The 57,671-nt window shown below is 57.5% G+C and carries 51 protein-coding genes, 6 tRNA genes and 3 rRNA genes (2 of these 60 cut by a window edge); 18 read left to right on the top strand and 42 right to left on the bottom strand.

The annotated features are described in order from the left end of the window. The 21 genes from rpoB to tyrS all read right to left on the bottom strand — a co-directional run. Positions 1-2,142: the 5' portion of a DNA-directed RNA polymerase subunit beta gene (gene rpoB, locus AB4P91_RS08645; RefSeq protein ID WP_042561346.1), read on the bottom strand. The gene continues 1,932 nt to the left of window position 1, outside the view; 2,142 of the gene's 4,074 nt are visible here — the first part of the coding sequence; the start codon lies at positions 2,140-2,142; the stop codon falls past the left edge of the window. Positions 2,143-2,362: 220 nt separating this feature from the next. Further along, a complete protein-coding gene (rplL, locus tag AB4P91_RS08640; protein ID WP_042561347.1) occupies positions 2,363-2,728 on the bottom strand; it encodes a 50S ribosomal protein L7/L12 in 366 nt (121 codons plus the stop codon). A gap of 78 nt (positions 2,729-2,806) precedes the next feature. Continuing rightward, positions 2,807-3,307, bottom strand: coding sequence for a 50S ribosomal protein L10 (rplJ, locus tag AB4P91_RS08635; RefSeq protein ID WP_007916479.1), 501 nt, complete (start codon positions 3,305-3,307; stop codon positions 2,807-2,809). A gap of 198 nt (positions 3,308-3,505) precedes the next feature. Continuing rightward, a complete protein-coding gene (gene rplA / locus AB4P91_RS08630; protein ID WP_042561348.1) occupies positions 3,506-4,201 on the bottom strand; it encodes a 50S ribosomal protein L1 in 696 nt (231 codons plus the stop codon). Next, positions 4,201-4,632, bottom strand: a complete 432-nt coding sequence (gene rplK, locus AB4P91_RS08625; RefSeq protein WP_003210097.1) for a 50S ribosomal protein L11 — start codon at positions 4,630-4,632, stop codon at positions 4,201-4,203. Before rplK ends, rplA begins: the two co-directional genes overlap by 1 nt. 117 nt (positions 4,633-4,749) lie before the next feature. Beyond that, on the bottom strand, positions 4,750-5,283 hold the full coding sequence (nusG, locus tag AB4P91_RS08620) for a transcription termination/antitermination protein NusG (protein WP_007916492.1): 534 nt from the start codon (positions 5,281-5,283) through the stop codon (positions 4,750-4,752). Between the two features lie 9 nt (positions 5,284-5,292). Further along, positions 5,293-5,661 (bottom strand): preprotein translocase subunit SecE, encoded by a 369-nt coding sequence (gene secE / locus AB4P91_RS08615; protein WP_042561350.1) that lies wholly within the window; start codon positions 5,659-5,661, stop codon positions 5,293-5,295. Between the two features lie 45 nt (positions 5,662-5,706). Beyond that, a tRNA-Trp gene (locus AB4P91_RS08610) sits at positions 5,707-5,782 on the bottom strand. 53 nt (positions 5,783-5,835) lie between these two features. Further along, positions 5,836-7,029: an elongation factor Tu gene (tuf, locus tag AB4P91_RS08605; RefSeq protein ID WP_042561351.1), complete on the bottom strand. Its 1,194-nt coding sequence runs from the start codon at positions 7,027-7,029 to the stop codon at positions 5,836-5,838. A gap of 84 nt (positions 7,030-7,113) precedes the next feature. After that, positions 7,114-7,189 (bottom strand) — tRNA-Thr (locus tag AB4P91_RS08600). A 26-nt stretch (positions 7,190-7,215) separates the two neighbouring features. Next, positions 7,216-7,289, bottom strand: a tRNA-Gly gene (locus AB4P91_RS08595). Positions 7,290-7,314: 25 nt separating this feature from the next. After that, a tRNA-Tyr gene (locus tag AB4P91_RS08590) sits at positions 7,315-7,399 on the bottom strand. 144 nt (positions 7,400-7,543) lie between these two features. Next, positions 7,544-7,981: a hypothetical protein gene (locus tag AB4P91_RS08585; RefSeq protein ID WP_150595167.1), complete on the bottom strand. Its 438-nt coding sequence runs from the start codon at positions 7,979-7,981 to the stop codon at positions 7,544-7,546. A 7-nt stretch (positions 7,982-7,988) separates the two neighbouring features. Beyond that, positions 7,989-8,741 carry a pantothenate kinase gene (locus AB4P91_RS08580; protein ID WP_150595166.1) on the bottom strand — a complete coding sequence of 251 codons (753 nt, stop codon included), beginning with the start codon at positions 8,739-8,741 and terminating at the stop codon, positions 7,989-7,991. Next, positions 8,731-9,684: a bifunctional biotin--[acetyl-CoA-carboxylase] ligase/biotin operon repressor BirA gene (birA, locus tag AB4P91_RS08575; protein WP_395604638.1), complete on the bottom strand. Its 954-nt coding sequence runs from the start codon at positions 9,682-9,684 to the stop codon at positions 8,731-8,733. The genes AB4P91_RS08580 and birA overlap by 11 nt, the downstream gene beginning before the upstream one ends. Before the next feature lie 132 nt (positions 9,685-9,816). Next, positions 9,817-9,932 (bottom strand): 5S ribosomal RNA (gene rrf, locus AB4P91_RS08570). A gap of 151 nt (positions 9,933-10,083) precedes the next feature. Then, positions 10,084-12,977, bottom strand: a 23S ribosomal RNA gene (locus tag AB4P91_RS08565). Between the two features lie 251 nt (positions 12,978-13,228). Continuing rightward, positions 13,229-13,304 (bottom strand) — tRNA-Ala (locus AB4P91_RS08560). Between the two features lie 30 nt (positions 13,305-13,334). Continuing rightward, positions 13,335-13,411: transfer RNA gene (locus AB4P91_RS08555), tRNA-Ile, on the bottom strand. A gap of 82 nt (positions 13,412-13,493) precedes the next feature. Beyond that, positions 13,494-15,030, bottom strand: a 16S ribosomal RNA gene (locus AB4P91_RS08550). Together the 16S, 23S and 5S rRNA genes with 2 tRNA genes alongside form the textbook arrangement of a ribosomal RNA operon. 553 nt (positions 15,031-15,583) lie before the next feature. Further along, on the bottom strand, positions 15,584-16,783 hold the full coding sequence (tyrS, locus tag AB4P91_RS08545) for a tyrosine--tRNA ligase (RefSeq protein ID WP_150601810.1): 1,200 nt from the start codon (positions 16,781-16,783) through the stop codon (positions 15,584-15,586). 212 nt (positions 16,784-16,995) lie between these two features. On the opposite strand from tyrS, the gene AB4P91_RS08540 reads away from it, so the two are divergent. Both AB4P91_RS08540 and AB4P91_RS08535 read left to right on the top strand, forming a co-directional pair. Further along, complete coding sequence (locus AB4P91_RS08540; protein ID WP_395604637.1) at positions 16,996-18,420, top strand: peptidoglycan DD-metalloendopeptidase family protein; 1,425 nt, start codon at positions 16,996-16,998, stop codon at positions 18,418-18,420. A gap of 3 nt (positions 18,421-18,423) precedes the next feature. Beyond that, a complete protein-coding gene (locus AB4P91_RS08535) occupies positions 18,424-19,515 on the top strand; it encodes an anhydro-N-acetylmuramic acid kinase (RefSeq protein WP_150593742.1) in 1,092 nt (363 codons plus the stop codon). 75 nt (positions 19,516-19,590) lie between these two features. Here the strand turns inward: AB4P91_RS08535 and erpA are convergent, their stop codons facing one another. After that, the gene (gene erpA / locus AB4P91_RS08530) at positions 19,591-19,941 is read right to left on the bottom strand and encodes an iron-sulfur cluster insertion protein ErpA (protein WP_042561358.1); all 351 of its coding nucleotides are present in this window, start codon (positions 19,939-19,941) and stop codon (positions 19,591-19,593) included. A gap of 168 nt (positions 19,942-20,109) precedes the next feature. Continuing rightward, positions 20,110-21,144, bottom strand: coding sequence for an N-acetyl-gamma-glutamyl-phosphate reductase (gene argC, locus AB4P91_RS08525; protein WP_150598026.1), 1,035 nt, complete (start codon positions 21,142-21,144; stop codon positions 20,110-20,112). A 135-nt stretch (positions 21,145-21,279) separates the two neighbouring features. On the opposite strand from argC, the gene hemJ reads away from it, so the two are divergent. The 6 genes from hemJ (at position 21,280) to coq7 (ending at position 25,848) form a co-directional block, all read left to right on the top strand. After that, entirely contained in the window at positions 21,280-21,708 is a 429-nt protein-coding gene (gene hemJ, locus AB4P91_RS08520; RefSeq protein ID WP_042561360.1) for a protoporphyrinogen oxidase HemJ, read from the top strand. A 33-nt stretch (positions 21,709-21,741) separates the two neighbouring features. Beyond that, a complete protein-coding gene (locus tag AB4P91_RS08515) occupies positions 21,742-22,710 on the top strand; it encodes a nitronate monooxygenase family protein (protein ID WP_150598025.1) in 969 nt (322 codons plus the stop codon). A 79-nt stretch (positions 22,711-22,789) separates the two neighbouring features. Continuing rightward, positions 22,790-23,740 carry a DUF805 domain-containing protein gene (locus AB4P91_RS08510; RefSeq protein WP_150688046.1) on the top strand — a complete coding sequence of 317 codons (951 nt, stop codon included), beginning with the start codon at positions 22,790-22,792 and terminating at the stop codon, positions 23,738-23,740. A 61-nt stretch (positions 23,741-23,801) separates the two neighbouring features. Then, positions 23,802-24,590 (top strand): SDR family oxidoreductase, encoded by a 789-nt coding sequence (locus tag AB4P91_RS08505; RefSeq protein WP_042561362.1) that lies wholly within the window; start codon positions 23,802-23,804, stop codon positions 24,588-24,590. 80 nt (positions 24,591-24,670) lie between these two features. Further along, entirely contained in the window at positions 24,671-25,009 is a 339-nt protein-coding gene (locus AB4P91_RS08500) for a histidine triad nucleotide-binding protein (RefSeq protein ID WP_003228789.1), read from the top strand. A 191-nt stretch (positions 25,010-25,200) separates the two neighbouring features. Continuing rightward, positions 25,201-25,848 carry a 2-polyprenyl-3-methyl-6-methoxy-1,4-benzoquinone monooxygenase gene (gene coq7, locus AB4P91_RS08495; protein WP_395604636.1) on the top strand — a complete coding sequence of 216 codons (648 nt, stop codon included), beginning with the start codon at positions 25,201-25,203 and terminating at the stop codon, positions 25,846-25,848. 110 nt (positions 25,849-25,958) lie between these two features. Here the strand turns inward: coq7 and speD are convergent, their stop codons facing one another. Both speD and AB4P91_RS08485 read right to left on the bottom strand, forming a co-directional pair. Continuing rightward, complete coding sequence (gene speD / locus AB4P91_RS08490; protein ID WP_150593738.1) at positions 25,959-26,753, bottom strand: adenosylmethionine decarboxylase; 795 nt, start codon at positions 26,751-26,753, stop codon at positions 25,959-25,961. A 237-nt stretch (positions 26,754-26,990) separates the two neighbouring features. Next, the gene (locus AB4P91_RS08485; protein WP_003228794.1) at positions 26,991-27,413 is read right to left on the bottom strand and encodes an OsmC family protein; all 423 of its coding nucleotides are present in this window, start codon (positions 27,411-27,413) and stop codon (positions 26,991-26,993) included. A 236-nt stretch (positions 27,414-27,649) separates the two neighbouring features. Here AB4P91_RS08485 and crp point away from each other — a divergent pair, with 236 nt between their 5' ends. Then, positions 27,650-28,294: a cAMP-activated global transcriptional regulator CRP gene (crp, locus tag AB4P91_RS08480; RefSeq protein ID WP_150593737.1), complete on the top strand. Its 645-nt coding sequence runs from the start codon at positions 27,650-27,652 to the stop codon at positions 28,292-28,294. Positions 28,295-28,303: 9 nt separating this feature from the next. Here crp and AB4P91_RS08475 read toward each other — a convergent pair whose 3' ends face one another. The 4 genes from AB4P91_RS08475 to AB4P91_RS08460 form a co-directional block, all read right to left on the bottom strand. Then, positions 28,304-29,005, bottom strand: coding sequence for a lipoate--protein ligase family protein (locus AB4P91_RS08475; RefSeq protein WP_150598024.1), 702 nt, complete (start codon positions 29,003-29,005; stop codon positions 28,304-28,306). Between the two features lie 134 nt (positions 29,006-29,139). After that, complete coding sequence (trpC, locus tag AB4P91_RS08470; RefSeq protein ID WP_150593735.1) at positions 29,140-29,976, bottom strand: indole-3-glycerol phosphate synthase TrpC; 837 nt, start codon at positions 29,974-29,976, stop codon at positions 29,140-29,142. Then, a complete protein-coding gene (gene trpD / locus AB4P91_RS08465; protein ID WP_395604635.1) occupies positions 29,973-31,022 on the bottom strand; it encodes an anthranilate phosphoribosyltransferase in 1,050 nt (349 codons plus the stop codon). Before trpD ends, trpC begins: the two co-directional genes overlap by 4 nt. Positions 31,023-31,031: 9 nt before the next feature. Beyond that, a complete protein-coding gene (locus tag AB4P91_RS08460; RefSeq protein ID WP_150593733.1) occupies positions 31,032-31,625 on the bottom strand; it encodes an aminodeoxychorismate/anthranilate synthase component II in 594 nt (197 codons plus the stop codon). A 407-nt stretch (positions 31,626-32,032) separates the two neighbouring features. On the opposite strand from AB4P91_RS08460, the gene estP reads away from it, so the two are divergent. Next, entirely contained in the window at positions 32,033-33,943 is a 1,911-nt protein-coding gene (estP, locus tag AB4P91_RS08455) for an esterase EstP (RefSeq protein ID WP_150688045.1), read from the top strand. Between the two features lie 171 nt (positions 33,944-34,114). Here the strand turns inward: estP and trpE are convergent, their stop codons facing one another. From trpE to AB4P91_RS08405, 10 genes are all read right to left on the bottom strand, one after another. Further along, positions 34,115-35,596: an anthranilate synthase component I gene (trpE, locus tag AB4P91_RS08450; protein WP_150593731.1), complete on the bottom strand. Its 1,482-nt coding sequence runs from the start codon at positions 35,594-35,596 to the stop codon at positions 34,115-34,117. A gap of 70 nt (positions 35,597-35,666) precedes the next feature. Next, positions 35,667-36,485, bottom strand: coding sequence for a phosphoglycolate phosphatase (locus tag AB4P91_RS08445; RefSeq protein ID WP_150593730.1), 819 nt, complete (start codon positions 36,483-36,485; stop codon positions 35,667-35,669). After that, positions 36,482-37,156 (bottom strand): ribulose-phosphate 3-epimerase, encoded by a 675-nt coding sequence (gene rpe, locus AB4P91_RS08440; protein WP_042561371.1) that lies wholly within the window; start codon positions 37,154-37,156, stop codon positions 36,482-36,484. Before rpe ends, AB4P91_RS08445 begins: the two co-directional genes overlap by 4 nt. Positions 37,157-37,270: 114 nt before the next feature. Continuing rightward, positions 37,271-38,419, bottom strand: a complete 1,149-nt coding sequence (locus tag AB4P91_RS08435; protein ID WP_042561372.1) for an iron-containing alcohol dehydrogenase — start codon at positions 38,417-38,419, stop codon at positions 37,271-37,273. Between the two features lie 168 nt (positions 38,420-38,587). Next, complete coding sequence (locus AB4P91_RS08430; RefSeq protein WP_008084123.1) at positions 38,588-39,412, bottom strand: ABC transporter permease; 825 nt, start codon at positions 39,410-39,412, stop codon at positions 38,588-38,590. Between the two features lie 12 nt (positions 39,413-39,424). Beyond that, on the bottom strand, positions 39,425-40,672 hold the full coding sequence (locus AB4P91_RS08425) for an ABC transporter permease (RefSeq protein ID WP_150593729.1): 1,248 nt from the start codon (positions 40,670-40,672) through the stop codon (positions 39,425-39,427). A gap of 182 nt (positions 40,673-40,854) precedes the next feature. Beyond that, a complete protein-coding gene (locus AB4P91_RS08420) occupies positions 40,855-41,898 on the bottom strand; it encodes an ABC transporter substrate-binding protein (protein ID WP_150593728.1) in 1,044 nt (347 codons plus the stop codon). 49 nt (positions 41,899-41,947) lie between these two features. Continuing rightward, positions 41,948-43,072 (bottom strand): ABC transporter ATP-binding protein, encoded by a 1,125-nt coding sequence (locus AB4P91_RS08415; RefSeq protein ID WP_042561376.1) that lies wholly within the window; start codon positions 43,070-43,072, stop codon positions 41,948-41,950. A gap of 362 nt (positions 43,073-43,434) precedes the next feature. Further along, positions 43,435-44,064: a response regulator transcription factor gene (locus AB4P91_RS08410; protein WP_008147212.1), complete on the bottom strand. Its 630-nt coding sequence runs from the start codon at positions 44,062-44,064 to the stop codon at positions 43,435-43,437. A 110-nt stretch (positions 44,065-44,174) separates the two neighbouring features. Continuing rightward, positions 44,175-46,571: a PAS domain S-box protein gene (locus tag AB4P91_RS08405; RefSeq protein WP_395604634.1), complete on the bottom strand. Its 2,397-nt coding sequence runs from the start codon at positions 46,569-46,571 to the stop codon at positions 44,175-44,177. A gap of 73 nt (positions 46,572-46,644) precedes the next feature. Here AB4P91_RS08405 and AB4P91_RS08400 point away from each other — a divergent pair, with 73 nt between their 5' ends. After that, positions 46,645-47,634, top strand: coding sequence for an alpha/beta hydrolase family protein (locus AB4P91_RS08400; RefSeq protein WP_150593725.1), 990 nt, complete (start codon positions 46,645-46,647; stop codon positions 47,632-47,634). A gap of 64 nt (positions 47,635-47,698) precedes the next feature. Here the strand turns inward: AB4P91_RS08400 and AB4P91_RS08395 are convergent, their stop codons facing one another. From AB4P91_RS08395 to AB4P91_RS08385, 3 genes are read right to left on the bottom strand one after another with little or no spacing between them, the layout of a single operon-like run. Next, the gene (locus AB4P91_RS08395) at positions 47,699-48,466 is read right to left on the bottom strand and encodes a TerB family tellurite resistance protein (protein WP_150593724.1); all 768 of its coding nucleotides are present in this window, start codon (positions 48,464-48,466) and stop codon (positions 47,699-47,701) included. A 1-nt stretch (position 48,467) separates the two neighbouring features. Then, positions 48,468-49,139 (bottom strand): N-acetylmuramate alpha-1-phosphate uridylyltransferase MurU, encoded by a 672-nt coding sequence (gene murU / locus AB4P91_RS08390; protein ID WP_395604633.1) that lies wholly within the window; start codon positions 49,137-49,139, stop codon positions 48,468-48,470. Continuing rightward, positions 49,136-50,155 (bottom strand): aminoglycoside phosphotransferase family protein, encoded by a 1,020-nt coding sequence (locus tag AB4P91_RS08385; protein WP_395604632.1) that lies wholly within the window; start codon positions 50,153-50,155, stop codon positions 49,136-49,138. The genes murU and AB4P91_RS08385 overlap by 4 nt, the downstream gene beginning before the upstream one ends. Positions 50,156-50,286: 131 nt before the next feature. Between AB4P91_RS08385 and AB4P91_RS08380 the strand changes: the two genes are divergently transcribed. From AB4P91_RS08380 to glpE, 7 genes are all read left to right on the top strand, one after another. After that, complete coding sequence (locus AB4P91_RS08380; protein ID WP_395604631.1) at positions 50,287-53,106, top strand: LPS-assembly protein LptD; 2,820 nt, start codon at positions 50,287-50,289, stop codon at positions 53,104-53,106. Beyond that, on the top strand, positions 53,081-54,403 hold the full coding sequence (surA, locus tag AB4P91_RS08375; protein ID WP_191624030.1) for a peptidylprolyl isomerase SurA: 1,323 nt from the start codon (positions 53,081-53,083) through the stop codon (positions 54,401-54,403). The genes AB4P91_RS08380 and surA overlap by 26 nt, the downstream gene beginning before the upstream one ends. Beyond that, positions 54,400-55,389: a 4-hydroxythreonine-4-phosphate dehydrogenase PdxA gene (gene pdxA / locus AB4P91_RS08370; protein WP_150598015.1), complete on the top strand. Its 990-nt coding sequence runs from the start codon at positions 54,400-54,402 to the stop codon at positions 55,387-55,389. Before surA ends, pdxA begins: the two co-directional genes overlap by 4 nt. Next, complete coding sequence (gene rsmA, locus AB4P91_RS08365; protein WP_395604630.1) at positions 55,386-56,204, top strand: 16S rRNA (adenine(1518)-N(6)/adenine(1519)-N(6))-dimethyltransferase RsmA; 819 nt, start codon at positions 55,386-55,388, stop codon at positions 56,202-56,204. Before pdxA ends, rsmA begins: the two co-directional genes overlap by 4 nt. A 113-nt stretch (positions 56,205-56,317) precedes the next feature. Next, positions 56,318-56,698: a Co2+/Mg2+ efflux protein ApaG gene (gene apaG / locus AB4P91_RS08360; protein WP_042561385.1), complete on the top strand. Its 381-nt coding sequence runs from the start codon at positions 56,318-56,320 to the stop codon at positions 56,696-56,698. Continuing rightward, on the top strand, positions 56,698-57,579 hold the full coding sequence (locus AB4P91_RS08355; RefSeq protein WP_395604629.1) for a symmetrical bis(5'-nucleosyl)-tetraphosphatase: 882 nt from the start codon (positions 56,698-56,700) through the stop codon (positions 57,577-57,579). Before apaG ends, AB4P91_RS08355 begins: the two co-directional genes overlap by 1 nt. A 33-nt stretch (positions 57,580-57,612) precedes the next feature. Beyond that, positions 57,613-57,671, top strand: the beginning of a protein-coding gene (gene glpE / locus AB4P91_RS08350) for a thiosulfate sulfurtransferase GlpE (RefSeq protein WP_395604628.1). It continues 271 nt past the right edge of the window; only the first 59 of its 330 coding nucleotides appear in the window; it begins with the start codon at positions 57,613-57,615; the stop codon falls past the right edge of the window.

Raw genomic sequence — 57,671 nt, 5'->3', positions numbered from 1 at the left:
AGCTACGTTACGCTCCATGCCGGTACCGACCAGCGGCTTGTCAGCGCGCAGAGTTGGTACAGCCTGACGCTGCATGTTCGAACCCATCAACGCACGGTTGGCGTCATCGTGCTCGAGGAACGGGATCAGCGACGCTGCAACCGAAACTACCTGCTTCGGCGAAACGTCCATCAAGGTGACTTCTTCAGGCGCCTTGACGGTGAATTCGTTCAAGTGACGAACAGCTACCAGCTCGTCGATCAGCATTTTCTTGTCGTTCATCGCGGCCGAAGCCTGAGCGATCACGTGATCAGCTTCTTCGATGGCGGACAGGAACACGATCTCGTCGGTAACCAATGCGTCTTTCACCACGCGGTACGGGCTTTCCAGGAAGCCGTACTGGTTGGTGCGCGCATAGGCGGCCAAGGAGTTGATCAGACCAATGTTCGGACCTTCCGGCGTTTCGATCGGGCAAACACGACCGTAGTGCGTCGGGTGTACGTCACGAACCTCAAAGCCTGCGCGCTCACGAGTCAGACCGCCAGGGCCGAGTGCAGATACACGACGCTTGTGGGTGATCTCGGACAGCGGGTTGTTCTGGTCCATGAACTGAGACAGCTGGCTGGAACCGAAGAACTCTTTCACCGCCGCAGCCACTGGCTTGGCGTTGATCAGGTCTTGCGGCATCAGGCCTTCGCTTTCAGCCATCGACAGACGCTCTTTGACCGCACGCTCAACACGTACCAGGCCAACGCGGAACTGGTTCTCGGCCATTTCGCCTACGCAGCGAACACGACGGTTACCCAGGTGGTCGATGTCATCGACGATGCCTTTACCGTTACGGATGTCGACCAGAGTCTTCAGTACCGCGACGATGTCTTCCTTGCACAACACGCCCGAACCTTCGATTTCGGTACGACCGATACGACGGTTGAACTTCATCCGGCCGACCGCAGACAGGTCATAACGCTCAGGGCTGAAGAACAGGTTGTTGAACAGGGTTTCGGCTGCGTCTTTGGTTGGCGGCTCGCCTGGACGCATCATGCGATAGATCTCGACCAGCGCTTCCAATTGGTTGCTGGTGGAGTCGATCTTCAGCGTGTCAGAAACGAACGGACCGCAGTCGATGTCGTTGGTGTACAGGGTCTCGATGCGAACAACCTGAGCCTTGGCGATTTTGCCGAGGATCTCAACGTTCAGCTCGGTGTTGCACTCAGCCAGGATTTCGCCGGTGGCCGGATGCACGATGACCTTGGCGGTGGTGCGACCGAGGACGTAGTCCAGAGGCACTTCCAGCGTCTTGATACCGGCTTTTTCGATCTGGTTGATGTGGCGCGCAGTAATACGACGGCCCGCTTCAACGATGACCTTGCCTTTTTCATCCTGGATATCCAGAACGGCAATTTCACCACGCAGACGCGATGCAATCAGTTCCAGGCTGAGGGTTTCGCCGCTCAGGTGGAATACGTTGGTGGTGTAGAACGCGTCCAGTACTTCTTCGGTGGTATAACCGAGCGCGCGCAGCAGTACCGATGCCGGCAGCTTGCGACGACGGTCGATACGCACGAATACGCAGTCTTTCGGATCGAACTCGAAGTCCAACCACGAACCGCGGTAAGGAATGATACGCGCGGAGTACAGCAGTTTGCCGGAGCTATGCGTCTTGCCGCGGTCGTGATCGAAGAACACGCCCGGGGAACGGTGCAGCTGGGAAACGATTACACGCTCGGTACCGTTGATTACGAAGGTACCGTTCTCAGTCATCAGGGGGATTTCACCCATGTAGACTTCTTGCTCTTTGATGTCCTTGATCGCTTTGTTCGACGATTCTTTGTCGAAAATGATCAGGCGCACTTTTACCCGCAAAGGTACGGCGAAAGTTACACCGCGCAATACGCATTCTTTGACATCAAATGCCGGCTCGCCCAGGCGATAACCGACGTACTCCAGCGCAGCATTGCCGGAGTAGCTGATGATCGGGAAAACGGATTTGAAGGCCGCATGCAGGCCCACGTCGCGGAACTGATCTTTAGTCGCTCCCGCTTGCAAGAATTCACGATACGAATCCAGCTGGATGGCCAGGAGGTAAGGCACATCCATGACGTCCGGCAACTTGCTAAAGTCCTTGCGGATACGTTTTTTCTCAGTATATGAGTAAGCCATCAGCGTTCCCCAGCTTGGTCACCTGCTTGTTTGGCCCCTCCCGACGGGAGCAGCCAGAAAATCGTGCAAACCCCATGGTTTGCTCCACCACATCGGGTGGTTACAGCACGTTATCAGCACCGACCCAGTCGGCTGCCAATAACGGAAAAAGGCCGGTGGCAAGAGCCACCAGCCATCAGCCTGTCGCTTGACGCTCGGGCTGGAGGAGCAAAGTCGATGCTTACTTCAGCTCGACTTTAGCGCCTGCTTCTTCCAGCTTCTTCTTGGCGTCTTCAGCAGCTTCTTTCGAAACGCCTTCCAGAACAACCTGAGGAGCGCCGTCTACTTTCTCTTTGGCTTCTTTCAGGCCAAGACCGGTCAGCTCGCGAACTGCTTTAATGGCGTTTACTTTCTTCTCGCCAGCTTCCAGCAGAACAACGTTGAACTCGGTTTGCTCTTCAACAACAGCGGCAGCAGCAGCTGGACCAGCAGAAGCAGCGGCAGCGGATACGCCGAACTTCTCTTCCATTGCCTTGATCAGCTCAACGATTTCCAGAACCGATTTTTCGCCGATTGCGTCGATGATTTGTTCGTTAGTCAGAGACATGACTTATTTCCTGAATTGGGGGACAGCCTGCAGGCCATCGAAATAAACAAAAATACGCGAGAGTTGAAACGCTGAGCCTTAAGCTGCAGCTGCTTCTTTCTGGTCGCGAAGTGCCGCCAGAGTACGAGCCAATTTGCTGGTAGCGCCTTGAATCACGCTCATCAGCTGAGAAATTGCTTCGTCACGGGTCGGCAGGCTTGCCAGCACGTCGATCTGATTAGCTGCGAGGAACTTGCCCTCGAACGCAGCTGCCTTGATCTCGAACTTATCCTGACCTTTGGCAAATTCCTTGAACAAACGGGCAGCAGCGCCAGGATGTTCGTTGGAGAATGCAATCAAGGTCGGGCCGGTGAACACGTCGTTGAGAACACTGTATTCAGTGTCAGCAACAGCGCGCTTGAGCAAGGTGTTACGTACAACACGTACGTAAACGCCAGCTTCACGAGCCTCTTTACGGAGTCCGGTCATTGCGCCTACTGTTACGCCACGTGCATCAACCACGACAGCGGACAGAGCGACTTTGGCAGCCTCGTTGACTTCAGCGACGATGGCCTTCTTGTCTTCGAGATTAATTGCCACGGGTTTAACTCCTGCTTGTTACCGTTTCATTCGATCGAAACCGAATGTCGTTTTGGTGTCTGATTCGGTAAGGAACCGGGAGCACCATCTGCGTAGGCTTATGGTTTAAGACTTGCGTCGCCTACGGTCTTGGATAGCCCCCGCCAGGCAGGGACCCCAATCTTTCAACTGGCGCGAATAACCGCGCCAATTTTTGTCTTACGCGTCCAGCGAGCTCTGATCAATGATCAGACCTGGGCCCATGGTGGTGCTCAGGGTAACGCGCTTGACGTAGATACCTTTCGAAGAAGCTGGCTTGATACGCTTCAGATCAGCGATCAGGGCTTCAACGTTTTCCTTCAGCTTGACGGCGTCGAAGCCCATCTTGCCAACGGAAGTGTGAATGATGCCGTTTTTGTCAGTGCGATAACGAACCTGACCAGCTTTTGCGTTCTTAACCGCAGTAGCTACGTCTGGAGTTACAGTACCAACCTTAGGGTTAGGCATCAGACCACGTGGACCAAGGATCTGACCCAACTGACCTACAACGCGCATGGCATCCGGGGATGCGATCACTACGTCATAGTTCAGGTCGCCGCCTTTCATTTCGGCAGCCAGGTCGTCCATACCTACACGGTCAGCGCCGGCAGCCAGAGCGGCCTCAGCAGCAGGACCCTGGGTGAACACAGCAACGCGAACGGTCTTGCCAGTGCCGTGTGGCAGCACAGTAGCGCTACGAACAACCTGGTCAGATTTACGCGGGTCTACACCCAGGTTTACAGCAACGTCGAACGACTCGCTGAACTTGACAGTCGACAGCTCAGCCAGCAGAGCAGCGGCGTCTACAATGTTGTAGGCCTTGCCTGCTTCGATTTTGCCGGCGATAGCCTTTTGACGCTTGGTCAGCTTAGCCATTACACACCCTCCACGTTAAGGCCCATGCTACGAGCAGAACCGGCGATAGTACGCACGGCTGCATCCATATCAGCTGCAGTCAGATCCGCGTTTTTGGTTTTCGCGATTTCTTCCAGCTGAGCACGGGTAACAGTGCCAACCTTAACGGTGTTAGGACGAGCGGAACCGCTGGTCAGACCGGCCGCCTTCTTCAGCAATACCGAAGCAGGGGTGGATTTTGTTTCGAAAGTGAAGCTACGGTCGCTGTAGACAGTGATGATCACTGGAGTCGGCAGACCTGGTTCAATACCCTGAGTACGGGCGTTGAAAGCCTTGCAGAACTCCATGATGTTCACGCCGTGCTGACCCAGAGCAGGACCAACAGGTGGGCTTGGGTTAGCCTGAGCGGCCTTCACTTGCAGCTTGATGTAAGCGGTAATTTTCTTGGCCATGAGGCACTCCAATTACGGGTTCAAACGCCTCGAAAGGCTCCCCGGTTACTTGCGCGTATATCCCAGTGACGACAAAACCCCACAGCCTAAGGCTGCGGGGTTGGGATGCTTGCTCAGCTAGACCTTTTCGACCTGACTGAACTCCAACTCTACCGGGGTAGAGCGACCGAAAATGAGCACCGCCACCTGGATCCGGCTCTTTTCGTAGTTAACTTCTTCAACGACACCATTGAAATCAGCAAATGGCCCATCGTTGACTCGTACTGTTTCACCTGGCTCGAAGAGAGTCTTCGGCTTAGGCTTGTCGCTACCATCAGCAACGCGACGCAGAATTGCTTCCGCTTCTTTATCAGTAATCGGCGCAGGTTTATCAGCAGTACCGCCGATAAAACCCATCACCCGAGGAGTATCCTTGACCAAGTGCCAAGTACCCTCGTTCATGTCCATCTGTACCAGCACATAGCCTGGAAAGAATTTACGTTCGCTTTTGCGCTTCTGGCCATTACGCATTTCAACCACTTCTTCAGTGGGAACCAGAATTTCGCCGAAGCCATCTTCCATGCCAGCCAGCTTTACTCGCTCAACGAGCGAGCGCATGACATGCTTCTCGTAGCCCGAGTAAGCATGCACAACGTACCAACGCTTAGCCACGGGACACCCTTAGCCGACAATCAAGGAAACAAGCCAACCGAGCAGGGAATCAAGCCCCCACAACAGCAACGCCATAACCAGAACAACAGCCACCACAATTAGGGTGGTCTGCGTGGTTTCTTGGCGAGTTGGCCACACGACTTTACGAATCTCGGTACGAGCTTCCTTAACCAGTACAAAGAAAGACTTGCCCTTCGCAGTCTGCAGGCCTACAAAGGCAGCTACAGCAGCAATGACAAGCAAAGCCAGTACACGGTACAGGATCGGCGAAGCAGCGTAATACTGATTGCCAACGACGCCTACAACTACCAAAGCGACTACTACAAGCCACTTGAGCAGATCGAAGCGAGAGCTTTGTGCTTCAGCCTTAGGAGTCATCTATGAAGATCCTGTGAAAAGAAAGCCAGACACACCGAGTGAATCTGGCAGGTCAGGAGGGAATCGAACCCCCAACCTACGGTTTTGGAGACCGTCGCTCTGCCAATTGAGCTACTGACCTAAAACAAAATCAGGCCGACCATTATGCCGGCCCGAAAAATACATTACAACCGCTTATTCGATGATTTTAGCTACGACACCAGCACCGACGGTACGACCGCCCTCACGGATGGCGAAACGCAAACCGTCTTCCATTGCGATGGTCTTGATCAGGGTGACAACCATTTTGATGTTGTCGCCCGGCATTACCATCTCAACGCCTTCCGGCAGTTCGCAGTTACCGGTCACGTCAGTGGTCCGGAAGTAGAACTGTGGACGGTAGCCTTTGAAGAACGGAGTGTGACGACCGCCTTCTTCTTTGCTCAGAACGTAAACTTCTGCTTCAAACTTGGTGTGCGGCTTAACCGAACCCGGCTTAACCAGAACCTGGCCACGCTCTACGTCGTCCCGCTTGGTGCCACGCAGCAACACGCCGCAGTTTTCACCAGCACGACCTTCGTCGAGCAGCTTACGGAACATTTCAACACCGGTGCAGGTGGTGACAGTAGTGTCACGCAGACCAACGATTTCCAGCGGATCCTGAACTCGAACGATACCGCGCTCGATACGGCCAGTTACAACAGTACCCCGACCCGAGATCGAGAATACATCTTCGATCGGCATCAGGAACGGCTTGTCTACTACGCGAACCGGATCCGGAATGTAGGTATCTAGAGTCTCAACCAGCTTACGAACGGCAGTGGTGCCCATTTCGTTGTCGTCTTTACCTTCCAGAGCCATACGAGCCGAACCGATGATGATCGGAGTGTCGTCGCCTGGGAAGTCATAAGTGGACAGCAGGTCGCGAACTTCCATCTCAACCAGCTCCAGCAGCTCAGCGTCGTCTACCAGGTCAGCCTTGTTCAGGAAGACCACGATGTACGGAACGCCAACCTGGCGGGACAGCAGGATGTGCTCACGGGTTTGTGGCATCGGACCATCAGCGGCCGAGCAAACCAGGATTGCGCCGTCCATCTGGGCAGCACCGGTGATCATGTTCTTCACATAGTCAGCGTGACCTGGGCAGTCAACGTGAGCGTAGTGACGGATCAGCGAGTTGTACTCAACGTGCGCGGTGTTAATGGTGATACCGCGAGCTTTTTCTTCCGGGGCGCTGTCGATCTTGTCGAAGTCAACGATTGCGGAACCGAAAACTTCGGAGCAAACGCGAGTCAGAGCAGCAGTCAGAGTGGTTTTACCGTGGTCAACGTGACCGATGGTCCCAACGTTGACGTGCGGTAGGGAACGATCAAACTTTTCCTTAGCCATCGATATCACCCCTATCAGAAAAATTAAGCAAACAACAAAAGCCATTAAAACAAAGGCAGATATTTTCATATCTGCCTTGTTATATGGAGCTCTTGAGCGGATTTGAACCGCTGACCTCACCCTTACCAAGGGTGTGCTCTACCAACTGAGCTACAAGAGCGTAACACTTTGCACAACCTGCAAACTTGGAGCGGGTAGCGGGAATCGAACCCGCATCATCAGCTTGGAAGGCTGAGGTTCTACCACTAAACTATACCCGCAGAGCTTGCAGCTCACGCTCAAATCTGGTGGAGGGAGAAGGATTCGAACCTTCGAAGTCGTAGACGTCAGATTTACAGTCTGATCCCTTTGGCCGCTCGGGAACCCCTCCTAATCAGGCCGGCATTCTATACTATGCCAAACCCTTGTCAAGCAATTTCTCATTTAAAAACCTGAGGTTAGCTGCTTTGACGTCACTCTACTTCGTCAACCCTTGAAAGGTCTTCACTGCGGAGCGGGCGCCATTCTATTCAAACTATTCAGCAGGTGCAACCCCCTCACACCGCATTATTTTATGTTTTAACTCATTGAATTCGTTGGAAAGGTTTTGCAACTGCGCATCCCCCAGCAAACGCTGGCTTTCAGGTGCAATACGCATCCAGAAACCCGCCGTAGGAGAACCCTCAAGCGATGGCTGAGCCTTGATATCCATTTGAGCCAAACGCTCGCCTAGCACCGCAACCACCTCCTGACGGGCAAAGCCACCGAGATACAGGCACTGACTTTCAGTTCTTTGCGGACCAGACTTCTCCTTGGAGGCCCTTCCCCCTTCACTCAGCAGACGAATATCCTGCTGCGAACCTTTGTACAAACTCAACGGCGTTACGTCCTTTGCCCGCAATGGCGCTTCCTGTTGGTGCCAGACGTAGTAGAAAATATTGAGAACAAGAAGCAGCAGGAACATCCAACGCATACATACCTCAAGACAAAGGACACGCCACAGCTAAACCGACGAATACAAGATCGGGAACAAACTTGGCCCCGGGCGCTACACCTGCAACCAGATCCGCATCGCCACCTGTAATAAATACAGTGAAGCCCTCCCCCCAATAGGATCGCGCCATTTCCAACTGGGTAAGCACGAACCCCCTCAACATCAATGAGCATCCACGCTCTACAGCCTCAACAGTACTTCGCCCAGGCGCCTGGCTTGTCAGCGCACGCTCAGCGGCAACATCGTCATAGCGAATTTTTCGAGTATGGGTGCGCAACTGGTTGCGCATCAACGGCATTCCAGGACAAATGAACCCACCAAGATGATCCCCATCCATCGCGATAAAATCCGCCGTCACTGCTGTACCAAAGTCCAGCACGAGACATGGGCCTTTAGCCAGATGGAAAGCACCCAGCATGGCCAACCAGCGATCCAGCCCTAGCCGCTCGTAATCTTCGTAACCGTTTCTAACACCTGACATTTCACGAGCAGGCTTCGCACAGATAACCGAAACACCGAAGTCTCGCTCAAGCATCTCAATTAAGGCACAAGTCTCCGCAACAGTACGAACACTCACCATGCGACAACGTCTTAGCGACAGCCCACTCAGATCGCGCAAGCTTTCGCAGAGCGCCAGGTCCGAATCAACCACCCCCTCCGCGACCAACCCAACAGCCTCAGCACCACTCAGCACTCGCCATTTTATGAAGCTGTTTCCGCAGTCGAGCTCAAGAATCATCACGCAACCTCAGACTGAGCTCGCCGCCACTAAAGACCTTTTCCACGCCATTCACCTTTAATCGCAGCGCACCCTGATTATCAATTCCGAGCACTACTCCATCTATTTGACTGACACCAGCAATCAAGGACACCGATCGCTCTTGCCACAAATGATTTTCTTCCCACTCAGCCTGAAGAGCCGAGAAACCATCTATTTGTTGGCGCTGTATGTATGCCAGCAATTGCTCGCCCAACTCAGCCACTAGAATATTGCGATCACAGCTTTTACCGGTCTCAAGCCGCATGGACGTCCATTGCTGATCAACCTCTTCTGCAACCTGCATATTTACGTTAACGCCTATGCCCAGAACCACGTGACAGACATCCGCCGGATCTCCAACCAGTTCGAGCAGGATGCCGGCAATCTTCTTATTGCCAACCAGAACATCATTGGGCCACTTCAAACCGGCGCCAGTCACTCCCAGCTTTCGCAGGGTTTGCAAGACTGCCAGCCCAACGACGAGGCTGAGCCCCTCGAGCTGGCGCATACCTCCATCAATCCGCAGAACAAGACTGAAATAAAGGTTTTCGGCAAACGGGCTAACCCACTTGCGACCCCTGCGCCCACGCCCGGAGGTTTGCCTCTCGGCAAGCACCAAAAATGGAGCCTCTTGCCCCAAGCCAATGGCGCGCAGCGCCTCAGCGTTAGTGGAGTCGGTAGAGTCCAGGACTGTGGTTGGCCAGACTGCTTTCATTCCAGCCATTTTAAGAGAATCGAGCAACATCAACGGAGCAGCTAGCTGATAGCCACGCCCCCGAACTTTGTGGATTGATAGCCCAAGCTCAGCCTCAAGGTGCTGAAGCTGCTTCCATACAGCACTTCGACTAACTCCCAAGGCAGCGCCAAGGTCCTGACCAGAATGAAACCGTCCATCCTTCAGAAGATTCAACAACGTCAGCATGCAAGTCTCGCCTCACAATGAGGCCCGAATGATAACTATGCCCCGGGCCGTTGCATAGAAATCAAGCAGGCACATTTCCTGCGGACAAAACAAAACCCCAACTGCTTTCGCAATTGGGGTTTCGGAATTTAATCTTGACGATGACCTACTCTCACATGGGGAAACCCCACACTACCATCGGCGATGCATCGTTTCACTGCTGAGTTCGGGATGGGATCAGGTGGTTCCAACGCTCTATGGTCGTCAAGAAATTCGGGTACTGAGTCGCGACCAAGTGGTCTCGCTTCAGCAAATTGGGTATGTGACAGCTTTCGGTGTTTTGTGAACATCGAACTTTCGGTTCGTTTCGTCTTCACACACCGCAATCTGGCCTTTCGACGCAAATTGCTTGGGTGTTATATGGTCAAGCCTCACGGGCAATTAGTATTGGTTAGCTCAACGCCTCACAGCGCTTACACACCCAACCTATCAACGTCGTAGTCTTCGACGGCCCTTCAGGGAACTCAAGGTTCCAGTGAGATCTCATCTTGAGGCAAGTTTCCCGCTTAGATGCTTTCAGCGGTTATCTTTCCCGAACATAGCTACCCGGCAATGCCACTGGCGTGACAACCGGAACACCAGAGGTTCGTCCACTCCGGTCCTCTCGTACTAGGAGCAGCCCCTCTCAAATCTCAAACGTCCACGGCAGATAGGGACCGAACTGTCTCACGACGTTCTAAACCCAGCTCGCGTACCACTTTAAATGGCGAACAGCCATACCCTTGGGACCGGCTTCAGCCCCAGGATGTGATGAGCCGACATCGAGGTGCCAAACACCGCCGTCGATATGAACTCTTGGGCGGTATCAGCCTGTTATCCCCGGAGTACCTTTTATCCGTTGAGCGATGGCCCTTCCATACAGAACCACCGGATCACTAAGACCTACTTTCGTACCTGCTCGACGTGTCTGTCTCGCAGTCAAGCGCGCTTTTGCCTTTATACTCTACGACCGATTTCCGACCGGTCTGAGCGCACCTTCGTACTCCTCCGTTACTCTTTAGGAGGAGACCGCCCCAGTCAAACTACCCACCATACACTGTCCTCGATCCGGATAACGGACCTGAGTTAGAACCTCAAAGTTGCCAGGGTGGTATTTCAAGGTTGGCTCCACGCGAACTGGCGTCCACGCTTCAAAGCCTCCCACCTATCCTACACAAGCAAATTCAAAGTCCAGTGCAAAGCTATAGTAAAGGTTCACGGGGTCTTTCCGTCTAGCCGCGGATACACTGCATCTTCACAGCGATTTCAATTTCACTGAGTCTCGGGTGGAGACAGCGCCGCCATCGTTACGCCATTCGTGCAGGTCGGAACTTACCCGACAAGGAATTTCGCTACCTTAGGACCGTTATAGTTACGGCCGCCGTTTACCGGGGCTTCGATCAAGAGCTTCGCGTTAGCTAACCCCATCAATTAACCTTCCGGCACCGGGCAGGCGTCACACCCTATACGTCCACTTTCGTGTTTGCAGAGTGCTGTGTTTTTAATAAACAGTCGCAGCGGCCTGGTATCTTCGACCGGCATGAGCTTACGGAGCAAGTCCTTCACCCTCACCGGCGCACCTTCTCCCGAAGTTACGGTGCCATTTTGCCTAGTTCCTTCACCCGAGTTCTCTCAAGCGCCTTGGTATTCTCTACCCAACCACCTGTGTCGGTTTGGGGTACGGTTCCTGGTTACCTGAAGCTTAGAAGCTTTTCTTGGAAGCATGGCATCAACCACTTCGTCATCTAAAAGATAACTCGTCATCAGCTCTCGGCCTTAGAATCCCGGATTTACCTAAGATTCCAGCCTACCACCTTAAACTTGGACAACCAACGCCAAGCTGGCCTAGCCTTCTCCGTCCCTCCATCGCAATAACCAGAAGTACAGGAATATTAACCTGTTTTCCATCGACTACGCTTTTCAGCCTCGCCTTAGGGACCGACTAACCCTGCGTCGATTAACGTTGCGCAGGAAACCTTGGTCTTTCGGCGTGGGTGTTTTTCACACCCATTGTCGTTACTCATGTCAGCATTCGCACTTCTGATACCTCCAGCAAGCTTCTCAACTCACCTTCACAGGCTTACAGAACGCTCCTCTACCGCATCATCCTAAGATGATACCCGTAGCTTCGGTGTATGGTTTGAGCCCCGTTACATCTTCCGCGCAGGCCGACTCGACTAGTGAGCTATTACGCTTTCTTTAAAGGGTGGCTGCTTCTAAGCCAACCTCCTAGCTGTCTAAGCCTTCCCACATCGTTTCCCACTTAACCATAACTTTGGGACCTTAGCTGACGGTCTGGGTTGTTTCCCTTTTCACGACGGACGTTAGCACCCGCCGTGTGTCTCCCATGCTCGGCACTTGTAGGTATTCGGAGTTTGCATCGGTTTGGTAAGTCGGGATGACCCCCTAGCCGAAACAGTGCTCTACCCCCTACAGTGATACATGAGGCGCTACCTAAATAGCTTTCGAGGAGAACCAGCTATCTCCGAGCTTGATTAGCCTTTCACTCCGATCCACAGGTCATCCGCTAACTTTTCAACGGTAGTCGGTTCGGTCCTCCAGTTAGTGTTACCCAACCTTCAACCTGCCCATGGATAGATCGCCCGGTTTCGGGTCTATTCCCAGCGACTAGACGCCCTATTAAGACTCGCTTTCGCTACGCCTCCCCTATTCGGTTAAGCTCGCCACTGAAAATAAGTCGCTGACCCATTATACAAAAGGTACGCAGTCACAGAACAAAGTCTGCTCCCACTGCTTGTACGCATACGGTTTCAGGATCTATTTCACTCCCCTCTCCGGGGTTCTTTTCGCCTTTCCCTCACGGTACTAGTTCACTATCGGTCAGTCAGTAGTATTTAGCCTTGGAGGATGGTCCCCCCATATTCAGACAAAGTTTCTCGTGCTCCGTCCTACTCGATTTCATGACTAAGAGATTTTCGCGTACAGGGCTATCACCCACTATGGCCGCACTTTCCAGAGCGTTCCGCTAATCTCAAAGCCACTTAAGGGCTAGTCCCCGTTCGCTCGCCACTACTAAGGGAATCTCGGTTGATTTCTTTTCCTCAGGGTACTTAGATGTTTCAGTTCCCCTGGTTCGCCTCTTGCACCTATGTATTCAGTACAAGATAACCATCTTATGATGGCTGGGTTCCCCCATTCAGACATCTCCGGATCAAAGTCTGTTTGCCGACTCCCCGAAGCTTTTCGCAGGCTACCACGTCTTTCATCGCCTCTGACTGCCAAGGCATCCACCGTATGCGCTTCTTCACTTGACCATATAACCCCAAGCAATCTGGTTATACTGTGAAGACGACATTCGCCGAAAATTCGATAATACTCAATTCAGAGTAACTCACAAATTTTACCTTAGCCTGATCCGTTACCAGTGAAAGTAACGTTCAGTCTATCTTTCTATCACATACCCAAATTTTTAAAGAACGATCTAATCAAAGACTAGAAATCAACATTCACCATCTTTCAATGGAATGCTCATTTCTAAGCTTTCATACGTCAGAAGCAGTAGTGGTGGTGGAGCCAAGCGGGATCGAACCGCTGACCTCCTGCGTGCAAGGCAGGCGCTCTCCCAGCTGAGCTATGGCCCCGTATTTCTACAGGCGTTTCCCACACAAAATTGGTGGGTCTGGGCAGATTCGAACTGCCGACCTCACCCTTATCAGGGGTGCGCTCTAACCAACTGAGCTACAGACCCAATTTCGGGCTGCTTCTTATCGTCTTCTTCAATGAATCAAGCAATTCGTGTGGGAGCTCATGGAGCAGCTGATGTCGTCGATTAAGGAGGTGATCCAGCCGCAGGTTCCCCTACGGCTACCTTGTTACGACTTCACCCCAGTCATGAATCACACCGTGGTAACCGTCCTCCCGAAGGTTAGACTAGCTACTTCTGGTGCAACCCACTCCCATGGTGTGACGGGCGGTGTGTACAAGGCCCGGGAACGTATTCACCGTGACATTCTGATTCACGATTACTAGCGATTCCGACTTCACGCAGTCGAGTTGCAGACTGCGATCCGGACTACGATCGGTTTTATGGGATTAGCTCCACCTCGCGGCTTGGCAACCCTTTGTACCGACCATTGTAGCACGTGTGTAGCCCAGGCCGTAAGGGCCATGATGACTTGACGTCATCCCCACCTTCCTCCGGTTTGTCACCGGCAGTCTCCTTAGAGTGCCCACCATTACGTGCTGGTAACTAAGGACAAGGGTTGCGCTCGTTACGGGACTTAACCCAACATCTCACGACACGAGCTGACGACAGCCATGCAGCACCTGTCTCAATGTTCCCGAAGGCACCAATCCATCTCTGGAAAGTTCATTGGATGTCAAGGCCTGGTAAGGTTCTTCGCGTTGCTTCGAATTAAACCACATGCTCCACCGCTTGTGCGGGCCCCCGTCAATTCATTTGAGTTTTAACCTTGCGGCCGTACTCCCCAGGCGGTCAACTTAATGCGTTAGCTGCGCCACTAAGAGCTCAAGGCTCCCAACGGCTAGTTGACATCGTTTACGGCGTGGACTACCAGGGTATCTAATCCTGTTTGCTCCCCACGCTTTCGCACCTCAGTGTCAGTATCAGTCCAGGTGGTCGCCTTCGCCACTGGTGTTCCTTCCTATATCTACGCATTTCACCGCTACACAGGAAATTCCACCACCCTCTACCATACTCTAGCTTGTCAGTTTTGAATGCAGTTCCCAGGTTGAGCCCGGGGATTTCACATCCAACTTAACAAACCACCTACGCGCGCTTTACGCCCAGTAATTCCGATTAACGCTTGCACCCTCTGTATTACCGCGGCTGCTGGCACAGAGTTAGCCGGTGCTTATTCTGTCGGTAACGTCAAAACACTAACGTATTAGGTTAATGCCCTTCCTCCCAACTTAAAGTGCTTTACAATCCGAAGACCTTCTTCACACACGCGGCATGGCTGGATCAGGCTTTCGCCCATTGTCCAATATTCCCCACTGCTGCCTCCCGTAGGAGTCTGGACCGTGTCTCAGTTCCAGTGTGACTGATCATCCTCTCAGACCAGTTACGGATCGTCGCCTTGGTGAGCCATTACCTCACCAACTAGCTAATCCGACCTAGGCTCATCTGATAGCGCAAGGCCCGAAGGTCCCCTGCTTTCTCCCGTAGGACGTATGCGGTATTAGCGTTCCTTTCGAAACGTTGTCCCCCACTACCAGGCAGATTCCTAGGCATTACTCACCCGTCCGCCGCTGAATTCAGGAGCAAGCTCCTGTCATCCGCTCGACTTGCATGTGTTAGGCCTGCCGCCAGCGTTCAATCTGAGCCATGATCAAACTCTTCAGTTCAAACATCTTTGGGTTTTTAAGAAACCCTAAACTTGGCTCAGCAATCGTTGGTTACATCTTTGATTTCTCGCGGAGTAACTTGTGATGCTGATAATCTTGTTGACTATCAGTCTGACTCCACAAGCACCCACACGAATTGCTTGATTCAGTTGTTAAAGAGCGGTTGGTTAAGATCTTTCGTCTCAACCGAGGCGCGCATTCTACAGCAGCCTCATTTGCTGTCAAGTGATTATTTTCAGAAGTTTTCGAAGAATTCTTCAACAACTTCAACCACTTGCGCTTCCGATCTCTCGTTAGCGGGAGGCGAATTCTACAGCGTTACTCGCTGCTGTCAACACCTCTTTTTCTCCGCTTTCGACCGAGAAGATCGAACCGTTAAAAGAGCCGAACATCACCGCCCTTTCAACTCCCTCCAGGCCTCGATGAACTGAAGCGACCCGCTCTCGAAACCTACTTAACTCATTGAATCTCAAGGAGTTTTCCGTTTCGACTGCGCCGGAAGTGGGGCGAATTATAGACGCCTGGAATCTGCCGTCAACCGCTATTTTCGATTTTATTCAGATTTCAGCGTGATACGTGCGAAAGCCTTCTTGCCAGCCTGGCAAACGTGGGTCGCACCCACTACATATATAAAGGAGCGGTCAACGACCTCACCATCTATACGCACACCGCCGGACGCCAGAAGATCACGCGCCGCTGCCGAGTTCTTCACCAGACCTGCCTTATTAAGGACGGCGGCAATCGGCATATCTTCAGCAGAAGCCAGTTCGATCTCCGGCAGATCATCCGGGAGCTCGCCATCCTTCATACGATTACCCGCCGCGCGGTGAGCGCTCGCCGCAGCCTCTTCGCCATGGAAGCGCGCAACGATTTCTTCAGCCAGTTTGATTTTCACATCACGCGGATTGGCGCCTGCTTCTACATCTGCACGCAACGCATTGATCTCGTCCATCGAGCGGAAGCTGAGCAATTCGAAGTAACGCCACATCAGCGCATCCGGAATCGATACGAGCTTGCTGTACATGACGCCCGGCGCCTCTTGAATGCCGACGTAGTTGCCCAACGACTTGGACATCTTCTTCACGCCATCGAGACCTTCGAGCAGAGGCATCGTCAGAATGCACTGAGCTTCCTGACCATAACCACGCTGCAGCTCACGCCCCATCAGCAAGTTAAACTTCTGGTCGGTACCGCCCAACTCCACGTCCGCACGCAGAGCAACCGAGTCATACCCCTGAACCAGCGGATAGAGAAACTCGTGAATAGCGATTGGCTGATTGGTGGTGTAGCGCTTGTCGAAGTCATCGCGCTCAAGCATGCGCGCGACGGTGTACTGCGAAGTCAGACGAATGAAGTCCGCTGGCCCCATCTGATCCATCCAGGTGGAGTTGAAAGCAACTTCGGTTTTCGCCGGATCGAGAATCTTGAACACCTGAGTTTTATACGTCTCGGCGTTTTCCAGAACCTGCTCACGAGTCAACGGCGGACGAGTGGCGCTCTTGCCGCTCGGATCACCGATCATCCCGGTGAAGTCACCTATAAGGAAGATCACCTGATGCCCCAGCTCCTGGAACTGACGCAGCTTATTAATAAGCACGGTATGACCCAAATGCAGATCCGGAGCGGTTGGATCAAAACCAGCCTTGATACGCAGCGGTTGGCCGCGCTTGAGCTTCTCGATCAGCTCGGACTCGACCAACAGTTCTTCCGCACCACGTTTAATCAGCGCTAGCTGCTCTTCAACCGACTTCATAACAGACCCGCAAGGCTCAGATTCAAAGGGAACCAACCATACAAGATCGCGCACCAATTACAAGTTTTGCCCGGCGCACGGACACCAATCCACAGACGCGATGTCTGTAGACTTGCTTCAGAGATGATTTGGTTATATTTTATACAGTTATTTCATCTTCATCATGTCATTCATCTTTTCCAATTCATTACTTTTCAAAGTCAAAATTACCTATGACCACCGAACCGTCTAAAGCGCCACCGCTTTACCCGAAGACCCACCTGCTCGCTGCAAGTGGAATCGCCGCCCTTCTCAGCCTGGCGCTTCTGGTATTTCCTTCCAGTGATGTAGAAGCCAAAAAGACAACCCTGAGCCTTGAACTGGAAAGTCCTGCTGAACAACTGACACAAGATCAAGACGCTGCAGACGCCGCTCAAGCCACAAATGAGCCTGTGGCCTCGCCGTTCGCCCAAATCGAAAACAGTGAAGAAAACGCACCGCAAACCGCTGAAGTCGCGCCCGCCACAGCTCCGATCGCTGAAAAACCTACAGCCCCCGGCCATCGAGAAGTAGTAGTCGCAAAAGGCGATACGCTATCAACCTTGTTCGAAAAGGTCGGTTTGCCTGCAACCGCCGTGCATGAAGTTCTGGCCAGCGACAAACAAGCTAAACAGTTCAGCCAGCTCAAGCGCGGCCAGAAACTCGAGTTCGAACTCTCCCCTGAAGGTCAACTGACAAGCCTGCACAGCAAGGTCAGCGACGTTGAAACCATCACCCTGACCAAGAATGACAAGGGCTTCGCTTTCAACCGGGTTACTACAAAACCTATCGTTCGCACCGCCTACGCTCACGGTGTAATCAACAGTTCGCTATCGCAATCCGCCGCCCGCGCCGGGCTTTCCCATAGCATGACCATGGATATGGCCAGTGTCTTCGGTTACGACGTCGACTTCGCTCAGGACATTCGCCAGGGCGATGAATTCGATGTGATCTACGAACAGAAAGTGGTTAACGGTAAAGCTGTCGGCACCGGCCCCATCCTGTCGGCACGCTTCACTAACCGCGGCAAGACCTACACCGCTGTGCGTTACACCAACAAACAGGGTAATAGCAGCTACTACACTGCCGATGGCAACAGCATGCGCAAGGCGTTCATCCGCACTCCGGTGGACTTTGCCCGCATCAGCTCCAAATTCTCCATGGGCCGCAAACACCCGATTCTGAACAAGATCCGCGCCCATAAAGGCGTGGATTACGCAGCCCCGCGCGGCACGCCGATCAAGGCTGCCGGTGACGGTAAAGTGCTGCTGGCCGGCCGCCGCGGGGGCTACGGCAACACTGTTATCATTCAACACGGCAATACTTACCGTACGCTTTACGGCCACATGCAGGGTTTCGCCAAAGGTGTGAAGACCGGCGGCAGCGTCAAACAGGGCCAAGTGATCGGTTACATCGGCACGACTGGCCTGTCGACCGGCCCGCACTTGCACTATGAGTTCCAGGTCAATGGCGTTCACGTCGACCCTCTGGGCCAGAAGCTGCCAATGGCCGATCCAATCGCCAAAGCCGAACGCGCCCGTTTCCTGGCGCAGAGCAAACCACTGATGGCGCGTATGGACCAAGAGAAGGCCACCATGCTGGCTTCGAGCAAGCGATAAGCCATGGCTCTCTACATCGGTGTGATGTCCGGAACCAGTCTCGACGGGCTGGACATCGCCCTGATCGAGCAAACCACGGCGATCAAACTGATCGCCACGCACTACACTCCCATGCCTGAATCCCTGCGCGCCGAGCTGCTTGGCTTGTGCGCAAGCGGCCCCGACGAGATCGCTCGCTCGGCGATTGCCCAGCAAAAATGGGTAAGGCTCGCGGCGCAGGGCATCCATGCCCTCCTCAGCCAGCAACAGCTCAAACCTGAAGCTATCCGTGCGATCGGCAGCCATGGCCAGACTATTCGCCACGAGCCGGCGCGCGGTTTCACCGTACAGATTGGTAACCCGGCCCTGCTGACAGAGCTGACGGGGATCACGGTGGTCAGTGACTTCCGCAGCCGCGATGTCGCTGCCGGCGGTCAAGGCGCGCCTCTGGTGCCGGCCTTCCATGAAGCTTTGTTCGAAGAGCGTAGCGGTAATCAGGCGGTCTTGAATGTCGGCGGTTTCAGCAACCTGAGTCTGATTGAGCCGACCAAGCCTGTAGCCGGTTTCGACTGCGGGCCTGGGAATGTGCTGATGGACGCCTGGATTCAGCAGCAGCGTGGCGAGAATTATGACCGTAACGGCGATTGGGCAGCCTCCGGTACCGCTGAACCAGCGCTGCTGAAAGCATTGCTCAGCGATCCATTCTTCGTGACCAAAGGCCCGAAAAGCACTGGCCGGGAAGTGTTCAACCTGCCTTGGCTGGAACGACACCTTGCCAGCCTGCAGGCGTACCCAGCTGAAAACGTACAGGCAACGTTACTCGAACTGACTGCGCTGACCATTATTGAGTCGCTGAAAAGCGCTCAGTCGGATACCCGCGAACTGTTGGTCTGCGGTGGTGGCGCACACAACGCGACACTGATGAATCGTCTTGCCGAGTTGCTGCCAAACGCGAAAGTCGCCAGCACTGCCACTCACGGTGTAGATCCTGACTGGGTAGAAGCCATGGCTTTCGCCTGGCTGGCTCATTGCTGCCTCGAAGGCATCGCCGCCAACCGCCCGAGCGTCACCGGCGCCAAAGGCCTGCGTGTACTCGGTGCCATCTACCCCAACTGAGTAGATCGCCGGCCAATAAAAACGCCGCAGAACCGTGAGGCTCTGCGGCGTTTTATTGTCTGCAGCGAAGTGCGATCAGATCGAAAACGACGAGCCGCAACCACACGTGGTGGAAGCATTCGGGTTCTTGATCACGAAGCGCGAACCTTCCAGACCTTCCTGGTAGTCCACCTCCGCACCGGCCAGGTACTGGAAGCTCATCGGATCAACCACCAGACTAACGCCTTCGCGCTCGACAATGGTGTCGTCCTCGGCAACATCTTCATCGAAGGTAAAACCGTATTGAAACCCTGAACAACCGCCGCCCGTAACAAATACGCGCAGCTTCAAGCGATCATTCCCCTCTTCATCGACCAGGCTCTTCACCTTGTGCGCAGCACCTTGGGTGAATTGCAAAGCCGTGGGGGTGAAGGATTCGACGCTCATCCTGACTATCTCCCGGCGTTACGCCGCCATAATGCGTGATGACGCGCATTATCCGCTTGTCCGAGAAAATCGGTCAACTATTGTTACGGTATATCAATAAACCCGACGAGCTGTTCAGAATGCAAAAAGGCCCGTTGAACGGGCCTTTTTACTGTGCGAGTTAAAGTGTTACGGCAGCATACCGGCGTGAGACAAGCCGAAACGCTCATCCAGCCCGAACAGGATGTTCATGTTCTGCACCGCCTGCCCCGAGGCGCCTTTGACCAGATTATCGATCACCGACAACACCACCACCAGATCGCCATCCTGTGGACGGTGAACTGCGATGCGACAGACGTTCGCGCCACGCACGCTACGGGTTTCCGGATGACTGCCAGCCGGCATGACATCAACGAACGGCTCGTTGGCGTAACGCTTTTCAAACAGCGCCTGAAGATCAATCGAGCGATCAACTACCGTCGCGTACAGCGTGGAGTGAATGCCACGGATCATCGGAGTCAGGTGCGGCACGAAGGTCAGGCCAACATCCTTGCCCGCTGCACGACGCAAACCCTGGCGAATTTCCGGCAGATGACGGTGACCTTTCACCGCATAAGCCTTCATGCTTTCCGACGTCTCGGAGTACAAAGAACCTACAGCCGCGCCGCGACCGGCACCGCTGACACCGGATTTGCAATCGGCAATCAGACGCGAGGTGTCGGCCAGACCTGCTTCAAGCAGCGGCAGAAAACCCAATTGCGTAGCGGTCGGATAGCACCCCGGCACGGCGATCAAACGGGCCTTCCTGATTTGCTCACGATTGACTTCCGGCAGACCGTACACCGCCTCATCCAGCAACTCTGGGGCACCGTGCGGCTGACCGTACCACTTGGCCCACTCCTCAGCGTCTTGCAGACGGAAGTCTGCCGACAGATCGATGACCTTCGTGCCTGCCGCCAGCAGTTCACCCGCCAGCGCGTGAGCGACACCGTGCGGCGTGGCGAAGAACACTACATCGCAAGCGCCGAGGGTTTTGATGTCCGGCACGCTGAAGGCCAAGCCGTCGTAATGACCGCGCAGGTTCGGGTACATATCAGCCACGGCCAGACCGGCCTCGGATCGGGAAGTGATGACTGCCACTTCTGCCTGCGGATGCTGTGCCAACAGACGCAGCAGTTCGACACCGGTGTAACCCGTGCCGCCGACGATACCGACCTTGACCATAAACCTGCCCTCTACGAACCCACTGGAAAGCCGTCGATAATAGGGGCCGCGCGCGCCTGCGACAACCGTCAAGGTGACGTGCGGACGCTCAAGCCTCTACTATCCAGACTACCGTGAACCTGGGAATAACTAAAAATGCTCTATCTGTGGATCAAAGCGTTTCATATCGTCAGTCTTGTGTGCTGGTTTGCCGGGCTGTTCTACCTGCCACGACTGTTCGTTTATCACGCACAGAGTGAAGACACGATCAGCAAAGAACGTTTCAGCGTCATGGAGCGCAAGCTCTATCGCGGCATCATGGGCCCGGCGATGATCGCCACGCTGATCTTCGGTGGCTGGCTGATCTACCTCAACCCGAGCATTTTCAGCATGGGCGGCTGGATTCACGCCAAGCTGACCCTTGTCGTCTTGCTGATCGGCTACCACCACATGTGCGGCGCGCAGGTAAAACGTTTTGCCCGTGGCGAGAACACCCGCAGCCATGTCTTTTATCGCTGGTTCAATGAAGTGCCGGTTCTGATGTTGATTGCTATTGTAATTCTGGTGGTGGTCAAGCCGTTCTAACTTCAACCATTACAAATCTTTGGGGTGTTCATAATGTCGCTGCCCGCTCTGCTCGAACAACGCCTGCGTCTGCCTGTGGTGGCGGCACCGATGTTCCTGATTTCCAACCCGGAACTGGTATTGGCCTGCTGTCGTAATGGCGTGGTCGGCAGCTTCCCGGCGCTGAACCAACGCGAAAGCAGCGGATTCAAAGCCTGGCTGGAACAGATCGAGGCGGGTCTGGCGACACTGGACAATCCGGCGCCGTATGCGGTGAACCTGATCGTTCACAACAGCAATCCACGCTTGCAAGCGGACCTGGATATTTGCGTCGAACATAAAGTGCCCATCGTGATCACCAGCCTTGGCGCGGTGAAAGAGTTGGTCGACGCTGTGCACAGTTATGGAGGCTTGGTCTTTCATGATGTCACCACTCGCCGCCATGCCGAGAAAGCCGCCGAAGCCGGCGTCGACGGTTTGATCGCCGTCGCGGCCGGCGCCGGGGGTCATGCAGGTACGTGGAGCCCATTTGCGCTGATCGCCGAGATTCGTCAGTTCTTCGACAAGACCTTGTTGCTTGCGGGATGTTTGAACCATGGCCACGAGATTCTGGCCGCTCAATTACTCGGTGCGGATTTGGCCTACTTCGGCACGCGATTTATCGGCACCACCGAAAGTCATGCGCCTGACGCTTACAAGGAGATGCTGCTGACAGCCAAAGCAGCCGACATCATTCATACTCCAGCGGTGTCGGGGGTGCCGGCCAGCTTCATGCGCCAAAGCCTTGAGGCCGCGGGTTTCGACCTGGCGACGCTGCAAGGCAAAGGAGAAGTCAATTTCGGCGAAAAGCTAAAGCCGATCAGCGATGAAGCCAAAGCCTGGAAAACTGTCTGGTCTGCCGGCCAGGGTGTCGGGCAGATTGATGATCTGCCGAGCGTGGATCAGTTGATCGCCCGCCTCGACACTGAATACCGGCAGGCTCAGGAGCATGCCGCGCAGTTGCCGCAACGCTGGCCGCGCTAAGAAAAAATCAGGCCAGTCGCCGGCGCGCTGGCCTTACACTGACGACCTTTCAATCTATCGCGACAAGGATGCCTCGGCCATGAGCGACCCCCGTTACAAGATCGTTTTCGACGGAGCTCTACAGCCCGGTGTCGATATCACCACAGCCAAGCTGAATCTCGCAGATCTGTTCAAAAGCGAAGTGGCCAGCATTGAGCGGCTGTTCAATGGCAGCACCGTGGCACTCAAGCGAGATCTGTCTCACAGCGATGCGCAGACCTACCTGCAAGCCTTGAACAAAACCGGGATCGACGCCCGGATCGAAGCCGAAACAGCCATCGAGCTGAACCTCTCGGACGTACGCGAGCAATCCGCTGCCGTGGCAGAACCCTCCTCGCCTTATGCGCCACCGCGGGCCAGCGTAGGTCAAACCTTCGCAGCGTTTGCACCGCTCAAACCGCTTGGTGTGGAAGGGCGGATCGGGCGTTTGCGCTTTCTGGCCTGGACGATGGTCGTGACATTGGTAAGCCTGCCGATCATCAGCATTTTTGCGCTGATTGCCGTGGGGCTGGTCAGCGCCGAATCCACCAGCGGACTGATCATCGGCGGCATCGTCGCGCTCTTTCTGGGTTTGGCGCTCATCGTCATCAGCATTTTCTTCACCGTGCAACGCCTGCACGATATTGGCTGGTCCGGCTGGCTGTGGTTGCTGACCCTGGTCCCATTCGTGGGCAGCATCTTCCCTTTTGTAATCATGGTCGTGCCGGGCAATACCGGTGCCAACCGATACGGGCCACCACCTCCGCCCAACACAACAGCAGTCAAGGTTTTGAGTGCACTGTGGATCGTCTTTATCGGGTTGTTTTTCATGGGCGGGATACTCGGCGGGATTTCGGCCATCCAGCAGGAGTACGAAACAAGCCTCGAAAGCAGCTACGACAGCGGCTCGGTGACCACCGATGAGGTTGAAGTAGAGGACGCACCCGCAGCGAATTCCACCGACGAAGCAGCCGAAGCGCCGCAGGCCCCTGTAGACTCTGCGCAAGAATGAACAGCGCTCCCCGCCGTGACACCCGCGTCGCTGGCGCGGAGCTGTTGCGAGGGAGAATTGCATGACCCGTTACGCTCTGATCACTGGTGCCTCCAGCGGCATCGGCCTGGCCATGGCCGAAGCGCTGGCCCGGCGCGGCCGCAGCCTGATTCTGGTGGCACGACAGCGTGATCAGCTGGAAAGTATTGCTATCGAACTGACCCAACGCTTCGGCGTCGAGGTCCTGTTCCGTGCCTGCGATCTGGGCGAACCGCTGCGCCTCTCCGGTTTCTTGCTGGAGCTGGAAGAAGGTGACCGGCAAATCGACCTGCTGGTGAACTGCGCCGGGATCGGTACTTGCGGCCCTTTCCTGGCTCAGGACTGGATGACCGAGCAGGACCTGATCGAAGTAAACATCCTCGCCCTCACCCGTCTGTGCCATGCGATTGGCAACAGCATGGCGCTACAGGGTGGCGGACAGATTCTCAACGTTGCCTCGGTGGCGGCGTTCAATCCAGGCCCGTGGATGAGCACGTATTACGCCAGCAAGGCGTATGTGCTGCACTTCTCAGAAGCATTGCGGGTTGAGCTCAAACAAAGCGCGGTCAAGGTTTCGGTGCTCTGCCCAGGCCCGACCCGCACGGCTTTTTTCCGCACCGCGCAGTTGAACAGTGACAAACTCAAAGACAGCAAAATGCTGATGAGCCCTGAAGAAGTCGCACTCTATACCGTTCGCGCGCTGGAGAAAAATCGCGCGATCATCATTCCGGGACGGCGCAATCGCTGGTTCGCGTTTTTACCGCGACTGGGTTCGCGCTGGCTGAACCGCACCATCGTCGGCATGGTCAACAAGGCTTACTGCCCGCGCTGATCTGTCCTACGGCAAAACACTGGGCGGGTTCAGTCCCCATGAGTACACTCAGACCAGCCCAAACAACGGAGAAAACAGCAGTGGATACTCTGTTCACCAAGATCATCAACCGGGAAATCCCGGCCAAGATCATCTACGAGGACGACCAGGTTCTGGCCTTCCACGACATCGCCCCTCAGGCACCGGTGCATTTTCTGGTGATCCCGAAAAAACCGGTGCGCACCCTCAATGACCTGACCGAAGACGACAAGGCACTGGCCGGGCATATCCTGTTTACTGCGCAACGTCTGGCACTGGAGCTGGGCTGTGAAGAGGGCTTCCGTGTCGTCATGAACTGCAATGAAAAGGGTGGGCAGACCGTCTATCACATTCATATGCACGTACTCGGACAACGCCAGATGAACTGGCCACCGGGCTGATGTAACGCAAAAGCTGTGGGAGCGAGCTTGCTCGCGAAGGCGGAGTGTCAGGCGCTGAAGCTTTGAGTGTGCCGACCTTCGCGAGCGAGCTCGCTCCCACAACAGCATGACCGCATGGCTAATGACCCAGCGCAAACCTTCTCCGGCCGATTCGGTTAAACTGGCCGCCGAGATTCTTCCCGGAGGTCAGCATGACTACCCAACGTCACTACTCGCCGATTGACCGTCTTCTGCTGCAGGCCGATGCCGCGATGCGTACCCTGCTGCCCTTCAGCGGCCAGCCGTACCGTCCGTCACCGGCAATTCTGCAGCCGGAAACCCAGATGAGCGACGAAGACACCCGCCTTGTCGCCGGGCTGATGCGCATCAACCATACCGGCGAAGTCTGTGCCCAGGCGCTGTATCAGGGGCAGGCGCTGACCGCCAAGCTGCCACAGGTGCGCGAGGCCATGGAGCACGCAGCCGAAGAGGAAATCGATCATCTGGTCTGGTGCGAACAACGCATTCACCAGTTGGGCAGCCATACCAGCGTCCTCAATCCGCTGTTCTATGGCATGTCGTTCGGGATTGGCGCTGTGGCCGGTCTGATCAGCGACAAGGTCAGCCTCGGGTTCGTTGCGGCGACCGAGCATCAGGTATGCAAGCACTTGAACGAGCACCTGGAGCAACTGCCAGTCGAGGATGAGAAGTCTCGGGCGATTCTTGAGCAGATGCGCATTGATGAAGAGCATCATGCCGAGAGTGCGCTGGATGCGGGTGGTTTCCGGTTTCCGGCACCAGTGAAGTTCGGGATGAGTCTGTTGGCCAAAGTGATGACCAAGAGTACTTATCGGATCTGAAGTCTGCATCGTCAGACAGGGACTTGTCGCTGGCAAGCCAGCTCCCACAGGGTCCGGTGATGGAATGAAAAAGGCGACCGAAAGGTCGCCTTTTTTTGTGCCTGAACGTCTTACGCTGGCATGTTGCGCGCGTAGAAGATTTCCAGCATCTCGTGTTTCACACGGTCAGTCACCTGGGCACGTTGCTCGGACGACAGGTTGCTGGTGGCGTCGCCGAACAGGTAGTTGTCCAGTTCGAAGTTTTTCAGCAGCATTTTGGTGTGGAACAGGTTTTCCTGGTACACGTTCACGTCGGTCATCTGGTACGCGTCGCGAGTGTCTTCGGAAAGGTAGTTCTGGATCGAATTGATCTCGTGGTCGATGAAGTGCTTGTTGCCTTCAACGTCACGGGTGAAGCCGCGCACACGGTAATCCACGGTCACGATGTCCGAATCGAACTGGTGAATGAGGAAATTGAGCGCTTTAAGCGGTGAAATGACACCACAGGTCGACACATCAATGTCTACACGGAAAGTCGCAATACCGGCGTCCGGATGGATTTCCGGGTAGGTATGCACCGTGATATGACTCTTGTCGAGGTGGGCCAGGATAATTTCGGGCAATGGACCTGGCGACTCTTCGATCTGGCTTTCAGTCGGGGTCACCGGCTCTTCCGAGATCAGAATCGTGACGCTGGCACCCTGAGGCTCATAGTTCTGACTCGCAATGTTCAGAATGTTGGCACCAATGATTTCTACAACTTCCGTGAGGATCTGCGTCAGACGTTCGGCGTTGTACTCTTGATTGATGTACTCGACGTACGCCTGCTGGTCTTGCGGGGTTTCCGCGTAGCAGATGTCATAGATGTTGAAGCTCAAGGTCTTTGTCAGGTTATTGAACCCGTGGAGCTTGAGTTTGCTTTTCACCGTTAAAAACTCTCTATGTATGCGGCACAGCCGCGTGATCAAGCATGCCCGTCAAATGCGAACAACGCACCTGCGTAGGACGGTTAACACCTCTTCGCGATGGCGATTTTGGTTATCTGTTCAGGCGGATGACCCGTCGGCTGACCGATCACTGCCCTGAAAAAAGTGGCGCATTATGCAGACGTCAGCGGGGGATCGCCAGAGTCTGCACTGCTTTTATGATAGTTGAATGTCGCTTCAACCGAGTTCGACGATTTCGTAATCGTGGGTGATCGCCACGCCAGCCGCGCCAAGCATGATCGAAGCCGAGCAATACTTCTCGGCAGACAGTTCGATGGCGCGTTTGACCTGGGCCTCTTTCAGGCCTCGGCCCTTGACCACAAAGTGCATATGGATCTTGGTGAACACCTTCGGGTCTTCGGTCGCACGCTCTGCTTCGAGGAAGGCTTCACAGCTTTCAACGGCCTGACGGGACTTCTTCAGAATGCTGACCACGTCGAAGTTGCTGCAACCGCCGACACCCAGCAGGAGCATCTCCATCGGGCGAACACCCAGATTACGACCACCGGCGTCCGGCGGACCGTCCATGACCACGACATGACCGCTACCGGATTCGCCGAGGAACATGGCTTCGCCAGCCCATTGGATGCGTGCCTTCATCGCCCAGACTCCACTGTAAAAAAAGGGTCGCCAGCTTAGCACAGGGGATTGCCCTGACAGCGAGCAGCATTCCTAGGACGAATGCTCCAACTGTGTAGGTAATTTCTCGAATTTGCGACGAAGTGTCTGTTAAGCTGGCGCCAATTCGCTGGCGCCTATGCCAGCTGTGTAGCGACCGCCTTCAGCGCCTCCTAAAAAAATCAAACATCACCGTGCAGTCTTTTCGGGATACAACCATGGTTGCTATTACCCCCACACCCAAAATCAAGCATCTCGACAAGCTGCTGATGCATTGTCAGCGTCGTCGTCACGCAGCCAAGAGCAACATCATCTGCGCCGGCGACCGTTCGGATACGTTGTACTTCATCATCAAGGGTTCGGTGACGATCCTGATCGAAGACGACGACGGGCGCGAGATGATCATCGCTTACCTGAACGCCGGGGACTTCTTCGGTGAACTGGGTCTGTTCGAACAGGCTGGTCAGGAACAGCAACGCAGTGCCTGGGTGCGGGCCAAGGTTGAATGCGAAGTTGCGGAAATCAGTTACGTGAAATTCCGCGAACTGTCGCAGCAAGATCCAGACATTCTTTACGTGCTCAGCGGACAAATCGCACAACGTTTGCGCAACACCACGCGCAAGGTCGGCGATCTGGCATTCTTCGACGTAACCGGTCGTGTCGCCCGTTGCCTGCTGGAACTGTGCAAACAGCCGGACGCGATGACCCACCCGGACGGCATGCAGATCAAGGTAACGCGTCAAGAAATCGGCCGAATTGTCGGCTGCTCGCGAGAGATGGTCGGTCGCGTGCTCAAGGATCTTGAGGAACGCAACCTGGTCGATGTGAAAGGCAAAACCATGGTGGTCTTCGGTACGCGATAAGCTGGAAACTCAGCCGCTGTACATCTGCGCCAGCATCAACCGAAACAGCTCATCAAGACGCGCCAATGCCTGTGGCGCGTTGAATTTTTCATGCAGGGCAATGTGGCTTTGCGCACGTACCCGCTGCTCGAGGCCACAAGCTTCGTTGAAGCGATTGACCGCCCCCACCATCGATTCGCGCTCGTTATCCATCAACATCGCACCGTGCACCAAGCCCACAGGACGCTGCCCTCCCTGACTCTGACGCCAGCGTTGGGCGGTGCCGACCATTTTGCGGCCGTCGAGATTGACGTTGAAGCGACCGTCGCAGAACGCACCGTCAATTTCGCCCAGCGACGACGTACCGCCCAACTCATCCAGTAACTGACAAATAGGATCGCAAAGACGCCGGTAACCCGTTTCGATGCGATTCAGATCACCTTCACTGCGCGGTGGTGCGTAGACCAGCGCGATGTTGATGGTCGAGGCTGATTGCGGGACAGGTTCACCGCCCGTCTCGCGAAGGAGCACCGGCCAGCCAGCGGCGGCGGAGACTTCGCAGGCGTGATCGAAACCGGGTAGACGATTGAGGCGGCGAGGCATGACCAGGGCGCGGTCATTGGGCTGCCAGAATAGAAGGCCGAACTCTGAGTCGCCGGCACAGACTGAGGCAAGCAGGTCTTGTTCGGCCTGGAGGCCCGCTTCGATGGTGAGGGAGATTGGCAGCGACATTAACGACTCCGGCAGGCTTGGAATCTCTTTTGGTTTTGAAGGCCTATTCGCGAGCAAGCTCGCTCCCACAGGGGAATGTTATCCAATGTGGGAGCGAGCTTGCTCGCGAACGGGTCGACTCGGTCTAACGGTAGTCAGTCGAGGGTCGAACCGCTGATGGCGACACCGCGCTCAGGGAAGAACAGACGCTGCAATTCAGTGCCCGGACTTTCCGCACGCATAAATGCCTCGCCGACCAGGAACGTATAAACGTCGCTGATTTCCATCAACTCGACATCGGCACGATTGAGGATGCCGCTCTCGGTGATCACCAGACGATCGCGCGGAATACGCGGCAACAAATCGAGGGTGGTTTCCAGGCTGACGTCGAAGGTATGCAGGTTGCGGTTGTTAACGCCGACCAGTGGCGTGTCGAGAGTTTTCAACGCGCGCTCCAGTTCATCACCGTCGTGCACTTCCACCAGCACGTCGAGACCGACGCCTTTGGCCACCGCGGCCAGTTCGGCCATTTTCACATCGTCCAGCGCGGAGACGATCAGCAGCACACAGTCGGCACCCAGTGCACGGGCTTCGACGATCTGGTACGGATCGATCATGAAGTCCTTGCGGATCACCGGCAGCTTGCAGGCGGCGCGAGCCTGTTGCAGATAGGCGTCGGCGCCCTGAAAGTAATCGATGTCGGTCAGCACCGACAGACAGGTCGCCCCGCCCTTCTCGTAGCTTTTGGCGATGTCGGCGGGAACGAAATCTTCGCGAATCACGCCTTTGCTCGGCGAAGCCTTCTTGATTTCGGCAATCACAGCCGGTTGTTTCTGCTTCGCCTGCGCCAGCAATGCCTGGGCAAAACCGCGTGGTGCATCGGCCGCCTTGGCCAGACTTTCCAGCTCGCTCAGGCTCACGCGGGCGCTACGCTCGGCGACTTCCTGAACTTTGCGGGCCAGAATGTTTTCCAGAACCGTCGGTACACTCATCCTTCATTCTCCACTCTGAATACCGCGGTAAAGGCACCCAACTCCTCGAGTTTCTCCCGAGCGAGGCCGGTATGCAGGGCGTCGTGCGCAAGCTCCACGCCCTGTTTCAAACTGCTGGCGACGTCGGCGGCGTAGAGCGCTGCACCGGCGTTGAGCACAATCATTTCAGCGGCTTTCTGGCCATTTTCGGTTTTGCGCTTGCCCAGTGCATCGCGGATCAGCGCCAGCGACGCTTCCGGGCCGTCGACCGACAAGCCGTGCAGGCTCTGGCTTTTCATGCCCAGATCTTCCGGCTCGACCCAATATTCGGTGATTTCGTTGTGTTTCAACTCGGCGACATACGTCGGCGCGGCGAGACTGAACTCGTCCAGACCGTCCTTCGAATGCACCACCAGCACATGTTTACTGCCCAGACGCTGCAAGACTTCAGCCAGTGGCCGGCACAAGGCCTGAGTAAACACGCCCACCACCTGATGTTTAACTCCGGCCGGATTCGTAAGCGGGCCGAGCATGTTGAACAGCGTACGCAGGCCGAGATCGCGGCGCGGGCCGGCGGCGTACTTCATGGCTTTGTGATGGGTCTGGGCAAACATGAAACCGATGCCGACGTTGTCGATGCAACGGGCGACTTGAACCGGCGTCAGGTTGAGATAGATACCGGCCGCTTCGAGCAAATCGGCGCTGCCGCTCTTGCCCGATACCGCGCGATTGCCGTGCTTGGCCACGGTGCAGCCGGCTGCCGCCACAACAAAAGAAGAAGCGGTCGATACGTTGAAAATATTGGCGCCGTCACCACCGGTGCCGACTACATCGACCACGCCGTCGAGGGTCTTGAGTTCGACTTGATCGGCCAGCTCACGCATGACCGACACGGCGCCGACGATCTCATCGATGCTTTCGCTCTTCATGCGCATGGCCATCATGAACGCGCCGATCTGCGCGTCGCTGCATTGGCCGGTCATGATCTCGCGCATCACATCGCGCATTTCATCGGTGCTGAGGTCGAGGTGCTCAACGATACGGCTCAGGGCTGTCTTGATATTCATGGGAAGTCCTTAGCGCGTGCCGCCGGTTTGTTTGAGGAAGTTGGCAAACAGTTCATGGCCCTGTTCAGTCAGGATCGACTCGGGGTGAAACTGTACGCCCTCAATGTTCAGGGTCTTGTGACGCAGGCCCATGATTTCGTCGACTGAACCGTCATCGTGTTGCGTCCACGCGGTCAATTCCAGGCAATCGGGCAAAGTATCGTGCTTGACGATCAGGGAGTGGTAGCGGGTGACTGTCAGCGGATGATTCAGACCGGCGAAAACGCCCTTGTCCTCGTGGAATACCGGACTAGTCTTACCGTGCATTACCTGACGCGCGCGCACCACGTCGCCGCCATAGGCCTGGCCGATGGACTGGTGGCCGAGGCAGACGCCAAGAATCGGCAGTTTGCCAGCGAAGTGCTTGATAGCCTCGATGGAAATACCGGCTTCGGTCGGCGTGCAAGGGCCGGGAGACACCACGATGCGCTCGGGGTTAAGCGCTTCGATTTCGGCGATGGTCAATTCGTCGTTGCGCACCACTTTGACTTCGGCACCCAACTCGCCGAGGTATTGCACAACGTTGTAAGTAAAGGAGTCGTAGTTGTCGATCATCAGCAACATGGCGTTTCGAACCTCTTGAATTCTGACTTGAAGACAGCCTTCAGATGACTTGCCCGCAGGGCGCTGCACGATGTCGGACGCACAAGGGGCGCCAGCAAAGCGGCAATTCAAACGAGCAAGGAAGGCAGAGCGATACAGATCCGGCCGAGCCGGCAGAAAAGATTCAGGCGCGCCAACGCCAACGGGCGTGTGCCTTGATGACTTGATCCAGAAGTTTGCTGGTGATCAACACGGGGAAGGTCTCGTTCATACGTTCGGGCACAGTAACTTAGCTGGGCGGAGCGTGCAATATGGCCGGGCCTTTGGTGGATAAATCCAGGGGAGGAATCGCGACCGATGGCAAAAGGCCGGAAGTTTTTGGTACTGTCGTTTTGTTCACCTACAACAATAAATAAACGGACTTGCTCATGATCAAACAGACGTTGTTTGTACCGATGGCCAGCTGCTTGCTCGCATTGGCCTGCGCCCAAGCGAATGCCGCGCCCAATCCTTATTCGAATTTCATTGTGTTTGGCGACAGCCTCAATGACGCCGGCACGTTTAGCGACAGCGGCGGCCCGGACGGCGCCACTCAGCGCTACACCAACCGTACCGGCCCGGTGTATCTGGATGGCAGCGGCGAATTGCGCTCGCTCAACGCGACGCAGATCCTCGGTGGCAAACTGGGGTTCTCGCCGGATCAGACGGCGTCCTCGTCATCGGCTGTACGCGCCGGCGAAGGCCTGGCCGATGGTAACAACTGGGCAGTAGGCGGCTATCGTACCGACCAGATTCTTGATTCGATCACCACGCAATCCGCCACCGGCGAACGCACTCGCGCCGGTTACCTGCCGTCGAACGGCTTTCGCGCCGATCCCAATGCGCTGTATTACCTGTCGGGGGGCGGCAATGACTTCCTTCAGGGCCGCGTGACCAGCCTGCCTCAGGCCAGCGCTGCGGCGGATCGTCTGGCGAGCAGTGCGCAAACCCTGCAACAAGCCGGCGCCCGTTACATCATGGTATGGCTGCTGCCGGACATCGGCTTCACCCCGGCCTTCAATGGCTCTCCCCTGCAAGCGTTTACGTCCCAGCTCAGCAGTCAGTTCAACACCGAACTGGTCAGCCAGTTGCAGCGCGTCAACGCTAACGTGATTCCACTGAATATTCCGGTGCTGCTCAAAGAGTCGTTTGCCAATCCGGGTCAGTTCGGCCTGGCCACCGACCAGAACCTCAGCGCCACCTGTTTCAGCGGTAACGGCTGCACCGAGAATGCCCGGTACGGGATCAACAGTGCGACGCCAGATCCGACCAAGCTGATCTACAACGATGCAGTTCACCCCACCGAAGCCGGCCAGCGCCTGATCGCCGATTACGCTTACTCGTTGCTGGCTGCACCGTGGGAAGCGACCCTGTTGCCAGAGATGGCGCAAGGCACCCTGCGCTCGCATCAGGATGAACTGCGCAACCAGTGGCTGGCCGACTGGCAAAACTGGCAAGGCGTTGGCCAATGGCGCGCGATTGTCGCTGGCGGCGGCCAACACCAGGACTTCGACGGCCAGGACAGCGGCGCCAGCGCCGACGGCAATGGCTACAACTTGAACATTGGTGGCAGCTACCGCCTCAACGACGCCTGGCGCGTTGGCCTGGCGGCAGGGTTCTACAACCAGAAACTCGAAGCGGGCGAGCACGATTCCGACTACAAGCTGAACACCTACATGGGCACCGCTTTCGCCCAGTACCAGCAAAACCGCTGGTGGGGTGACGCGGCCGTGACCGCCGGCCACCTGGATTACGACAGCCTCAAGCGTAAATTCCAGTTGGGGACGAACGAGCGCGGCGAGAAGGGCGACACCGACGGTTATGTCCTGGCGTTCAGCGGACGCGTGGGTTACGACATCGCGCCAGAGGCGAGCAGCCCATGGCACCTGTCACCCTTCGTGAGTGCTGATTTCGCCAAGGTGGAAGTCGATGGCTATTCGGAGGACGGCGCTGACTCCACCGCGCTGACATTCGATGACCAGTCGCGCATCTCCCGGCGTCTCGGTCTGGGGATTCAGGGCAAATACCAGATCACTTCGCAAACTCAGGTGTTCGGCGAATTGGCTCACGAACGTGAGTACAACGATGACGCTCAGGATGTGACGATGAATCTCAACAGCCTGCCGGGTAACCAGTACACCCTGGAAGGCTATACCCCGCAGACCAACCTCAATCGCCTGAACCTGGGCGTGAGCCACAACCTCACCAAAGACCTGGCGCTACGTGCCAGCTACAACGTCCGCAAGGATGACGACTTTACCCAGCAAGGCATCAACGTCGGGGTGAGTCTGGACTTCTAAATCGCAGGTACAAAAAAGCGGCGCACTCACAGGCGCCGCTTTTTTATTGGTTACACACAAATCGAATGTGGGAGCGAGCTTGCTCGCGAAGAGGGCGTGTCAGTCGCCATTAATGTCAACTGATGCTCCGCTTTCGCGAGCAAGCTCGCTCCCACAGGTTGTGGTGCAGGCTCAGACGTCCGGGGTTTGCTCGGCCAGGGCCACCGCGCGGAACATCGCGCGGCGCTTGTTCAGGGTTTCTTCCCATTCCAGCGCCGGCACCGAATCGGCGACGATGCCACCACCGGCCTGCACGTGCAGCTCGCCGTTCTTGATCACGGCGGTGCGAATCGCAATCGCGGTGTCCATGTTGCCGTTCCACGCGAAGTAACCGACCGCGCCGCCATACACGCCACGCTTGACCGGCTCCAGCTCGTCGATGATTTCCATCGCACGAATCTTCGGCGCACCGGACAAGGTGCCCGCCGGAAGAATCGCTCGTAGCGCGTCCATCGCCGTCAGGCCTTCCTTCAGCTGACCGGTAACGTTGGACACGATGTGCATCACGTTGGAATAACGCTCGATGACCATTTTTTCGGTGAGTTTCACCGAACCTGTTTCCGAGACGCGCCCCGTATCGTTACGACCCAGATCGATCAGCATCAAGTGCTCGGCGATCTCTTTGTCATCCGACAGCAAGTCTACTTCCAGCGCCAGATCCGCTTCTTCGGTAGCCCCGCGAGGGCGAGTACCGGCAATCGGGCGCACGGTAATCAGGTTGTCTTCAACCCGCACCAACACTTCCGGAGAACTGCCGACGACATGGAAGTCGCCGAAGTTGAAGAAGTACATGTACGGCGTCGGGTTGAAGCAACGCAGTGCGCGGTACAGGTCAATCGGTGCAGCCTTGAAGTCGATCGACATACGCTGCGACGGCACGACCTGCATGCAGTCACCGGCAAGGATATATTCCTTGATGGTGTCGACGGCTTTTTCGTAATCGTTCTGGGTGAAACTGGAGCGGAACACCGGGTCGGCCGACTGCTGCTTGCTGAAGTCCAGACCACGACGCGGCGTGATCGGCTGGCGCAGTTGCTCAAGCAATTGCTGCAAACGCGCCTGACCTTGCTCGTAGGCATCGGCCTGCGCCGGGTCAGCCAGCACGATCGCGTGCATTTTGCCGGCAAGGTTGTCGAACACGACGACCGCATCGGAGACCATCAGCAGAATGTCCGGCACGCCCAGTGGATCCGGATTCGGGCATTTGCCCAGACGTTTTTCGACATAACGCACGCAGTCGTAACCGAAATAACCGACCAGACCACCGTTGAAACGCGGCAGACCGGCGATGGTCGGCACGTTGTAGCGGGCCTTGAAGGTTTCGACGAAAGCCAGTGGGTCTTCGACGTCGTGGCATTCGGTCTCGACGCCATCGACGGTGATGCTGACGTGATAGTCGTGCACCCGCAGCACGGTGCGGCACGGCAGGCCGATGATCGAGTAACGGCCCCATTTCTCGCCGCCCTGCACCGATTCGAGCAGGTAGGAGTTGGGCTGGTCGGCCAGTTTCAGGTAGATCGACAGCGGCGTGTCGAAGTCAGCCAGGGTTTCGCAGGCCAACGGGATGCGGTTGTAGCCGTCAGCGGCCAAGCGCAGGAATTCTTCGCGGATCATAAGGTGCCTCGTGGTGTGAGGTTTTATCAGTCAGGTGTGCAAACGCGCCGGCAGGCCGGCCAGGAACAAGTCAGGCGCGCCAACGCCAGCGGGCCAGGGCCTTGATGACTTTCATCCAGAGTTTGCGGGTGACCACCACGATGGCGTTTCCAGAAGGGGGTTGAACAGCGTCGGGCAACGTTATCCCACCGGCCAGATCCAGGCAACCGGGAATTAGCTTGCGCAGATCGTCAATCACCAGCGCCGGGGATTCCTCGGCAATCGGTCGGCCGTGGTTGTAGCCGTAGCTGAGCGCCACACACTTGACCCCCGCCGCCTTCGCCGCCAGCACGTCACTGCGCGAGTCGCCGACGAACAGCGATTGCGAGGCCGGGATATTGGCCATTTTCATCACGAAGAACAGCGCCGCCGGATCAGGTTTCTGCTGCGGCAGGGTATCGCCGCCGATGATCCACTTGAAGTAGCGGCCGATCTTCATCTGGTCCAGCAACGGCGCCACGAAGCGCTCCGGTTTGTTGGTGATCAACGCCATGGCCACGCCCTGCTTTTGCAGCCATTTGAGGGTGTCGCGCACACCGGGATAAACCACGGTCAGTTCATGGCTGGCGCCGTAGGCTTGCATAAACACTTCCAGCGCGTGTTCGGCCTCGACGTCATCCACCGCCGAATGGTCGATGCCACCGGCCAGCGCCCGACGCACCAATACCGGTGCGCCGTTGCCAACCCACTCGCGCACCGAATCCATGCCTGCTGGCTGGCGGCCAAGGCTGAGCAGCATCGTGTCCACCGCTGCCGCCAGGTCGGGAACCGAGTCGATCAGCGTGCCATCCAGATCGAACATCACCAACCGTGGCAGTTTGCCCGGGAACAGCTGCTCAAAACCGCTCATGGGCGAGTCAGCGCCAGTTCGGAGCGCATCTTGTCGATGACTTCCTGATAGTTCGGCGCGTTGAAGATCGCCGAGCCGGCGACAAAAGTGTCGGCGCCCGCAGCAGCGATTTCACGGATGTTGTTGACGTTGACGCCACCATCGATTTCCAGACGGATGTCACGGCCCGACGCATCGATGATCGCCCGTGCTTCGCGCAGTTTGTCGAGGGTGCCGGGAATGAACTTCTGCCCACCGAAACCCGGGTTGACGCTCATCAGCAAAACCATGTCGACTTTGTCGATCACGTACTTGAGCACGTCCAGCGGGGTCGCCGGGTTGAACACCAGACCGGATTTGCAGCCGCCCTCGCGGATCAGTTGCAGCGAGCGATCGACGTGCAGCGTGGCTTCCGGGTGGAAGGTGATGTAAGTCGCGCCGGCCTCGATGAAGTCGCCAACGATGCGATCCACCGGGCTGACCATCAGGTGCGCGTCGATTGGCGCGGTAACGCCGTACTTGCGCAGTGCCGCGCACACCATCGGGCCGATCGTCAGGTTGGGCACGTAGTGGTTGTCCATGACATCGAAGTGGACGAAGTCGGCACCCGCGGCCAGAACATTGTCTACTTCTTCGCCGAGGCGGGCGAAGTCGGCAGAGAGAATCGACGGAGCAATTACGAAGGGCTGCATGACGCACCTTTTCTGAGCTAAATCACGATGGCGCGCATTGTATACCTCAAGTTTCCGCGCGCGCACCGTGACTGCGATGATTGGGTTGTGCCATGACCGGTAGTCGCCGACGGATCAGTACGCCGCGCGGTAGATCTTCTCGATATCCACGGCGCTGAGCTTGCGCGGGTTGTTGCGCATCAGCCGCTCGATGCCTGCGGCTTCCACGGCCATGGCCGGGATCGCGTCTTCCGGCACACCGAAACTGCGCAACCCTGCGGGAATTTCCACCGCCGCGCACAAATCGGTCATGGCCTGCACGGCTTTGTCCGCTGCTTCAGTGGCGCTCAGATGAGCCGTTTTCACCCCCATGGCTTCGGCAATATCCTGCATCCGCTCGACGCAGGCCATTTTGTTCCAGGTCATGACATACGGCAGCAACAAGGCATTACTGACGCCGTGCGCAATGTTGAATCGCCCGCCCAGCGGATACGCCAATGCATGCACCGCACCGACCCCGGCATTGCCGAATGCCATGCCAGCCATCAGGCTCGCGGTGGCCATGTCTTCGCGCGCTTGCAGATTGGCGCCGTTGGCGTAGGCCTTGGGCAAGGCGTTGGCGATGAGTTTGATTGCGCCAATGGCGAGGGAGTCGGTAATCGGTGAGGCATTCACCGACAGATAGGATTCGATCGCGTGCACCAGCGCATCGACGCCACTGGCAGCAGTGACACTGCGCGGGCAGGTCAGGGTCATTTGCGGACTGACCAGCGCCACGTCCGGTAACAGATAGTCGCTGACGATGCCCTTCTTCAGTTGCGCGACCTTGTCCGAAAGAATGGCGACATTGGTCACTTCCGAGCCTGTGCCGGCGGTGGTGGGGATGGCGATCAGCGGCGGGCCTTTACGCGGCACCTGGTCGACGCCGAACAGATCCTCCAGCGCGCCGTGGTAACCGGCATACGCCGCCACACTTTTGGCGATGTCGATGGCACTGCCGCCGCCGAGGCCAATCAAGCCGTCATGCCCACCCTCGCGGTACACGCGCATGCAATCTTCGACGATGGCGATTTCCGGGTCCGGCAGTACACGGTCGAAAATCTCGTACTCGCGCCCGCCCAATTGGCACAGCGCCAGCTCGACGGTGCCGGACTTGACCAGCGCGGCGTCGGTGACGATCAGCGGATTATCGATATCGAGGCGAGTGAGTTCGGCCGCCAGTTGCTCGATGGCTCCGGCGCCGGTGATCAGTTTGTGAGCGATTTTGAACTGGGAAAGACTCATCGTGCGCAGCCTCTTATAGATGTGGGAGCTGGGCACAAGATTAGCTGGGGATTTGAGGTTGTCTGCTATTCAGGTGGTGAATGGTCAATTGATAGCAAGATCAACAGCCCCTCACCCTTGCCCCCTTGGGGGAGGGTTGGGGTGAGGGGGTAGCCTTTGATCTTGCCTTTAAACCTGAGCAGTACGCAGTTTTTCGCTGCGTCCACGTAACCATTCCAGCGTCAGCAAGAGAATCACAGAGAACGCGATCAGCAGCGTCGCCGCAGCCGCAATCGTCGGGCTCAAGTTCTCACGAATCCCGCTGAACATCTGCCGAGGCAACGTCGCCTGCTCCGGCCCCGCGAGAAACAGCGTCACCACCACCTCATCAAACGACGTCGCAAAAGCAAACAGCGCGCCGGAAATCACCCCCGGTGCAATCAGCGGCAGGGTCACGCGACGGAATGCGGTCAACGGCGAAGCGCCAAGGCTCGCGGCGGCACGCACCAGGTTATGGTTAAACCCCTGCAACGTCGCCGAAACAGTGATGATCACAAATGGCACACCCAGCACCGCATGCACCACGATCAGAGAAAAGAAGCTGTTGCCCAGGCCCAGCGGCGCGAAGAACAGATAACTCGCCACGCCGATGATCACCACCGGCACGACCATCGGCGAAATCACCAGCGCCATCACCAGCGCCTTGCCGGGGAAGTCGCCACGGGTCAGGCCGATGGCCGCCAGCGTACCGAAGATCATCGCCAGCACGGTCGCGGCCGGGGCGACGATGATGCTGTTCTTCAGGGCGCGCATCCACTCGGCCGAAGCGAAAAAGTCGTGATACCACTGCAGCGAGAAGCCCTGCAGCGGGTACACCAGAAAGCTGCCCGAGTTGAACGAGAGCGGAATGATCACCAGCACCGGCAGAATCAGGAACAGCAGAATCAAGCCGCAGAGAATCCGCAAGCTGTAGAACCACACCCGTTCGATGGGCGACATGTAAGGACTCAGCATTTCAAACTCCCCTTAGCTCAGGCGCAGGCGACTGGCGCCCACCAGCCAGCTGTAGATCAGATAAAGCACCACGGTCGCCAGCAGCAACAAGCCGCCCAGCGCAGTGGCCATGCCCCAGTTGATGCTGGTGTTGGTGTAGAAGGCGACGAAGTAGCTGACCATTTGATCGTTCGGGCTGCCGAGCAGCGCCGGGGTGATGTAGTAGCCGATGGCGAGGATGAACACCAACAGGCAGCCGGCGCCGACGCCTGCATAGGTCTGCGGGAAGTACACCCGCCAGAAACTCGCGAACGGGTGGCAGCCAAGGGAAATCGCGGCGCGCATGTAGGTTGGCGAGATGCCTTTCATCACGCTGTAGATCGGCAGGATCATGAACGGCAGCAGGATGTGCACCATCGAGATGTACACGCCGGTGCGGTTGAACACCAGTTCCAGCGGCTTATCGATGATGCCCATCGCCATCAGCCCGCTGTTGATGAGGCCGCCCGATTGCAGCAACACAATCCACGCCGCCACTCGCACCAGAATCGAAGTCCAGAATGGCAGCAGCACCAGAATCATCAGCAGGTTGCTTTGACGCGACGGCAGGTTCGCCAGCAGGTACGCCAACGGATACGCCAGCACCAGGCAAATCACAGTGATGACCAGGCCCATCCAGAAGGTACGGGCGAAGATGTCGAGGTAGATCGCCTGGTCCGGGGTCGCCGGGGCGACTTCACCGAGGTCGTCGATACGGTGGTCGACCGACGCCAGCAAGTAATACGGGGTGATGCTACTGGTATTGCGCTTGACCGCTTGCCAGTAGGCCGGATCGCCCCAACGTTCATCGAGGGCTTCGAGCGCTTCTTTATAAGAGGCCGGTTCGCTGGCGAATGGCAACGCCCGGGCCGTTTTGGTCAGCAGGCTGCGATAGCCGGCCAACTCCATGTTCAAGCGCTTGGACAAATCGCCCAAGGTCTGGTTTTTTCGCGCCTCGGCGAGGTCTTCACTCGCCGCTTTATAGACGGGTTCAGCGGGCAGGCCACGGCCGTCCCAACTGGCGATGGCCGCCACGGTGCGCGGCAGGCCGCCGACCACTTCCGGGTTACCGACGCTTTTGTAGAGCAGCGCCACGATCGGCACCAGAAACACCAGCAGCAGGAAAATCACCAGCGGCGCAATCAGCGCCTGCGCTTTCCAGCGGTTGACCCGCTCGGCGCGCTTGAGCTTCTGCTTCAAGGTGGGGCTGGCGCCCTCGTTCAGGGGAACGGCGATGGCCATGACGTACTCCGCAAAACTTTGATCGTTACAGAGGTGGCGAACCACCTCGTTCGATTGATGCACACAGATTCAAATGTGGGAGCGAGCTTGCTCGCGAAAGCAGAGTGTCAGTCGACATCAATGGTGCATGTACTGACGCCTTCGCGAGCAGGCTCGCTCCCACAGGAGGACGAGCCCTGGGATTATTTCGCCGCCCAGGCGTTGAAACGCTGCTCAAGTTGCTCGCCGTTGTCAGCCCAGAAGCTGACGTCGATCTGCACCTGGTTGGCGATGTTTTCCGGCGTGGTCGGCATGTCTTTCAGGACGTCCTTGGCCAGCAGCGGTACGGCTTGAGTGTTGGCCGGGCCGTAGGCGATGTTTTCCGAGTAAGTCTTCTGCTGCTGCGGCTGTACCGAGAAGGCGATGAATTTCTTCGCCGCTTCAGCACGCTTGGCGTCCAGACCTTTCGGGATAGCCCATGCGTCGAAGTCGTAGATGCCGCCGTTCCACACCACTTTCAGGTTGGATTCTTTCTGCACCGCAGCAATCCGACCGTTGTAGGCCGAGCTCATGACCACGTCACCGGAAGCGAGATACTGCGGCGGCTGCGCGCCGGCCTCCCACCACTGGATGCTTGGCTTCAGCTCATCGAGTTTCTTGAACGCGCGATCCTGACCACCCTTGCTGGCCAGTTCTTTGTAGACGTCTTTCGGCGCCACACCATCGGCCATCAAAGCGAACTCAAGGGTGTACTTGGCGCCTTTGCGCAGGCCACGTTTACCCGGGAATTTCTTGGTGTCCCAGAAATCGACCCAACTGGTTGGCGCGGTTTTCAGCTTGTCGGCGTTATACGCGAGCACGGTGGACCATACGAAGAAACCTACGCCGCACGGCTGGATCGCGCCTTTGACGTAGTCTTCGGTCTTGCCGAACAGCGCAGGATCCAGTGGCTCGAACATGTCTTCGTCGCAGCCACGGGACAGTTCTGGTGACTCAACTTCCACCAGATCCCACGACACGCTCTTGGTGTCGACCATGGCTTTGACCTTGGCCATTTCACCGTTGTACTCGCCAGCAACGATCTTGCCGTTGCCCGCCGCTTCCCACGGTGCATAGAAGGCTTTGACTTGCGCAGCCTTGTTCGCCCCGCCAAACGACACCACGGTCAAATCCGGGCCAGCGGCCATTGCGCTTGCCGCACCCATCAGGCCCAGGGTAAGGGCGGTGAACTTCAGGGATCTCAACATTTATTGTTCTCTCCACGTGCAGGGTTGGTGTTGGTATTGCGGGGGGCGATCAGTTCGCCTCTAAAAGAGGATCAAGCGCGCGAACGTGCTCGACCTGCCAGCCAAGCGGAACCACGTCGCCGACGCTGAGCCCTGGATCGAGCTCGGCAATCGGTTGTTTCACGAAGAAGTCGGTCTTGCCGCAGACTTCCAGGCGCACCCGGACGTGGTCGCCCAGATAGATGAATTCCGCCACCCTCCCTGAGAAGCGGTTAACGCATTGATCACTCGAACCGTTGAGGCTGACGCGTTCCGGACGGATCGACAGCGTCACCGGTTCGCCGGTCTGGCCGACGTTGACCGCCAGCGCCTCGACCTTCTCGCCACGACCCAACTCGACCACGCAGCGTTCGCCGTTCTGGCTGAGCAACCGGCCGTTGAGGCGGTTGTTCTCACCGATGAAGTTGGCGACGAAGGTGTTTTTCGGTTCTTCGTAGAGGCTGCGCGGCGGCGCGATCTGCTGGATTTCGCCCTGATGGAACACGGCCACGCGGTCGGACATGGTCAGTGCTTCGCCCTGATCGTGGGTCACGTAGACCACGGTCACGCCGAGGCGCTGGTGCAGGTGTTTGATTTCCATCTGCATGTGTTCACGCAGTTGTTTATCGAGGGCGCCGAGGGGTTCGTCCATCAGCACCAGTTGCGGTTCGAACACCAACGCGCGGGCCAGCGCCACACGTTGCTGCTGGCCGCCGGACAACTGCGCCGGATATCGCTGGGCGAAGGCATCGAGCTGGACCATGCTCAGGACTTTTTTCACCTTGTCGCTGACGTCGCTCTTGTTCAGCCCGCGCACACTCAACGGGAACGCGAGGTTTTCGGCCACGGTCATGTGCGGGAACAAGGCGTAGTTCTGGAACACCATGCCGATGTCGCGCTTGTGCGGCGGCACGTTGTTGATCGAGCGACCGGCCAGCAGAATTTCACCGGCGGTCGGGGTTTCGAAACCGGCGAGCATCATCAGGCTGGTGGTCTTGCCGGAACCGGACGGCCCGAGCAGGGTGAGGAATTCGCCTTTGCGAATGTCCAGGTTGAGGTCTTTGACGATCAGGTTCTCGCCGTCGTAGCTCTTCTGCACTCCACGAAAGCTGACCAGCACATCACTGGCACCTGCGCTTGTATCGACCTGGCTCATACCCACACCTTTGTTGTTGATGACTGCTTGTGTATCCAGCCTAGTGGCTGGCGGCAGCCACGCAAATCGGGGCGCAGGAGAGAATCGCCTCAGCCGGATGGAAGGTTGGGGGTAGGGATCGCCCTACAAGGATGGCGCGCATTGGCAAGCGAGCGACGAGCGACAAGCTGCGAGCCGCAAGAACCAAGCAAAAGCGCCTGTCGCTAACAGATATGCCCACAATCGCAGGCTACACAGGGAACCCTGTGGGAGCTGGCTTGCCAGCGAAAGCGGTGGTTCAGCCGACATTAATGTGACTGACTTGCCTTCATCGCAGGCAAGTCGAATCGTCGCACCGCAGCTCCTGCAGGTTTTGCAGTGGACTAAAGAAGTTTGTGTTCCATCGCGTACTTCACCAGTTCCGCCAGTGAAGTGATATTGAGCTTCTGCATCAGCCGCGCCTTGTGCGTGCTGATGGTTTTACTGCTCAGGGCCAGTTGCTGGGCGATGTCGTTGACGTTGGCGCCCTGGGCCAGGCGCTCGAATACCGAGAACTCGCGTTCGGACAACAGCGAATGCAATGGCCGCGAATCCGTCAGGCCGACTTCGAAGACCATGCGGTCAGCCAGATCCGGATCGATGTAACGCCCGCCCGCCGCCACCTTACGAATGGCAGTGAGCAGCAGCGCCGGATCACTGTCCTTGGTCGCGTAACCCGCGGCGCCGATCTTCAGCGCACGCGCGGCCATTTGCGCTTCGTCGTGCATCGACAGCACCAGAATCGCTGGCGGATTATTCAGCGCGCGGATTCGCGGTATCGCTTCCAGTCCGTTGACCCCGGGCATGGAGATGTCGAGCAAGACCACTTCGCACGGGACATGGCGCAGGGTCTCGAGCAATTGTTCGCCATTGCTCGCCTCCCCCACCACCAGCAGATCCTTGGCCAGGCCGATCAATTGCTTGATGCCTTCGCGGACGATGGTGTGGTCTTCGGCTACCAGTACTCGGATCACGTTCTTCTCCACTTCAAAATTCGCGAGCAAGCTCGCTCCCACAGGGACACGCATTCCAAGGTGGGAGCGAGCCTGCTCGCGAAGAGGCCAGCATCAACACCACTCAACCATCAGGCTTCATCCACTGGCACCCACACCATCAGACTGGTGCCTTCCCCCGGCTCACTTTCAAGCGCAAACCGCCCGCCCATGATCAGCACCCGCTCACGCATGCCTACCAAACCAAACGAAGTCGGCCGGCCAGCAGCGGCGACAAATCCTACGCCATCATCGCTGACTGTCAGACACAATTCGTCGCCTGCCAGCACCAGCGTGAGTTCCACAGTATGCGCCTGGGCATGACGCATCACATTGGTCAGCGCCTCTTGCAAGATCCGGAACAAGCCAATCGCCTTGGCATCACTGAGCGGTGGCAGATTGTCCGGCACCTGCACCAGACACGGAATCTGCGTCCGCGCCTCAAATCTTCGCGCCTGCCACTCGATTGCCGAGGCAATCCCGGCATCGAGAATCGGCGGCCGCAACGCCGTCGCCACATCACGCACCAGCTGAAACAACTGGGCGATCAGGCGCTTCATGCTGTTCAGCCGCTCATGCAGACCGGGATCGAGTTGCGCGTAGGCCAATTCGCACATCGACGTCTCCAGTTTCAGCACCGTGAGCATTTGCCCCAACTCATCATGTACCTCGCGGGCAATCCGCGCCTTCTCTTCCTCGCGCACGCTTTCAAGGTGCGCCGACAGTTCGCGCAGTTGCTCGCGCGATGACGCCAGTTCCAGCTCGATGCGCTTGCTCTCGGTGATGTCCCAGACAATGCCATCCCAGACATAAGCGCCGTCTTCAAGCTGTCGGGTGATCGCCTTGATTTCGGCCCAACGCTGCACCCCTTGGCGCGTGAGGATTCGCCCCTGCCACGACCAGTCGCTATCGGTGTCCAGCGCCTGATCCTGGGTCTGGTGATAACTGGCCTTGTCGTCCGGATGCACCAGACTGCGCAGGCCCATGTCGCGGTGAGCGATGGCCGCCGGGGCATAACCAACCAGACTTTCGCTGCCCTCGGATATATAGGCAAAGTCGATTTGCCCGGTGACCGGCGCCCGCTCCAGACGGAACACCAGCCCCGGCACGTTGGCGGCGATGCCTTGCAGTCGCGCCTCGCTTTCCTGCAACGCGGCCAGTGCACGACGACGGTCGGTGACGTCGGTGAGGTAAACCACCAGATATTCGCTGTCACGAAAGCGCAAGAAACTCAGCGACACGTCCGCTGGCAAAACACTGCCATCCGCGCGCAGGCAACTGGTTTCGAAACTCTGCGGCCCTTCTTCACTGGCCCGCGCGCGTTTCCACAGGTTGAGCCAACGGTCCATGTGCAGGCCCGGTTCGAAGTCGATCAACGGCCGTTCGATCAGCCCACCCGAGGGGTAACCGAGCATGTTTTCTGCCGCCCGATTGGCGTACCGCACGTGGCTGTCCCAGTTGACCCAAAGAATGCCGACGGTGCTTTGATCGATGGAAAACTGCGTCAGCCGCAAGGCTTCTTCGCTGGCTGCGCGCAGGGCAATGTCTTCGCGCGCGGCGAGCAGACGCTGTTCTAGACTGCGCTGCTGACGCCGCTGCCAGAACACAATCGCCATGCAACTGAGCAGCATGACGGCGAACAACAGACTGAGGTTCTGCCAAAACCCAGGCGACTCCGACAGCCGCGGGTATTTCGGTTGCAGCCATTGATTGTGCAGGCGTTCCAGATCCTTGGCCGGGATCGCACGCAATGCGCTCTGGACGATACCGGCCAGCTCCGGCCAATCGCGCCGCGAAGCCACGCGCAGCAGTTGCGGCAGACCGATGTCGCCAACCACCACCAGTTCGGCGAACTCCGGCTCCACTGACAGCCGACCGAGCTGCGCTTCATCAACCACCGCGTAAGACGCCTGCTGACTCAACAACAGCTGCAGCGCCTGACGCTCCAGCGGCACGCCTTGCAGGTTCAGATGCGGATAGTTGCCGCGCAAATAGTCGGCAGTGGTACTCGGCATACGCACGGCGACGCGGGTCTGGCCGTCGAGTTTTTCCAGATCCACCCCGCCGCTGGCCTTCTGATCGCTGACCACCAGTTGCGGCACACGCATGTACGGATCGGAAAACTGCCACAGGCGCAGCGCACTGGGTGTCTGGGTCAGCCCTGGGGCGATATCGACTTCGCCATCGCGCACCGCCGCTTCCAATTGCGCCAGATCCTGAAAATTGCGCCAGCTCAGCTCAACATTGAGTGCCTGGGCGAGCAACTTCATCAGTTCGACATTGGCCCCGGACAACCGCTGCAAGCGTCGGTCGTATTGCGCGTACGGCGCCTGCAGCACCAGGCCGACGCGCAATTCGTTGTGCTGCGCGAGCCATTGCTGCTCACTCGCCGATAATTGCGCGACGTGCGCGGGTGGCGCAGGCGCCGCCCAGCCCATCAAGGGAAACCATAAACAGCCGATAACCCACAGGCAGTAAAATCGCTTCATTGAAGTCTCTTGAACTGACAAATTCTGACCAACCCATTAGGCTGCCGGGATACTTTCTGGCCTGGAATAACCGATGCCCTCTGTTTACCGCCTGGCAATGCCAGCATTGTGCCTGTCGCTGATCCTGCCTTGTGCGTTTTCCGTCAACGCCGCCGATCCGGCCCCGGCTGCTGCAGCGGAAAAACCTGCTGAAGAAAAACCGGCCGAACGTCAGCCACTGCTTGAGCGTAGTCAGGAAGAAGCCGCAGCACTTGAACGTAAAGTGCCGGCGCAAGAACAGCAACAGTTGCAGGCGGCCAGCGAGACCTTCCTGGCCTTGTGGAAACCGGCCAACACCGCCGATCCCAAAGGCGCGGTGATTATCGTCCCGGGCGCCGGCGAGACCGCTGACTGGCCTCAGGCTATCGGTCCTTTACGGCAGAAGTTGCCGAACGCGGAGTGGAGCAGCCTGAGTATTACCCTGCCCGATCTGCAAAGCGATGCGATCGCGCCGCGTGTAGTAGAAGCCACAGCGGCGCCGAAAGCGCCGGAAACGGGCAGTAAGGATGCCACCACGGCGCAACCCATCGAACAGGCCGCAGGCGGTGAGGCGGAAGTCGCCGATCAAGTGGTGGCCGAAACGACTGAAGAACAGTCCAAAGCCGATGCCGAACGAATCTTCGCGCGGATCGACGCAGCCATTGCCTACGCCGAACAGCAGAGCGCGCGACGCATCGTTGTGCTCGGTCACGGCACCGGCGCCTATTGGGCAGCGCGTTACCTGAGCGAGCGGCAGACCGCGCAGGTGGAGAAATTCGTCATGGTCGACGCGCAGGCACCGGCCAAGGCCAAACCGCCACTGGCGGAACTGACGCCAACGCTGAAGCTGCCGACGGCGGATATCTTCTATATGGATAAACCACTGGATCGCCATGCGGCGTTGGAGCGCATGCAAGCGAGCAAGCGTTTGAAGACGCCGGCATTCAGCCAGGTGGCGCTGAGGGCGTTGCCGGACAACAAGGCCGAGCAGGAACAGTTGTTCCGTCGAGTGCGCGGCTGGTTGAATCCGCAGACTCCGGACTGACCAAAGCAAAAGATCGCCCGAAGGCTCGGGCCGCGATCGGACGATCTTTTGCTCTTGAAAATGCCTAACGAAAATCCCGCCGTTCACGAATCAACGTATAGGCACTGTGCAGCTCCCGAGTCCTCTCGGTCGCCTCACGCACCTGCGCAGGGGTCGCGCCGCTGCCAGCGATCTTGTCCGGATGATGACGACTGAGCAGTCGTCGATAAGCCCGTTTGATCTGCGCCGGCTCGCTGCTCGCCGACACGCCGAGCAAACGCATCGCTTGCTGATAAGTCACCGCGGCACTGACGATGGGCCGCTTACCCGGTTCGTAATCGCTGGCCAGCGCGTGCACCTGCTGAGGCGTCCAGCCCAGCCACTTGCCCCACTGCGCCAACAACTCGCGCTCACTGACGCCGGCCCGGCCGTCAGCCCAGACCATGCGCCAACAGGCACGCAACACACCTTCGGTAGCATGCGGTTGCGCACTCAGACGCCGCAGATACCCGCGCAGATTATCGCCACCCGACTTGCCGCGATTGAACGCAGCGATCGCCCGACGCATTGCCGGCTCGCTCATTTCCAGCGCGCGCATCTCGTTACGCGCCTGCTGGATATGCCCGTCCCTGACTTGCCCGTCGCTCTTGGCCAGACGTCCGAGCAACACAAACAGCAGTTCGTCGTTGCGCAACACCGGCCGGCCGCCGAGCTTTTCCCTTAAATGCCCCCAGCTCTGCAAGTGCAGACGCCGATCCAGCGCCTGCCCCAACAACGCCCCAAGCATGGCCCCCGGAATGCTGGCGATTGCAAAACCCGCCCCGGCTCCAATCAGAGTCCCTGGCCACAACATATCAGCGACTCGCTTCTATCAAGGTTTCAGCTTCGGCCAGACGCTCATGCGTACCGACATCGACCCAATGGCCTTTCAAGCGCTCGCCCGTCACCTCACCGTCCGCCATGGCTTTGCGCAGGAGCGGCGCCAGTTTGAAAGCCCCGTCCGCGCAGCCATCGAACAACTGCGGATGCAGCACGGCGATGCCGCTGTAGGTCAGTGTCGCCTCGTTCGGTTGGCCGTCGATGACCTGCCCTTCCACCAACGAAAAATCGCCGGTCGGGTGATGCGCCGGGTTATCCGCCAGTACCAGATGCGCCAGACCGTTGATCGGCTGATGCAGCACGCTGAAGTCGTAATCGGTCCAGATATCACCGTTGACCACCAGAAACGCATCGCCGCCAAGCAACGGCAGCGCGCGGAAAATCCCGCCACCGGTTTCCAGCGGCTCACCTTCCGGCGAGTACTGGATGCTCACCCCAAACTGCGAACCGTCGCCCAGATAATCCTCGATCTGCTGGCCGAGCCAGGCGTGGTTGATCACGATTTCGTTGAAGCCGGCCGCCGCGAGGGCGCGCAGGTGATATTCGATCAGCGGAACACCGCCGGCACGCACCAGCGGTTTCGGAGTGGTCAGGGTCAGCGGGCGCATGCGCTCGCCTTTGCCTGCCGCCAGAATCATGGCCTTCATGCCGTCGCTCCGCCACGCAGGCTGGTAAACAGCGCTTGCAGTTCTGCCAGTTCGGGACGTCGGGCGATCACTGCTTCTATATAAGAGAAGAAGCGCGGCACATCGGCGAGGTAGCGTGGCTTGCCATCGCGATGGCAAATCCGCGCGAAGATGCCGATGACTTTCAGGTGACGCTGTACGCCCATGAGGTCGCTGGCGCGCAGGAAGTCTTCGAAGTCCGGCTGCACCGGTATGTTCAGCGCCGAGGCTTGCTGCCAGTAGCTTTCCAGCCAGCCGCGCACGCGCTCTTCAGGCCAGCTGAGGAAGGCGTCCTTGAACAGGCAGGTCACGTCGTAGGTGACCGGGCCATAGACTGCGTCCTGAAAGTCCAGCACGCCGGGGTTCGGCTCGCTGAGCATCAGGTTGCGCGGCATGTAGTCGCGGTGCACCAGCACTTTGGGCTGCGCCAGCGCACTGTCGATCAACAAGTCGCTGATGCGCTGCCACTGCTGCTGTTGGGTCGAATCGAGCTCGACGCCCAGTTCACGCTTCACGTACCACTCGGGGAACAGTTCCAGCTCGCGGCGCAGCAATGCAACGTCGTAACTCGGCAGCGGCGCGACCATCGGCAACTGCTGAAAAGCCAGCAGCGCTTGCAAGGCATCGCTGAACAATGCGTCGGCATTTTCGCTGTCGATCACGTCCAGATAGGTCTTGTTGCCCAGGTCATTGAGCAAAAGAAATCCACGTTCGAGGTCTTCGGCGTAAATTTTTGGCACATTTATCCCGGATTTCGCCAGCAAAAATGCGATATCCACGAACGGTTTGCAGTTTTCCTGGGGTGGCGGCGCGTCCATCACGACGAAGCTGCGACCCGCGCCTTCCCAACGGAAGTAACGGCGGAAACTCGCGTCGCTACTGGCCGCGGTCAACGTGGCCGGGGGCACGGCGCCCCAGCCCTGATCTGCAAACAGGATTGCCAACTGCTCATCGAGCCAAACTTTCAGGTGTTGCAAGCGTACATCTTGGTCAGGCATTGCAAGGGTCTCCGACGGCGCTAGCCGTCAAGCGGGTCATGCTTTATTATCCAGCATCTTTTTCAGACCATCGAGAGGCGTGCGGCCCACCACCGCGGGCAGATGGCACGCAGGAAGCCCGGACTAATAAGATGGCATTGAAATCCCCCGCGTTTCGTAAAAAATTTCCATTGTTGGTAACCGGCAGTCTGCTGGCTATGCAACCTCTGGCCAGTCAATTCGTTGTTGCCGCCGAGCAGTATGACTGCTCCGTATCGGCTTCGGGTGGTTGGGACTGTGCGCCCAAGACGTCGGCGGCTGCTTTGCCACCACGTCCAGTGCATGACGGCAGTGCCGTCAGCGCCACCGGCGATGCCCCGAGCGATAAAGGCTCGGTCGCCGACAATGGCGCCAAGCCAACGCTGGTCACCGAAGCCAAAGGCCGTGGGTTGAAATCCCGTAGCGAAGACTTCAGTCACCTCGACTGGGTTCCGCGCGAGAAGCTCACCGCCGCCCAACTGGCCGAAACCGGCCCGTACTGCTCCGGTGCCTACATCGAACCCACTCGTCCTGGCATGAATGACAAGACGAGCAAAAGCGATGCTCCGACCTTTATCGGCGCAAAAGCTTCGCGCTATAACACCGATGATCAAGTCGGTACGCTGGCCGGTGATGTCGTCCTGCGTCAGGGCAGCATGCAGGTCGAGTCCGACGAGGCCAGCCTGTATCAGGCCGAGAGCCGCGCCGAACTCAATGGCGATGTGCGTATCCGTGACAACGGTGCACTGATCGTCGGCGACCATGCCGACGTGCAGCTCGACACCGGTGAAGCCAAGGTCGACAACGCCGAATACGTGATGCACAAATCGCGCATTCGCGGTAGCGCCCTGTACGCCAAGCGTGCAGAGAACGCGATCATCCGCTTGAAGGACGGCACGTACACCACGTGCGAACCGAACAGCAACGCCTGGCAGCTCAAGGGCAACAACATCACCTTGAACCCGGCCACCGGCTTCGGTACCGCGACCAACGTGACGCTGCGCGTAAAAGACATTCCGATCCTGTACACGCCGTACATCTACTTCCCGATCGATGACCGTCGCCAGTCGGGCTTCCTGCCGCCGACCATTGGCACCAGCACCGATACCGGCTTCACGCTGGTAACTCCGTACTACTTCAACCTGGCGCCGAACTATGACGCTACGTTGTATCCGCGCTACATGAGCAAGCGTGGCATGTTGGTGGAAGGCGAGTTCCGTTACCTGACCAAGTCGAGTGAAGGCCAGTTCGGCGCTGCTTACCTGAATGATGACGACACCGAGCGCAGCAAGCAGACCGATTACGAAAAAACCCGCTACATGTATAACTGGCAGCACAAGGGCGGTCTCGACTCCCGCGTGCTCACCGAAGTTGACTACACCAAGATCAGCGATCCGTATTATTTCCAGGATCTGGAAACCGATCAGATTGGCGTGAAATCCAGCGACTTCGTGAATCAGCAGGGATCGGTCACCTATCGTGGCGACAGCTACACCGCACGTTTGAATGCTCAGCAGTACCAACTGGCCACTGTTGCGAGCATCACACCGTATGGTCGTTTGCCGCAGATCACTTTCAATGGTCAGCTGCCGTATCACCCGGAAGGTTTGAATTTCGATTACGAGACCGAGATTGTGCGGTTTGATCGTGATTTGAAAACCGGCAACTTCCTCGACGAAGACGGCGGCCCGATCAATGCCGACGGCACCTTCGGCACGCCGCGTCTGGATACCAACGTTGCAGGTCTGGCGCGCGCCAACGGCGATCGCCTGAACCTGAAGCCTGGCGTCAGCCTGCCGATGAACTGGACTTATGGTTTCCTGAAGCCATCGCTCAAGTATCAGTACACCCAGTATCAGCTTGATCTGGATGGTAAGGGCAAGCGCGATATCGCCGGGCAGACCGCGGAGCAGAACAAGCTCAACGGCACTTTCGACAGCAACCAGAATCGCGGCGTACCTATTGCCAGCGTCGATAGCGGCCTGTATTTCGACCGCAATACGTCTTTCTTTGGCAAAAACTATCGCCAGACTCTGGAACCACGTCTGTTCTACCTCTATGTACCTGAGGTTGACCAGGAAGACATCCCAGTGTTCGACACCAGCGAATCCACCTTCAACTACGCGTCGCTGTTCCGTGACAACCGTTTTGCCGGCTCCGACCGTGTCGGGGACGAGAACAAGTTGTCGCTGGGCGTTACCAGCCGCTGGATCGAAGATGACGGTTTCGAACGCCAACGCATCAGCGTCGGTCAGGCCCTGTACTTCAAGGATCGCGAAGTTCAACTTCCAGGTATTGCATTCAAGGATCGTGACGACGCGAAATCCAACGTTTCGCCGTACGCCCTGGAATACGAATACCGCTGGAACCGCGATTGGCGCACCACGGCCGACTACAACTGGGATCCGGACAGCCGCAGCCCGCGTTCGGGCAGTGCGATGTTCCACTACCAGCCTGAAGACAACCCGAACAAGGTCATCAACGCTGGCTACCGTTATCGCAACGACCAGATCCGTTATGACCAAACTACGGGCAAATGGCAGATGGGTGGCGACTACGGCACCGCTGGCCAGCCTGGCTACGTGAAGGACTACTACAAAATCCAGCAGCATGACTTCTCGGTCATCTGGCCGATCGTTCCACAGTGGAACGCGATCAGCCGCTGGCAGTACGACTACAACCGTAACCGTACTCTGGAAGCCTTCGGTGGTTTCGAGTACGACAACTGCTGCTGGAAATTGCGCCTGATCAACCGTTACTGGGTTTCCTACGACGAATTCAGTCAGGATGCTCCGCAAAACGAAAAAGGCGACCATGGCGTCTTCCTCCAAATTGTTCTGAAGGGACTCGGCGGCCTCACTGGCGCCAAAGTAGAGAGCTTCCTCGACAAAGGCATCCAAGGTTATCGTGAACGTGAAGACCAAGCTTTCTGATTGTCTGCGCCCGCTGATGCTGGGCGCGCTGTTCCTGGGTACTGCGGCCAACGCCGCAGTACAGTCCATCGATAAAGTGGTTGCGATCGTCGACAACGACGTGGTCATGCAGAGCCAACTGGACCAACGCGTCCACGAAGTTCAGCAGACCATCGCCAAGCGTGGTGGCGGCTCCCCGCCACCGGGCGTTTTGGATCAGCAGGTGCTCGAGCGCCTGATCGTCGAAAATCTGCAACTGCAGATTGGCGAACGTTCCGGTATTCGCATCACCGACGAAGAACTGAACCAGGCGGTTGGTACCATCGCCCAGCGCAACAACATGAGCGTGGATCAGTTCCGCGCTGCTCTGTCTCGCGACGGCCTGTCTTATGACGACGCTCGTGACCAGATCCGCCGCGAGATGATCATCAGCCGTGTGCGTCAGCGCCGTGTAGCCGAACGCATTCAGGTGTCCGAGCAGGAAGTGAAGAACTTCCTCGCTTCCGATCTGGGCAAGATGCAACTGTCCGAAGAACTGCACCTTGCCAACATCCTGATTCCGACCCCGGAAAGCGCCAACTCTGAAGCGATTCAGAACGCCGCGCGTCAGGCCATGGAGGTTTACCAGCAGCTCAAGCAAGGCGCTGACTTCGGTCAGATGGCCGTGGCCAAGTCTGCCAGCGACAACGCACTGGAAGGCGGCGACATGGGCTGGCGTAAAGCCGCGCAATTGCCACCTCCGTTCGATCGCGAACTGAGCAGCATGGCCGTCGGCGACATCACTCAGCCTGCACGCACTCCGGGTGGTTTCATCATCCTGAAGTTGCTGGCCAAACGTGGCGGCGAAGCCCAAACGCGTGACGAGGTGCATGTGCGCCACATCCTGGTCAAGCCGAGCCCGATTCGCGACGAAGCGAAAACCAAAGCCTTGGTCGAGTCGCTTTACTCTCGTATCGAAGCTGGCGAAGACTTCGCCGCACTGGCCAAGAGCTATTCGGAAGACCCGGGGTCCGCCCTCAACGGCGGCGACCTGAACTGGATCGACCCGAACGTACTGGTTCCGGAATTCCGTCAAGTGATGGCCAATACCCCACAAGGTCAGCTGTCCAAACCGTTCCAGACCCAATACGGCTGGCACGTTCTGGAAGTCCTTGGCCGTCGCGCCACCGACAGCACTGAACAGGCCCGCGAGCAGCAAGCCATGACCGTACTGCGTAACCGCAAATACGACGAAGAGCTGCAAACCTGGCTGCGTCAGATCCGTGACGAAGCGTACGTAGAGATCAAACTCCCTGGTGCAGACCAGGCAGCGCAGTGAAACCCAAGCGTTTCGCGCTGACACCCGGCGAACCAGCCGGCATCGGTCCCGACCTGTGCCTGCTGCTCGCCTCGCAAGTCCAGCCACACCCCCTGATTGCCATCACCAGCCGCGACCTGCTCCTTGAGCGGGCCGCGCAGCTGGGGCTGGCTGTCAATCTGCTGGACGTCAGGCCGAATCACTGGCCCGATGCCCCGGCACCGGCTAACAGCCTCTATGTCTGGGATACACCGCTCAGCGCCCCTGTGGTCGCCGGACAACTGGACAAGGCCAATGCCGCTTTCGTCCTCGAGACCCTGACCCGCGCCGGCAACGGCTGCCTCACCGGCGACTTCGCCGGGATGATCACCGCGCCGGTCCACAAAGGCGTGATCAACGAGTCGGGTATCGCGTTTTCCGGACACACCGAATTTCTGGCTGACCTGACCCATACCTCCCAGGTGGTGATGATGCTTGCCACGCGTGGTTTACGCGTAGCACTGGTCACCACTCACCTGCCCTTGCGCGAGATTGCCGATGCAATAACGCCTGAGCGGCTGGAGCGGGTCACGCGGATTCTGCATGCCGACCTGCAAGAAAAATTCGGCATTGCCCAGCCTCGCATTCTGGTGTGCGGCCTCAACCCGCACGCCGGTGAAGGCGGACATCTGGGCCATGAAGAAATTGACATCATCGAACCTACATTAGAGCGCCTGCGCGGCGAGGGCATGGACCTTCGTGGCCCGTTGCCAGCTGACACTCTGTTTACCCCCAAATATCTGGAGCACTGCGATGCAGTGCTGGCGATGTACCACGACCAGGGCCTGCCCGTACTGAAGTACAAAGGCTTCGGCGCTGCGGTCAACGTGACCCTGGGCCTGCCGATCATCCGCACTTCGGTTGACCACGGCACCGCCCTCGATCTGGCCGGCAGCGGCAAGATCGACACCGGCAGCCTGCAAGTCGCCCTGGAAACCGCCTACCAGATGGCCGAGACCCGTTTATGACCGAGCAATACCAACACAAGGCGCGCAAACGCTTTGGCCAGAACTTCCTGCACGATGCCGGCGTCATCGACCGCATTCTGCGCTCCATCAGCGCCAAGCCTACAGATCGCCTGCTGGAGATCGGCCCGGGCCAGGGCGCATTGACCGCCGGCCTGCTGAATTCCGGCGGGCAACTGGACGTGGTGGAACTGGACAAGGATCTGATCCCGATCCTTAACCAGCAGTTCGCCGGCAAGATCAATTTCAACCTGCATCAGGGCGATGCGCTGAAGTTCGACTTCAATACGCTCAACGCCGAGCCGAACAGCCTGCGTGTGGTCGGCAACCTGCCGTACAACATCTCCACGCCGCTGATTTTCCACCTGCTGAACAACGCCGGCATCATTCGCGACATGCACTTCATGCTGCAGAAGGAAGTGGTCGAGCGTCTGGCCGCGGGCCCTGGTGGTGGTGACTGGGGTCGTCTGTCGATCATGGTTCAGTACCACTGCCGCGTAGAACACCTGTTCAACGTCGGGCCGGGCGCGTTCAATCCGCCGCCGAAGGTCGATTCGGCCATCGTTCGTCTGGTGCCGCACGCAGTACTGCCGCACCCGGCCAAGGATCATCGTTTGCTGGAGCGCGTCGTGCGCGAAGCCTTCAACCAGCGCCGCAAGACTCTGCGTAACACGCTCAAGCAATTGATGAGCAATGCCGAGATCGAAGCCGCCGGCGTCGATGGCAGCCTGCGCCCGGAACAACTCGACCTGGCGGCCTTCGTGCGCCTGGCCGACAAGCTCAGCGAGCAAGTCCCTGAAGCTCCCGTCGCCGACTGACCGGCGATGAACGCTATCGGGCAGGACGCCACTCTGGTTTACTGCCCGATACTTGCCTAGACTGAATCCCCATCAGCTACGCCCCGCGTTCCGCTTTGTTTAAGGCCTCTTGCATGTCCGATTCCCGTTATCAGGTCGATGTCAGCGTCGTTACCCACTATCTGGCAGACCAATCGCAACCCGAGCACGACCGCTTCGCTTTCGCCTACACCATCACCGTGCAAAACAACGGCGAGATCCCGGCGCGATTGATTTCGCGGCACTGGGTGATCACCGACGGTGACGGGCATAAAGAAGAAGTTCGCGGCGCAGGTGTAGTCGGCCAGCAACCGTTGATCGACGTCGGCAAAAGCCATACCTACAGCAGTGGCACGGTGATGACGACCAGGGTCGGCACCATGCAGGGCACCTACGAAATGGTCGCCGACGACGGCAAACATTTCGATGCCGTCATCAAACCCTTCCGCCTCGCCGTGCCCGGAGCCTTGCACTGATGGCAACGTACGCAGTCGGTGACCTGCAGGGCTGTCTCGAACCGCTCAAATGTCTGCTCAGGCAAGTGGCGTTCGATCCTGCGCATGATCGGCTCTGGCTGGTCGGCGATCTGGTCAACCGCGGCCCGCAGTCACTGGAAACCCTGCGTTTTCTATATGGCATGCGCGACTCGCTGGTCTGCGTCCTCGGCAACCATGATCTGCACCTGCTCGCCGCGGCGAAAAACATCGAACGCCTGAAGAAGTCCGACACCCTGCGCGAGATTCTCGACGCCCCCGACTGTGACGAACTGCTTGAGTGGGTCCGCCAACAAAAGCTCATGCACTACGACGAGACGCGTGACGTTGCCATGGTCCATGCCGGCATCCCGCCGCAATGGTCTGTGCGCCGCGCCCTGAAATGTGCCAATGAAGTCGAAACGGCCCTGCGTGACGACAACCTGCTTCCCGCGTTCCTCGACGGCATGTACGGCAACGAGCCGGCAAAATGGGATAGCGAACTCAAAGGCGTCACCCGCCTGCGCGTGATCACCAACTATTTCACCCGCATGCGCTTCTGCACGGCCGAGGGCAAACTCGATCTTAAGAGCAAGGAAGGTCTCGACACCGCCCCACCCGGTTACAAACCGTGGTTCCAGCATAAAGAGCGCAAGACCAGAGGATCGCGGATCATCTTCGGACACTGGGCGGCACTGGAGGGCAATATCCATGAGCCCGGTATCTCCGCTCTGGACACCGGCTGCGTCTGGGGCGGCAGCCTGACCCTGATGAACGTCAACAGCGGCGAACGTCTTTCCTGCAAATGCGATGAACATGGCGGCGCGCTGTCACCGCTCACACCACTTATCCCCGAAACTTCGCCAGTCAGCGCCCCGCGTTAGACTGCGCAATCAGCCGAGCAACAGGAACCCGCCATGAGCGAATTCAAACGCATCTCCCCGGAACAGGCCCAGGCCCTGCGCGCGCAAGGCGC

This window comes from Pseudomonas sp. B21128, assembly GCF_044218865.1.
Classification (GTDB): domain Bacteria; phylum Pseudomonadota; class Gammaproteobacteria; order Pseudomonadales; family Pseudomonadaceae; genus Aquipseudomonas; species Aquipseudomonas iridis.
Note: the sequence above shows the minus strand (reverse complement) of the source record. Positions and strands in the feature narration are given on the sequence as shown.

Bases quoted from the DNA above. Each gene is read 5' to 3' on its own strand.
- AB4P91_RS08515 (WP_150598025.1), top strand. From the start codon at position 21,742: ATGTCGCTGCCCGCTCTGCTCGAACAACGCCTGCGTCTGCCTGTGGTG.
- birA (WP_395604638.1), bottom strand. From the start codon at position 9,684: ATGCTGACGTTGTTGAATCTTCTGAAGGATGGACGGTTTCATTCTGGT.
- hemJ (WP_042561360.1), top strand. From the start codon at position 21,280: ATGCTCTATCTGTGGATCAAAGCGTTTCATATCGTCAGTCTTGTGTGC.
- AB4P91_RS08385 (WP_395604632.1), bottom strand. From the start codon at position 50,155: ATGCCTGACCAAGATGTACGCTTGCAACACCTGAAAGTTTGGCTCGAT.
- tuf (WP_042561351.1), bottom strand. From the start codon at position 7,029: ATGGCTAAGGAAAAGTTTGATCGTTCCCTACCGCACGTCAACGTTGGG.
- AB4P91_RS08415 (WP_042561376.1), bottom strand. From the start codon at position 43,072: ATGAGCCAGGTCGATACAAGCGCAGGTGCCAGTGATGTGCTGGTCAGC.
- AB4P91_RS08475 (WP_150598024.1), bottom strand. From the start codon at position 29,005: ATGTCGCTGCCAATCTCCCTCACCATCGAAGCGGGCCTCCAGGCCGAA.
- rplA (WP_042561348.1), bottom strand. From the start codon at position 4,201: ATGGCTAAGCTGACCAAGCGTCAAAAGGCTATCGCCGGCAAAATCGAA.
- AB4P91_RS08445 (WP_150593730.1), bottom strand. From the start codon at position 36,485: ATGAGCGGTTTTGAGCAGCTGTTCCCGGGCAAACTGCCACGGTTGGTG.
- trpC (WP_150593735.1), bottom strand. From the start codon at position 29,976: ATGAGTGTACCGACGGTTCTGGAAAACATTCTGGCCCGCAAAGTTCAG.
- AB4P91_RS08460 (WP_150593733.1), bottom strand. From the start codon at position 31,625: ATGTTGCTGATGATCGACAACTACGACTCCTTTACTTACAACGTTGTG.
- crp (WP_150593737.1), top strand. From the start codon at position 27,650: ATGGTTGCTATTACCCCCACACCCAAAATCAAGCATCTCGACAAGCTG.
- AB4P91_RS08380 (WP_395604631.1), top strand. From the start codon at position 50,287: ATGGCATTGAAATCCCCCGCGTTTCGTAAAAAATTTCCATTGTTGGTA.
- erpA (WP_042561358.1), bottom strand. From the start codon at position 19,941: ATGAGCGTCGAATCCTTCACCCCCACGGCTTTGCAATTCACCCAAGGT.
- rpe (WP_042561371.1), bottom strand. From the start codon at position 37,156: ATGCAGCCCTTCGTAATTGCTCCGTCGATTCTCTCTGCCGACTTCGCC.
- AB4P91_RS08435 (WP_042561372.1), bottom strand. From the start codon at position 38,419: ATGAGTCTTTCCCAGTTCAAAATCGCTCACAAACTGATCACCGGCGCC.
- trpD (WP_395604635.1), bottom strand. From the start codon at position 31,022: ATGAATATCAAGACAGCCCTGAGCCGTATCGTTGAGCACCTCGACCTC.
- AB4P91_RS08425 (WP_150593729.1), bottom strand. From the start codon at position 40,672: ATGGCCATCGCCGTTCCCCTGAACGAGGGCGCCAGCCCCACCTTGAAG.
- AB4P91_RS08505 (WP_042561362.1), top strand. From the start codon at position 23,802: ATGACCCGTTACGCTCTGATCACTGGTGCCTCCAGCGGCATCGGCCTG.
- AB4P91_RS08420 (WP_150593728.1), bottom strand. From the start codon at position 41,898: ATGTTGAGATCCCTGAAGTTCACCGCCCTTACCCTGGGCCTGATGGGT.
- AB4P91_RS08540 (WP_395604637.1), top strand. From the start codon at position 16,996: ATGACCACCGAACCGTCTAAAGCGCCACCGCTTTACCCGAAGACCCAC.
- rplK (WP_003210097.1), bottom strand. From the start codon at position 4,632: ATGGCCAAGAAAATTACCGCTTACATCAAGCTGCAAGTGAAGGCCGCT.
- tyrS (WP_150601810.1), bottom strand. From the start codon at position 16,783: ATGAAGTCGGTTGAAGAGCAGCTAGCGCTGATTAAACGTGGTGCGGAA.
- trpE (WP_150593731.1), bottom strand. From the start codon at position 35,596: ATGATCCGCGAAGAATTCCTGCGCTTGGCCGCTGACGGCTACAACCGC.
- AB4P91_RS08400 (WP_150593725.1), top strand. From the start codon at position 46,645: ATGCCCTCTGTTTACCGCCTGGCAATGCCAGCATTGTGCCTGTCGCTG.
- argC (WP_150598026.1), bottom strand. From the start codon at position 21,144: ATGGTCAAGGTCGGTATCGTCGGCGGCACGGGTTACACCGGTGTCGAA.
- AB4P91_RS08395 (WP_150593724.1), bottom strand. From the start codon at position 48,466: ATGTTGTGGCCAGGGACTCTGATTGGAGCCGGGGCGGGTTTTGCAATC.
- AB4P91_RS08535 (WP_150593742.1), top strand. From the start codon at position 18,424: ATGGCTCTCTACATCGGTGTGATGTCCGGAACCAGTCTCGACGGGCTG.
- coq7 (WP_395604636.1), top strand. From the start codon at position 25,201: ATGACTACCCAACGTCACTACTCGCCGATTGACCGTCTTCTGCTGCAG.
- rsmA (WP_395604630.1), top strand. From the start codon at position 55,386: ATGACCGAGCAATACCAACACAAGGCGCGCAAACGCTTTGGCCAGAAC.
- AB4P91_RS08510 (WP_150688046.1), top strand. From the start codon at position 22,790: ATGAGCGACCCCCGTTACAAGATCGTTTTCGACGGAGCTCTACAGCCC.
- secE (WP_042561350.1), bottom strand. From the start codon at position 5,661: ATGACTCCTAAGGCTGAAGCACAAAGCTCTCGCTTCGATCTGCTCAAG.
- AB4P91_RS08580 (WP_150595166.1), bottom strand. From the start codon at position 8,741: ATGATTCTTGAGCTCGACTGCGGAAACAGCTTCATAAAATGGCGAGTG.
- AB4P91_RS08405 (WP_395604634.1), bottom strand. From the start codon at position 46,571: ATGAAGCGATTTTACTGCCTGTGGGTTATCGGCTGTTTATGGTTTCCC.
- murU (WP_395604633.1), bottom strand. From the start codon at position 49,139: ATGAAGGCCATGATTCTGGCGGCAGGCAAAGGCGAGCGCATGCGCCCG.
- AB4P91_RS08485 (WP_003228794.1), bottom strand. From the start codon at position 27,413: ATGAAGGCACGCATCCAATGGGCTGGCGAAGCCATGTTCCTCGGCGAA.
- rplL (WP_042561347.1), bottom strand. From the start codon at position 2,728: ATGTCTCTGACTAACGAACAAATCATCGACGCAATCGGCGAAAAATCG.
- AB4P91_RS08430 (WP_008084123.1), bottom strand. From the start codon at position 39,412: ATGCTGAGTCCTTACATGTCGCCCATCGAACGGGTGTGGTTCTACAGC.
- AB4P91_RS08585 (WP_150595167.1), bottom strand. From the start codon at position 7,981: ATGCGTTGGATGTTCCTGCTGCTTCTTGTTCTCAATATTTTCTACTAC.
- estP (WP_150688045.1), top strand. From the start codon at position 32,033: ATGATCAAACAGACGTTGTTTGTACCGATGGCCAGCTGCTTGCTCGCA.
- apaG (WP_042561385.1), top strand. From the start codon at position 56,318: ATGTCCGATTCCCGTTATCAGGTCGATGTCAGCGTCGTTACCCACTAT.
- AB4P91_RS08355 (WP_395604629.1), top strand. From the start codon at position 56,698: ATGGCAACGTACGCAGTCGGTGACCTGCAGGGCTGTCTCGAACCGCTC.